The organism is Sphingomonas sp. GW821-FHT10F11, assembly GCF_058809095.1.
The window spans coordinates 1-57,671 of the sequence record NZ_JBXASH010000013.1 but is presented as its reverse complement, the minus strand read 5'-3'; the positions used below and the strand labels follow the sequence as shown (position 1 = coordinate 57,671).

The window sequence follows — 57,671 nt, the reverse complement described above, 5'->3', positions numbered from 1 at the left end:
GCTGGAAGGCGGTCGACAGGATCTGCCAGCTCCGCGTGCCGATCTCGCCGATCCCGGTCGCGATCTCGATATCGGCGGGGAAATGGCCCTCGGCGAGATAATTGATCTCGATCCGCGCGACGAGCCAGCGATGGCCCTTCCATCCGGCCAGCCCCATCGCCTGGTTGAACCGCACCCGCGCGCTCTCGAACAGCGCCGCCATCGCGACATTGTTGATATGCCCGAGCGGATCGAGGTCCTGGAATCGCGTCTGGATCCTCTCGCTGTGCGGATAGGCGGACAGGGTCAGCCGGGATGGATCGGGTCGGGGCATTGCTCCTTCTTCCTCCCCTCCCGCAAGCGGGAGGGGCTAGAAAATCACCGCGGCGCCATGCGGATCGCGCCGTCGAGGCGCACGTCCTCACCGTTGAAATAGCCGTTCTCGATCATCACCAGCGCAAGCTGCGCATATTCCGATGCGTTCCCGAGGCGCTTGGGGAAAGGCACCGACGCGGCCAGACTGTCCTTCACCTGCTGCGGGGCGCCCTGCAGCAGCGGGGTGTTGAAGATGCCCGGCAGGATCGTGTTGATCCGGATGCCTTCGCCCATCAGGTCGCGGGCGATCGGCAGGGTCATGCCGACCACGCCGCCCTTCGACGCCGAATAGGCTGCCTGGCCGATCTGGCCGTCCTCGGCCGCGACGCTGGCGGTCATGACGATCGTGCCGCGCTCGCCATCCTCGCCTGGATCGAGCGTCAGCATGCCGGCCGCGGATTTCGCCACGCAGCGGAAGGTGCCGACCAGATTGATCTGGATGAGCCAGTTGAACGCCTCGAGCGAGAAATGCTTGATGCTGCCGTCTTCCTTTGACCGGCTCGCCGTCTTCATCGCGTTGGCGGTGCCGGCGCAGCAGACGAGTATGCTTTCCTGCCCGTTCGCCGCGCGCGCCCTGGCAAAGCCGGCGTCTACGCTCTCGTCGGAGGTCACGTTCACTTCGCAGAACACACCGCCGATCTCGGTTGCGACCTTCTCGCCCTTCTCCGCCTGAAGATCGAAGATCGCGACCTTCACGCCTTTCGCCGCTAGCGCCCGCGCGGTCGCCTCGCCCAGGCCCGAGGAGCCGCCGGTAACGACGGCGGCAATGCTGGTGTCGAGTTTCATGCGTCTCTCCTCAAACCCGCTCGACGATCGTGACATTGGCGATGCCGCCACCCTCGCACATCGTCTGCAATCCGTAGCGAAGCTCGCGCGTGCGTAGCGCATGGACCAGGGTCGCCATCAGCTTGGTGCCCGAGGCCCCGAGCGGATGACCCAGCGCGATCGCGCCGCCATTGACGTTGAGCCGCGCAGGATCGCCGCCGACATGCCGCAGCCAGGCAAGCGGCACCGGCGCGAACGCCTCATTGACCTCGTACAGGTCGATATCCTCGATCTTCATGCCAGCGCGCTTCAGCGCCTTGTCGGTCGCGAACAGCGGCTCCTCGAGCATGATCACCGGGTCGCCCCCGGTGACGGTCAAATTGTGGATGCGCGCCAGCGGGGTCAGGCCGTGGTCCTTCAGCGCGCGTTCGCTGACCACCAGCACCGCGCTCGCCCCGTCGCATATCTGGCTGGCATTGGCGGCGGAAATCACCCCGCCTTCCTGCAACAGCTTGACCGAATGGATACCCTCGAAGGTTGCGTCGAAGCGGATGCCCTCGTCGACCAGATGGCAGGCCTCGCCCTCGGGCGTCGCGATCTCGAGCCCGACGATCTCGTCCTTGAAATCGCCCCGCCCGGTCGCGGCGGCAGCGCGGCGATGGCTCTCCAGCGCGTAGCGGTCGAGCTGGTCGCGATCGAAGCCATATTTGTCGGCGATCATTTGGGCGCCAAGAAACTGGCTGAACTGCACGCCGGGATAGCGTGCTTCCTGCCGCGGCGACTTGGATTTGCCGAGGCCCGCCTGCGCGAACAACATGCCGGTGGAGCCCATCGGCACGCGCGTCATGCTCTCGACGCCCGAGGCGATCACCACGTCCTGCGTGCCGGACATCACTGCCTGCGCCGCGAACTGGATCGCCTGTTGCGAGCTGCCGCATTGGCGGTCGATCGAGACGGCGGGCACGCTTTCGGGCAGCTTCGACGCCAGCACGGCGCCGCGTCCCACCTGGAAGCCCTGCTCGCCGCCCTGGCTGACACAGCCCATGATGACGTCTTCGATCGCGGTGGGGTCGATGCCCGACCGGTCGACGATCGCGTCGAGCACCGCGCCGCCCATATCCGCCGGATGCCACCCCGCGAGCCTGCCGCCGCGCTTGCCGCCGGCGGTGCGTACCGCCTCCACGATATAGGCCTCGGCCATGCTCCGCTCTCCATCAGGTTCGTATTTGCAACCCACTCTTGCCCAATCCCGGCGGGTCGGCAAGGTGAGTCGGCATACCCGATCGTCGAAACATGGGCCTACGCGATGAAAGTAGCGGAAGCCGTAGCGGCATGCTGGTCTGTACGCGGATTTCTGGAAAGGCCGTGCCGCGACCCTGAAGACGATCGTGACCAGGGCGTAGCGGGCGGCGACCGGGGCTATCTCCAGCGAGTCGCTCGCGGCGCTGGGGAGGAATGAAGGGCGATTGCACGCCGGGCCTTTCCTCAACCCAACTCTGCAATTGACGCCGCACTGCAGCATAGCCACCTGTGACCGATGCTAGACCCGACCGCGCCGGCGCTCCTCGTCCACCCCGCCACCCCGGCCCATCGCGTCGGTTTGACCCATCTCGCGCTCGCGGTCGGCGGGTTCGCGATCGGCACCACCGAATTCGCGACGATGAGCCTGGTCCCCGATTTCGCGCGCGACCTCCGGATCGACGCGCCGACCGCGGGCCATGTCATCAGCGCCTATGCGCTGGGCGTGGTGGTGGGCGCGCCGACCATCGCGGTGCTTGCCGCGCGCATGTCGCGGCGCACGCTGCTGATCCTGTTGATGGGCTTCTACGCGGTCGCCAATGTCCTGACCGCGCTCTCGCCCAGCTATGCCGTGATGATGGGCCTGCGCTTCCTCAGCGGCCTGCCGCACGGCGCCTATTTCGGCATCGCGACTCTGGTCGCCGCCTCGCTGGTCCCGCCGGGCAAGCGCACCCAGGCGGTGGCGCGCGTGCTGCTCGGGCTGACCGTGGCGACGATCGCCGGCGTGCCGCTGGCCAATTTCCTCGGCCAGACGATCGGCTGGCGCTGGAGCTTCGCCATTGTCGGGGCGCTCGCGCTGCTGACCGCGGCGCTTGTCGCGATCCATGCGCCGCGCGATCTGCCCGACCGGACACGAAGTCCACTCGCCGAACTGGATGCACTGAAGCGCGGGCAGGTGTGGCTGACGCTCGGCATCGGCGCGATCGGGTTCGGCGGGCTGTTTGCCGTCTATACCTATCTCGCTTCGACCCTGACGGAGGTCACCGGCGTGTCGCCGTTGATGGTCCCGGTCGCGCTGATGGTCTTCGGCGTCGGCATGACGGCGGGCAATCTTGTCATCCCGCGCTTCGCTGACCGGGCGCTGATGCCGACGGCGGCGGCACTGCTCGTCTGGAGCCTGGTGGCGCTGGCGCTCTATCCGATCGCCGCGCGGAATTTCTGGTCGATGCTGATCGACGTCTGCGCGATCGGCGTCGGGGGCGCGCTGGGCACGGTGCTGCAGACCCGGCTGATGGACGTGTCGGGCGATGCGCAGGCCCTGGCGGCGGCGTTGAACCACTCGGCGTTCAATGTGGCGAATGCGCTGGGGCCGTGGCTGGGCGGGCTGGCGATCGCAGCGGGGTTCGGCTGGACATCGACCGGCTGGGTCGGCTGCGGGCTCGCACTTGGCGGCCTGGCGATCCTGGCGGTGTCGGTGAGTCTGGAGCGCCGGACGTCTTAGCTCCTCCCCCGGGAACCGGGGGAGGGGGACCACCCGCTTCTTCAGCGGGTGGCGGAGAGGCGTGGAGCGCCGGGCAGAGGTCCCGCGGCTCCAAGCCCCTCCACCACTTCGTGGTCCCCTCCCCGTTCCGGGGAGGAATTAGATGACCGTCTCGGGTTTCCCCGCTTCAGCCCCTCAGGACCTCGCTGCTATCTTTGGTACCGCTCAGCCAGCCGCGGGCGAACGGCGGCCGCCGCCCGAATGGTTGCGGCCCTGGCCACCGCCGGGGCGACCGCCGCCACCGGGACGGCCCTGGCCGCCGGGGCGGCCACCGCTGTTCGGGCGACCTGCACCTGCGTTATAGGGGCGACCGCCCTCGGGACGAGCGCCCTGCGGACGGCCGGCACCTTCGGGGCGCCCGCCCTGCGGGCGAGCCTGGCCTTCGGTACGGGCGCCGGTCGGGCGCGCGGCATGGGTCGCACGCGGCGGCGCACGGTGGCGGCCCGAATCGTCGCGGCGACGATCGTCGTCGGAACCGGCGGGACGCGCCGCCTTGATCTTCGCCGCTTCTGCAGTGAAGCCCTCGGGCAGCGGCATCGGGGTCGCCTTGACTCGCGTCAGCTTCTCGATGTCGCGCAGATAGGACCGCTCGTCATCCGCCACGAAGCTGATCGCCACGCCCGACGCGCCGGCGCGCGCGGTGCGGCCGATGCGGTGGACATACTGCTCCGGCACGTTGGGCAGTTCGAAGTTGAACACATGGCTTACCCCCGACACGTCGATGCCGCGTGCGGCAATGTCGGTCGCGATCAGCACCTTGACCTTGCCGGCCTTGAACTCGCTCAGCGCCCGTTCCCGTTGGGGTTGGCTCTTGTTGCCATGGATCGCGTTGGCGGCGATGCCGGCATGGCCGAGCAGCTTCACGACTCGGTCGGCGCCGTGCTTGGTGCGGGTGAACACCAGGCAACGCTCGATCTCCGGGTTGCGGAGATGGATGGTGAGCAGCGCCTGCTTTTCCGACTGGTTGACCAGGGTGGCGTACTGATCGACGCGCTCGGCCGTGGTCGCGACGGGCGCGACCTTCACGGTCGCCGGATCGTTCAGGAACTGGTCGGCCAGCTCGCGGATGGCGTTGGGCATGGTCGCCGAGAAGAACAGGGTCTGGCGCTGACGCGGCACCATCTTCACGATCTTGCGGAGCGCGTGGATGAAGCCGAGGTCGAGCATCTGGTCGGCCTCGTCGAGGACGAGGATCTCCAGCGTCGCGAGGCTGACGAAACGCTGCTCGATCAGGTCGAGCAACCGGCCCGGGGTGGCGACGAGGATGTCGATGCCGCGCGCCATGTCCTGACGGTTCTTGTTGATGCTGGTGCCGCCGAACACAGTCGCGACCGACATCTTGGAGAACTTGCCATAGTCGCGCGCGCTGTCGGCGATCTGGCTGGCCAGCTCGCGGGTCGGCGCCAGGACGAGCATGCGGCAATGGGTCGGCAGCACGTTCTTGGGCGCGTTGACGAGGCGCTGGATGGAGGGAAGGACGAAAGCGGCGGTCTTGCCGGTGCCGGTCTGCGCGATGCCGAGAAGGTCGCGGCCGTCGAGCAGGGTCGGGATCGACTGCTTCTGGATCGGGGTGGGGGTGGTGTAGCCCTTGGCTTCGAGCGCGCGGACGAGCGGCTCAGCCAGGCCGAGATGTGCGAAAGACATGAGAATATAGTCCAATATTAGCCGGGCTCGCGAGTCCGGTGGACGCACGAGTGGCGGGGGAGAATGACACCCCGCGTGAAAAGGGAAGCCCGTTAAAAACGACCGAGGCGGAGCTTGGACCCTAAAGTCCGATCACGCTGCATGACGCCTCGATGGGCTGCATATGCATGCTGCGGTGCAAAAAGTCAATATCGGTGACGAAACGCTTGATCCGGATCAGGGATGAGTCAGGTGACGCGCTCATGGATCGCGCCTAAGCTGGCGCGGTGCAGATGGGGGATATTGCTCAGCCGACGGCGTTCGAGTTCGATATCGCGGCGATCAGGCGGATCGATGCGGTGCCGACGATCCTCGATGTCGTCTGCCGCACCACGGGCATGGGCTTCGCCGCGATCGCGCGCGTCACCGAGGAGCGCTGGATCGCCTGCAGCGTGCGCGACGACATCGCTTTCGGGCTTGCGCCGGGCGGCGAGCTGAAGGTCGAGACGACGATCTGCAACGAGATCCGCGAGAGCCGCGAGCCGGTGATCATCGATCACGTCGCCGAGCATCCCGATTTCTGCCATCACCACACGCCCGCCACCTATGGTTTTCAGAGCTATATCTCGATGCCGATCCTTCTGCCCGACGGGCGTTTCTTCGGCACGCTCTGCGCGATCGATCCGCGTCCGGCACAGGTGAACAATCCCGAGACGATCGGCATGTTCCGCATGTTCGCCGACATGATCGCCTTCCATCTCGACGCCCAGGCGCAGATCGAGCGGAGCGCGGCGACTCTGCTCGACGAGCGCAAGACGGCCGAGCTGCGCGAGCAGTTCATCGCGGTGCTCGGCCATGATCTGCGCAATCCGCTCGCCTCGATCGACGCGGGCACGCGGCTTCTCGCGCGCGATCCTACGCCTGAACGGGCAACCAAGGTGTTGGGGCTGATGCAGAGCAGCGTTGCACGCATGGCCGGACTGATCGACAATGTGCTCGATCTCGCGCGGGGGCGGCTCGGCGGCGGACTGACGCTCCAGCGGACGCCGGTCCAGCTCGAGCCGGTTCTGCGCCAGGTGATCGACGAGCTCAGCGCCAGCCATCCGACCCAGCAGGTCGAGGCGGTGATCGAACTCGATGCCGATGTGGATTGTGATCGCGGCAGGATCGCGCAGCTCCTGTCCAACCTGCTCGGCAACGCGATGACTCATGGTGCCGCGGATCAGCCGGTGCTGGTGCACGCGGCGACGCGCGCTGACGTGTTCGAACTGTCGGTAAGCAATGCCGGCGAGGAAATCCCGCCCGCGGCGATCGAGCGCCTGTTCCAGCCCTTCGCGCGCGGCGCGGTGCGGCCGGACCAGGCAGGGCTTGGCCTCGGCCTCTATATCGCCTCGGAAATCGCCAGGGCGCATGGCGGATCGCTCAGCGTCGTGTCGTCGCCGATGCAGACTCGCTTCACTTTCCTGATGCCGCTCGCCTGAATCCTTTCGAAATAAAGCTTCTCGGCCCGTACCCGACTATTGATGTGGTACGTTGATATGGGCCAGGGAGACTGCCCGTGTGCCATGTGTTGATCATCGAGGACGAAGCGCTGATCGCGCTCGATCTTCAGGAGATGCTCGAACTGGCAGGAGCGACGACTTTCTCCTTCGCCGAAACCGAGCGCGAAGCGGTCGACGCGGCGCGCGAGCACCGGCCCGACGTGATCATGTCCGACGTGATGCTGCGCGAGGGCACCGGGCCGCATGCGGTGGAGATGATTCAGGACGAGATGGGGCCGCTCCCGGTGATCTTCATCACTGCCACCCCCGAGGCTTGTGCGCGCTGCGATCCGCCGGCGATCATATTGGGCAAGCCGATGATCGACGCCAGGGTGCGCGAGGCCTTCCGAGCCGTGGCGCCCTGCTGAAGCGGGCGTAATCCGGTTTTAGAGACTCCGCCCGATCAGCTCCTTCATGATCTCGTTGGTCCCGCCATAGATCCGGCTCACCCGCGCCCCGCGCCAGGCCCGTGCGATCGGATATTCGTTCATGTACCCGGCACCGCCATGGAGCTGGAGGCATTTGTCCATCACCTCCCATTGCAGCTCGCTGTGCCACAGCTTGGCCGCGGCGCCTTCGGTCGGGGTCAGCTCGCCGGCGAGGTGCCGCTTGATCGCCCAGTCGAGGTGCGCCCAGCCGACCTGCAGCTTTGCCTTCAGATCGGCGAGCACGAAACGCGTGTTCTGGAAATCGAACACCACGCCGGCGAATGCCTTGCGCTCCTTGGTGAAGGCGACCGTCTCGTCGAACGCCTTTTGCGCCGAGGCTTGCACGCCGACCGCGATCGACAGCCGCTCCTGCGGCAACTGGCTCATCAGATAGATGAACCCCTTGCCTTCCTCGCCCAGGCAATTGGTCATCGGCACGCGCACGTCCTCGAAGAACAGCTCCGACGTGTCGGCGGCATCCTGGCCGATCTTGTCGAGGTTGCGCCCGCGCTTGAAGCCCTCCCGGTCGCTCTCGACCAGGATGATCGACATGCCCTTATATGCTGGCCTGGCATCGGGATCGGTCTTGGCGACGACCAGGATCAGGTCGGCATTCTGGCCGTTGGTGATATAGGTCTTGGACCCGTTGACGACATAATGATTGCCGTCCTTTTTCGCGGATGTCCGGACACCCTGCAGGTCGGATCCGGTGCCTGGCTCGGTCATCGCGATGGCGGTGATCGTCTCGCCCGAGACGAGACGCGGCAGCCACTGCTTCTTCTGCTCCTCGGAACCGTACTGGACGATATAGTCGCAGACGATATCGGACTGGAGCGCGAAGCCGAGCGGCGTGCCGGCGTACGACACTTCCTCGTCGATGATCGCGTTATAGCCGAAATCCAGGCCCAGCCCGCCATATTCCTCTGGTACCGTCGGGCACAGCATGCCGATCGCGCCAGCCTTGGTCCAGATCGACTTGTCGACGATGCCCGCCTCTTCCCATGCGGCGACATGGGGGACGGCTTCCTTCTGCAGGAAGCTGCGCACGCTCTGGCGGAAAGCCTCGTGATCCTCGGTATAGGCGAAGCGGCCCTGCACGGTGTCGAGGGACATTCAGTTCTCTCCTGCAACCTTTTGGAGGGTGTGCGGTTCGTTTACGCGAACGTCAAGCGCGCTGGCGCTCGACAGCCCGGGCGATCGGACTATGCTCGATGGAAACACAGGAGAGCGCATGAAACTGGCCAGCCTCAAGCATGGACGCGACGGCAAGCTTGTCGTCGTTTCGAACGATCTGGCCTGGTATGCCGATGCGGAGCATATCGCCCCCACGCTGCAGGCGGCACTTGATGATTGGGATCGGCTGCTGCCCGATCTCAGGAACCTCGCGACCGATCTCGAGCATGAGATGATCCCGATGCGCCGCTTCCACGAGCATGGCGCTGCGGCGCCGCTGCCGCGGGCGTATCAATGGGCGGACGGATCGGCCTATGTGAACCATGTCGCGCTGGTGCGGCAGGCGCGGGGTGCGGAACTGCCGGAAAGCTTCTGGCACGATCCGCTGATGTACCAGGGCGGCTCGGACGGTTTCTTGGGTCCGCGCGATCCGATCCCGCTGGCGGACGAAAGCTGGGGCTGCGACCTCGAGGCCGAGGTGGTGGTGGTGACGGGCGACGTGCCGCTTGGCGCCAGTCGCGAGCAAGCGCTGGATGCAGTTCGCCTGGTCGGCCTCACCAACGACGTGTCGCTGCGCAACCTGATCCCGGGCGAGCTGGCCAAGGGCTTCGGCTTCTTCCAGTCCAAACCGGCCAGCGCCTTCTCGCCCGTGTTCGTGACGCCGGATTCGCTTGGCGACTGGTGGAAGGACGGCAAGCTCCACCGCAGGCTGATGGTCGATCTCAACGGCAAGGCATTCGGCCGGGCCGAGGCGAGCGAGGACATGACCTTCGATTTCGGCATCCTGATCGCGCATGCCGCGAAGACTCGGGCGCTGGGGGCGGGGACGATCATCGGTTCAGGCACCGTCTCCAACCGCGACGCCGATGGCGGGCCGGGCAAGCCGGTCGCCGATGGCGGCGTGGGCTATAGCTGCCTCGCCGAGGTCCGCATGGTCGAGACGATCAAGGGCGGTGCTGCGGTGACGCCGTTCCTGAAAAAGGGCGACACGGTCCGCATCTGGGCCGAGGACGACAAGCGCCACCCGATCTTCGGCGTGATCGAGCAGACGGTGGAGTAAAATTCCTCTCCGGAATGGGGAGGATCAGTGGAAATCATGCGAGCGGATCGGGATCACCTCTTCCATCTCGCCTCCGAACAACGGCAATCTCGGCCGGTCGCGCGGATCGATCGTCCCGCCATGCGTCGCCCCGTCGCCGGGCATCGTCATGTTCGGCAGATCGAGATCGCCGATTCCGCGCAGCAAATGGGTATGATCGACGATCCGGTCGGCGACGACATGGATGACGCCGCTTTCGGATTGAACGCGGCCGACCACGCTGATCATCGACGCCGCCATCAGGATGCGCCGCTGCGCCTCGAACCGGTCCTTCCACAGGATCGCGTTGGCGATGCCGGTCTCGTCCTCCAGGGTCACGAACACCACGCCTTCGGCACTGCCCGGCCGCTGCCGCACCAGGATGATCCCCGCCACTTCGACCCGCGCGCCGTCCTTCATCATCTTGAGATCGCTGCACTTCCTGATGCGCATCCGGTCGAGTTCGCCGCGCAGGAAATGGAGCGGATGGTTGCGCAGCGTCAACTGGGTCGCGCGATAATCCTCCACCACCTCCCGGCCGGCGGTGAGCGGAGTCAGTGCGACGACTGGCTCGCGCGCTTCGGGGATGATGGTGCCCGCCCGCGTATCGGCGGCGGTCAGTAGCGGCAGCGGCACCTGCCCCAATCCCTTGATCGCCCAGAGCGCCTGGCGCCGGTTGAGGCCAAGGCATTGAAAGGCATCGGCCCGGGCCAGTTTTTCGAGCGCCGCCGGCTTCACCCGGGAACGGCGCCAGGCATCCTCGACCGAGGTGAAGGGGCCGGTCGCTCGGGCTTTCACGATCGCTCCGGCATCTTCCTCGCTCAGCCCCAGCACGATCCGCATGCCGAGCCTCAGGGGAAGCAGGTCCCGCCAATCCGCGTCGGTTCCCCAGAAACGGGAATCGCGGGGTCGGGCATTCGGCGCCCCCGGCACAACGACCGTGTCCCAGTCGCTCCGGTTGATGCACACCGGCAGCGCCTCGACCCCGTGCTCGCGCGCATCACGGATGATCTGCGCCGGCGCATAGAATCCCATTGGTTGTGCGTTGAGCAGGGCGGTGCAGAAGATCTCGGGATGATGGCACTTCATCCATGAGGAGGCATAGGCGATCTTGGCGAAGCTCGCGGCATGGCTCTCGGGAAAACCATAGCTGCCGAACCCTTCGATCTGCTTGACCAGCCGCTCGGCGAAATCGAGGGAGATGCCGTTCGCCAGCATGCCGCTGATCAGCGGCTCGCGGAACTTGCCGACACCGCCCGTCTGCTTGAACGTCGCCATCGCCCGGCGGAGCCGGTCCGCTTCGCTTGCGGAGAATCCGGCGCCCACCATCGCGACCTGCATCGCCTGTTCCTGGAACAATGGCACGCCCAACGTCTTTTCCAGCACCGCTTCCAGTGCCTTGCTCGGATATTCGATCGGCTCCTTCTGCTCGCGCCGCTTGAGATAGGGGTGCACCATGTCGCCCTGGATCGGCCCGGGGCGAACGATCGCGACCTGGATGGCGATGTCGTAGAAATTGACCGGCTTCATCCGCGGCAGCATCGACATCTGCGCCCGGCTCTCGATCTGGAACACGCCGAGCGTATCGGCCGTCTGGATCATGGCGAAGGTTTCGGGATCCTCACCCTGCATCAACGGACTGTCGAGCCGCAGGTCGATGGCCTTGTGCTCGCGCAGCAGGTCGAAGGTGCGGCGCATGCAGCCGAGCATGCCGAGGCCGAGGATATCGACCTTCATCAGGCCAAGCTCCTCGACGTCCAGCTTCTCCCACTCCACCACGCGGCGGTCGACCATCGCGGCGGGCTCGATCGGCAGCAATTCGTCGAGCCGGCCTTGAGCCAGCACGAAGCCACCGGGATGCTGCGACAGATGCCGGGGCGTGCCGATGAGCTGTTGCGCCAGGTCGAGCGTCAGCGCGAGCCGCTGCTCGGTGGGATCGAGGTTGAGCGCCTCGACATGCTCCGGGGGCAGGCCGTCGCTCGACCAGCCCCAGACCTGTCCCGAAAGCGCTGCGGTCATATCCTCGGACAGGCCAAGCGCCTTGCCCACCTCGCGCAGCGCGCCGCGCGTACGAAAGCGGCTGACCACCGCCGTCATTGCGGCATGATTCTCGCCATAGGTCTCATAGATCCACTGGATCACTTCCTCGCGCCGCTCATGCTCGAAATCGACGTCGATATCAGGCGGCTCGTGGCGCGAGGTCGAGATGAAGCGCTCGAACAACAGCTTGTGGTAAACCGGGTCGATCGAGGTGACCCCGAGCACGAAGCAGATCACCGAATTGGCGGCTGAACCACGGCCCTGGCACAATATTTCCTGGCTGCGCGCGAAGCGCACGATCGAGTTCACGGTCAGGAAATAGGGCGCGTATCCCATCTCCTCGACCAGCGCGAGTTCATGCTCCAGCAGTGTTGTATAGGCAGGTGGAATTGGCTCGGGTGCGAACCGCTCCGCCAGCGCGGTACGCGCCATCTTCGCCAGCGCGTCCTGCGGCGTCTTGCCGCTGATCACGACTTCGTCAGGATAGCGATACTGCTCCTTCAGCTCGCGCAGCGAGAAGGTGCAGCGCTCGACGATCGCCTCGGTAGCGGCGATCGCCTCCGGGTAGCGCTTGAACCGCCGTATCATCTCCGCCGGCGATTTGAGGTGCCGGTCGGCACTCCGCTCCCGTCGAAAACCGAGATCGTCGATCGTGCATTTGTTGCGGATCGCGGTGACGACGTCCTGCAGCATGCGCCGATCTGGCGTGTCGTAGAGTACATCCCCGGTGGCGAGCGGGGTCAGGCCGAAGGCCCGCGCCTTCTGGTCCAGCAGATGCAGCCGCATCGCATCGCCGGGGCGGCGGTGCTGAGTCAGGCAAAGGTGCCCGCGTTCGGTGAAGACATCCGCCATCCAGCGCAGCGCGAGATCGTCCTGTTCGTAGGTTTCGGTCATGCCGGGTATGAGCGCGCCGATCAGCCCCGTCGCATGCGCTGCCACATCTTCCCAATGAAGGAAGCACTGTCCCTTTTCGCCCTTTTGCGCATCGGCCCGTCCCTTGCCGAGCGTGAGCAGGCTGGTGAGGCGGCTCCAGGCCGCCCGGTCTTCTGGCCAGACGAGGGTCGAGGTGCCGTCGACCAGATCGAGCCGGCAGCCGGCGATCATCCGGATCGGAAAGCCTTGCGCCGTAATCTCCTCCGCGGCGACCAGCGCGCGCACTACCCCACCGACCGAGTTGCGATCGGTGATGCCCAGTGCCGGCATGCCGGACATTGCCGCGGCGGCGAACAATTGCTCGGGTGAGGAGGCACCGCGCAGGAAGCTGTAATGCGTCGTCACCTGCAGTTCGGACCAGGTCACCCGAATGCCCCGTGCATGAACCAGGTGAGGTCGCCCGTTTCGGCGCGCTCGCCGTCGCCGCGGCGGAATAGCCAGAAACGCTGGCCGGCCTCGTCCTCCACCCGGAAATAGTCGCGCACCGAATGCTGCTCGGTCGCGCGTTTCCACCATTCGCCGTGGACGCGCTCGGGCCCGTCGGCGCGCACCACGCGGTGAGTCGTGCCACGCCAGGTGAAGCGGCGTGGCGGCTGGTCGGGCAGCTCGGCGATGACATGGTCGAGCTGTTCGGGCCGACGCAGCATGCGCACCGGGCGCGGCCAGCGATGATGCCAGGGGTGGAGATCGGCGGTGCGATCGAGCTGGCGGACATCGCCCGGCTTGAGCGGCGGTGCGGCGCGTTCGGGCGGATCGAGCACCGGTGTGGGTGCGGCGGCGCGTTCGGGCACGTCGCTTTCCACCGGCCGCATGCGCCAGAGCCGCCCCGCGCCGATGCGGATGGCGAGCGTGTCGATCAGCGGCGCGATATCGGGTGCTGCGTCCTCGTCCAGCCGCTCGACCAGCGCCTGGGGCCCGAGTGGTTCGCTGCGCCTGACATGCAGCGTCAGCGCGTCGATCCCGAAGCCCGGATCGATCGTCTCGATCCGGCGCAGCAACAGGCGTTTCAGATGCGCCGGGTCGCGACTGGCGCGGGCGACGCCGATGCGGATCGCCTGGGGCCTGCCGTCGATGCGATCGGCGACCAGCTCAATCATCCGCGCCCCGCGCCCGGCCTTACCCAGCTTCGCGATCAGATCGGGGACGAGCCGGTCGAGCCAGTGCGCGATCGCCTCGCCGGTCAGGATCGGCTCGGCGAAACGTTGCACGGTCACGATATGCTCGAGCGGGACGACCGGATCGAGCGGTTCGCCGAGCCGGCCCGTCGCCTGATCGATCCGAGCGACCAGCCCGGCGCCGAAGCGCCGCGCGAGCGGGGCGCGGGGCATGGCCATGAGCTGCCCGATCGAGTCGACGCCGAGTCGCCTGAGCAGCTCGACCGCGGTCGGCTCGATGCGGAGCGCCGGCACCGGCAGCGGAGCGAGCGCATCGACATGCCCGGCCTTGGGGCAGATCAGGACCGGGTGGCGGCCGCCGGTGGCATAGCGTGCCAGCGCCCAGGCAGCGCCGACCGTATCGGCCACCGCGATCCGCGTGGTGAAGCCGAGCCGGGCCAGCAGTTTCAGGATGCGCCGTGCCATCGCTTCCTCGCCGCCGAACAGATGCGCGGTGCCGGTAATGTCGATGAACAGCCCGTCCGCCTCTCGCCCAGCCCCGGAGAGCGCGACGATCGGCGACCAGTGCAGCGCGGCGGTGATGGCGAGGCGGGTCAGCTCGGCGCGATCGCCTTCGGGGTCGGCAGGCCGGATATCGAGGTCCGGTACTTGCGCCCGTGCCTGAGTCACCGCCATGCCGGCCCGGATGCCGAGCAGATGCGCGGCATGGCTGGTCGCGGCGACGAGGATTTTGCTGCCCTCGCGGATGGAGGTGATGAGGGGGACTTCCAATTCCTCCCCGGAACGGGGAGGGGGACCGGCGCAGCTGGTGGAGGGGCTGGCTTGGCGAGACCGTGCCGCGCTCAGCGTCGGGTCGAATTGTCCCCCGGACAATTCTCGAACCTGCGGGGCAGGTTCGCCCCGACACTCCCCACCACCGCGCAAGCGCGGTCCCCCTCCCCGTTCCGGGGAGGAACCAGGTGACCCATCGTCTCCCCGCAGCCTTGGCAGCGTCGGCCCTTCCTCCCCCCGCGCCCAGCGCGCGCCGGGACGCCAGCCGCCGTCGCGCGGGGCTGTGCGGATATCGACGATCGGTTGTGCCGGCGTGCGCGCTTCAGGCGGCGCGGCGGCGCGTTCCGCCCGCCGCAGCCGGTCGATCGGCCAGTCGGGCAGGTAGAGCGAGGCGACCCGTTTCATCGCATGCCTCCATCGTCCATTTATGGGGTTCGCCGCCGCGCTGACGGACCAGTTCGATCCGCCAGCGCGGGCAACCGACGCCTTCGACCGGGAGCGGAGTCGAAGGCGCGGCGGCGATTCTCCAGCGCGTTACCGCGGCTGACGGCACGGCGAGCGGATTGCCGCCCTCGCGCGCATGACGTTTGAGCAGCAGCGCGATCGTCTTGCCGCCCTCCGCCGCGAGCTGCAGCCGGCGGGTATTGGCCATCGACGCGCTCTTCACCTCGCCGATCACCGCGCCCAGCCCGCGATGCCGCAGCCCTTCCTCCATTAGCGCGAGCAGCTCGGCATCGTCCGTTGCCTCGGCATAAAGAATCCGCTCGGGCGCGAGCCCCGCCTGGTAGAGCCCCGGCGCGAACAGATCCCGTCGCCGCACCACCCACAGCACCGGTCCCCAGGCGCGCGCGGCGATACCGGCCATGAACAGGGTCGCGGCGGCATCGTCGCCCATGCCTGGGCTCGCCGCGGCGATCTCATGCAGCGCGCCGAGCGTGAGGCCGCCCGTCGCCAGCCGCGAATCGATCGCACCGATGCCGAAGGGCAGCACCGGCCGCCGGCGCAGCCCATCCCCCTCGATCGCGCGAAGCGTTTCGCGTAAGGCGGAAAGGGCGACGGCAGACGACAAATACACGACTCGCTGAATGAGTATGTTCCTATTTTGTTCCGGTTGGCGCAACGAGTCAATCGGGGAGTCGAGCCTTCGCCCGGACGGCCGCCCCCACCGGCCCTCTTTCGCTTCCCCCATCGCCATGCAACACCGGGGCGATGTTCCATCGTGCCCTGCTGTTCGTGCTGCTCTGCCTGGCCGGTTCCGTCGCAACGGCGCAGGGTTCCATCCCGGTACAGCGTGTCGAGATCGTCAGGACTTATCCGCACGACCCCGCGATCTTCACCGAAGGCCTCTTCTATCGCGACGGCGCGCTCTACGAGAGTTCGGGACTGCGCGGCCGATCGTCGCTGCGCCGGGTCCGGATCGAGGATGGCCGGACGGAAATTCAGACATGGCTGCCTGGCGCGGTGTTCGGCGAGGGCATTGTCGACTGGGGCGACGAGATCATCGGCGTCACCTGGCGCAACGGCGCCGGATATCGCTGGGACGCGCGGACGCTCGGGCTGCGCTCCGGCTTCGACTATGATGGCGAGGGCTGGGGGCTGACCCATGACAGCGAGTCGCTGATCCTGAGCGACGGCTCCCCCCTATTGCGCTTCCTCGATCCGGCGACTTTCCAGGAACGGCGGCGGATTCGCGTCACCGCCGGCGGAAGGCCGGTCCCCCTGCTCAACGAACTCGAATGGGTCGACGGGGAAATCTACGCCAATGTCTGGAAGACCAATCGCATCGCGCGGATCGATCCGGCGACGGGCGACGTGAAGGCGTGGATCGACCTGGCCAATGTCGATCGGCTCGGCGGCGGGCAGGACAGCGAGGATGTGCTGAACGGCATTGCCTGGGACCCGGCCGGCAAGCGCCTGTTCGTTACCGGAAAACGCTGGTCGAAATTGTTCGAAATTCGCCTGTTGCCGCCGGATCAGGCGGTGCGGGTTGCGAAAACCCGATAGTGGTCGAGCGCGAGGCCCATGGCGGCGTCACGAACAGCAGTGCCGGCACCGGCGTCCGGGCCGCGGCATGCAGCGCGACCATCGACCCACAATCGCCCGCCCGGCCTGCATTTTTGCACGTGAAGCCTGAAGGGTGGGCATATGTGGCTTTTCCCGCGGGAAACGTCCGGTGGCAGAGTGGTCAGCCCGTCGTCACGATCGGTACGGCGGGCCCCTCGCCAAGCGCTTTGAAATTTTATAACAAGGCCCGAACGGCGACTCCGTGCGTTGGCCTCATGCAAACGCGCGAAACGCGCACTGATTGGAGAGAGCATGGCAAGCGACAGTCCGCGCGCCAATTTACAGCCATTGTCGCTCTATGTGCCGGAACCCAAGTTCCGCCCCGGCGATACGGTCGATTTCACTGAGGTTGCGATCCCCGCGGCCGGCGACGCCCGCAGGCCCGATACCGCCGACCGCGCCGAGACCTTCATCGATCTTGCCTATGAGCTGGTCCGCGTGCTCGACGACGAGGGCAATGCCGTCGGCCCGTGGAACCCGCGCCTGTCGCCCGATACGCTGCGCGCGATGCTCCGCTCGATGGTGCTGGTTCGCGCCTTCGACGAGCGCATGTTCCGCGCCCAGCGCCAGGGCAAGACCAGCTTCTACATGAAGTGCCTCGGCGAGGAGGCGGTCGCTGTCTCCGCCGCCTTCGCACTCGATTATGAGGACATGTGCTTCCCGTCCTACCGCCAGCAGGGCCTGCTCATCGCGCGCGGCTGGTCGATGGTCGACATGATGAACCAGATCTACTCGAACAAGGGCGATCGGCTTCAGGGCAAGCAGCTGCCGATCATGTATTCGGTCAAGGAAGCCGGCTTCTTCTCCATCTCCGGCAATCTCGCCACGCAATATCCCCAGGCCGTGGGGTGGGCGATGGCCTCGGCAGCGAAGGGCGACACGCGCATCGCCGCTACCTGGTGCGGCGAGGGCTCGACCGCCGAGGGTGATTTCCACTCCGCCTGCACCTTCGCCAGCGTCTACCGTGCGCCAGTGATCTTCAACGTCGTCAACAACCAATGGGCGATTTCGAGCTTCTCGGGCTTCGCCGGCGCTGAATCGACCACCTTCGCGGCGCGCGCGATCGGCTATGGCATTGCTGGTCTCAGGGTCGACGGTAACGACGCTCTCGCCGTCTATGCCGCGACCGCCTGGGCCGCCGAGCGGGCCCGGACCAACCAGGGCCCAACCCTGATCGAGCATTTCACCTACCGAGCCGAAGGCCATTCCACCTCGGATGATCCCGGCCAGTATCGCTCGGCCGGCGAGCCCACGGCCTGGCCGCTCGGCGATCCGATCAAGCGGCTGAAGGATCACCTGATCCATATCGGCGAATGGGACGAGGATCGCCACGCCGCGCAGGACCTTGCGCTCGCGGAAGAGGTGAAGCGCGCGCAGAAGGAAGCCGAACAGAACGGCATCCTCGGCCACGGCCTCCACCAGCCGCTGGACACGCTGTTCGACGGCGTGTTCGAGGAGATGCCCTGGCATCTGAGGGAACAACAGGCGCAGATGCTGGCGGAAGAAACCGCCTCGGGCCGGCCATGGGCACGCAAGTCATGAGCGACATCACCGATCCCGCCGACATCATCGCCCCTGAGGGTAACGAAGACGGCACCGCCCGCATGAACATGATCCAGGCGATCAACTCCGCCATGGACGTGATGATGGCCCGCGATCCCGACGTGATCGTGATGGGCGAGGATGTCGGCTATTTCGGTGGCGTGTTCCGTGCGACCGCCGGCCTCCAGGCGAAATACGGCAAACAGCGCGTGTTCGACACGCCGATCACGGAATGCGGCATCATCGGCGTCGCGGTCGGCATGGGTGCCTATGGCCTGCGCCCGGTGCCGGAGATCCAGTTCGCCGATTACATCTATCCCGCGCTCGACCAGCTCGTGTCGGAGGCGGCGCGGCTGCGTTACCGCTCGGCGGGCGAGTTCACCTCGCCGATCACGGTGCGCTCGCCGTTCGGCGGCGGCATCTTCGGCGGCCAGACGCACAGCCAGTCGCCCGAGGGCATCTTCACCCATGTCTCCGGCGTGAAGACGGTGATCCCGTCGACCCCGTACGACGCCAAGGGCCTGCTCATCGCGGCGATCGAGGACAATGATCCGACGATCTTCTTCGAACCCAAGCGCATCTATAACGGTCCGTTCGACGGCCATTGGGACAAGCCGACCAGGAACTGGTCGCAGCATCCCGCGGGCGAGGTTCCGACCGGCTATTACAAGATCGAGCTGGGCAAGGCGAAGATCGTGCGCGCCGGCGAGGCACTGACGATCCTGGCGTACGGCACCATGGTCCATGTCTGCCTTGCGGTGGTCGAAGAGGCCGGCGTCGATGCCGAGATCATCGATCTGCGCACCCTGGTGCCGCTCGATATCGAGGCGATCGAGACGTCGGTGAAGAAGACCGGGCGCTGCATGATCGTGCACGAGGCGACCCGCACCAGCGGCTTCGGCGCCGAGCTGTCGGCGCTCGTCCAGGAACGCTGCTTCTACCATCTCGAAGCGCCGATCGAGCGCGTGACCGGCTTCGACACCCCCTATCCGCACAGTCTGGAATGGGCCTATTTCCCGGGGCCAGTCCGCATCGGCGAAGCGCTGAAGAAAGTGATGAAGGACTGACATGGCACGTTTCACGTTCAAGCTTCCCGACATCGGGGAAGGCATCTCCGAAGCGGAGATCGTCGCGTGGCACGTGGCCGTGGGCGACCGCGTCGAGGAGGACCAGGGCCTCGCCGACATGATGACCGACAAGGCGACGGTGGAGATGGAATCCCCGGTCGCCGGCGTCGTGGTCGAGCTGGCCGGCGAGGTCGGCGACCAGGTGTCGATCGGCGCGGCTTTGGTGGTGATCGAGACCGATGCCGCCGAGGATGCGATCGAACCGTCGCCCGAGACGGTGGCCGATGTCGCCCCAGGCGATCTGCCTGAGGAAGAAACCAGGGCCGAGGAAGTCGAAGAGCAGATCGAAGCGGAAACGCCGGGTGCCGAGGCAATCGAATCCCCCCAGCCGTTCGTTTCGAGCGACGTCGAGAAACCCGCCCCGGCACCTGAGCCTGTCGTCGGATCCGCGCCGCAGGCGAGCGCTCATGTCCTCGCTTCCCCCGCCGTCCGCGCCCGTGCGGCCGACCTCGGCATCGACCTCGCCAGCGTAAAGTCGGAAGGCGACCGCATCCGCCACGCCGATCTTGACGCCTTCCTGCGCTACGGCTCGGGCCAGGGCTATCATGCCCCGCACGCCAGCCGCGCCCGCGCGGACGAGCCGATCAAGGTCATCGGCATGCGCCGCCGCATCGCCGAGAATATGGCCGCCTCGAAGCGCGCCATCCCGCACTTCACCTATGTCGACGAGATCGACGTCACCGCGCTCGAGGACATGCGCGCCGATCTCAACGCCAATCGCGGCGGCCGGCCCAAGCTGACCATGCTGCCGCTGATGATCGTCGCGATCTGCAAGTCGATCCCCGACTTCCCGATGATCAACGCGCGCTATGACGACGAGGCCGGCGTGGTGACGCGCCATGGCTCGATCCATCTCGGCATGGCGACTCAGACGCCCGCGGGCCTGATGGTCCCGGTGATCCGCGACGCGCAGGACCTCAATGTCTGGCAGCTCGCCAGCGAGATCGGTCGCCTCGCCGAGGCAGCCCGCACTGGCAAGGCGAAGAGCGAGGAGCTCAGCGGCTCCACTCTCACCATCACCTCGCTCGGCCCGCTCGGCGGCATCGCGACGACGCCGGTGATCAACCGGCCCGAAGTCGCGATCATCGGCCCGAACAAGATCGTCGAGCGCCCCGTGTTCCGCGGCGACGATATCGTCCGCGCCAAGCTGATGAACCTCTCGATCAGCTGCGATCACCGCGTCGTCGACGGGTGGGACGCGGCAAGCTATGTCCAGGCGCTCAAGAAATATCTCGAGACGCCCGTGCTGCTCTTCGCCGACTGACGATGTCGAACCGCCTCGTCCCTGGATCGATCGAGGCGCAGCAGCGCACGCTTGCGATGGGCGTGGTGCTGGCCTTGCCGGTTGCGATCGGACTGTGGTTCTTCATCGACCGCTCCATGCCGTCGGTCCCCGGCATGGCGACCCAGACGGCGCGCTTCTTCTTCGCGCTCCACTGTGTCGGCATCGCCACCCTGCTCGCCCTGCTGCCGGGCATCGAAGCGGTCGCGCACGAACGGCTGGTGACGCCCGCGATCGATCCGCTGGCCGGCGCTGAATCGCCGCGGATGCGGGTCAACCAGCGCTATGTCCAGAATACGATCGAGCAGCTCTGGCTGTTCGTGCCGGGGTTGCTGATGCTCGCCGTCCAGGCGCGCGACGGCGGCTCGATGCGCGCGGTGGTCGCCTGCACCATCGTCTGGGTGCTGGCACGCTGGGTGTTCTGGATCGGTTATCTGCTCGGGCCCCGCTTCCGCTCGGCCGGGCTGATCGGGATGGTGCAGAGCATGATGGTGCTGCTCTATTGCGTCGGCCGCTTCGGCTATCTCTGGCTCGGCTGGTGGGGCGCCATCGCGCTGATCGCGCCCTTCGCCCTGGCCGAATTCTACATTGTCGGCATGTTGCGCTGGGAAAGCTGGCGGGCGCAGGACGCGGCCTGACGCGCTCGACCACATTCTCGCGGTGACAGCATCGCGCCAGCCCTTATTGTAATAGCCCCGAAATTCTGGCGCCGCCCGGCGTCGATCGGAGCATGGCATGAATCTCGGCTTTATCGGCACGGGCGCGATCAGCGCGGCGATCATACGCGGCCTTGGCCCCTCCTTCGGCGAGGGCGCGACGATCCACCTCTCGCCCCGCAGCGCGGCGGTCGCGGCGGCGCTGGCGGCGGAATTCCCGCATGTGCACGTCGCCGCCTCCAACCAGGCGGTGCTCGATGCGAGCGACGTGGTGATGCTCGCGGTCCGGCCTCAGGTCGCGCGCGAGGTGATCCCACCACTGCGTTTCCGGTCCGACCATCATGTCATCAGCCTGATCGCCACCCTGTCGCTCGGAACCCTGGCCGACCTCGTCGCCCCCGCGCTGAGCATCGCGAAGGCCGTGCCGCTCCCCGCCGTCGCGCTGGGCCGCGGCGCGACCGCCATCTATCCGCCCGACCCGATCGCCGCTGACCTGTTCGACCGCACCGGCACGGCGATCCAGGTCGACGATCCTGCCAGCTTCGACGCGCTCAGCGCCGCCACCGCGACCATGGCGTCCTGGTTCGCCTTCGCCGAGTCGATCGCCGGGTGGCTCACCGACAATGGCATTCCGGCTGCCCAGAGTCGCCGCTATGTCGGGGCCATCTTCGACGGGCTGGCGGCGATGGCGGCCACGATGCCCGGGCAGGACTTTCCCGCGCTCGCTGCCGACCATGCCACCTTGGGCGGCCTCAACGAACAATTGCTCGACCATCTGACGCGGGAAGAGCTGTTCGTCGGGGTCCGGCAGGGGCTGGACGCGATTCTGGCGCGGATCGAGGGCCGCGCCGCACCGGCATCCTGACCCTCGTCGCGATCGCCATTCTTCGCATCTGCAACAGGATCGCCGCCCCATTCCGGGTAGGCCAAGGGTGCGTATCGACTTAAGCACCTCATTTCATGACATGATTTGTCATAAAAAGAACATCTGTTTATGGTTATAATTTGGTTGCATCAGCTAGCATATTCTCAAATAATAGAATTGCGATTCGGTTAGGATCGAAATCGGTCGAAAAGGTCAAATACCGGGCACGAAAGCCTTTCCGGACTGCTAGCTCGTGCCACCTGGGATCAGGTCGTGCAGGCTGTGTGAATCGATCTGAGCAAGTATCGTCAGTCTCGCTTTCTATGATTTTCACTTCCTGGAGGGTGGTATCATGGATTTTCGCAGTTCCACCGGTGCGTTGAAAATACGATATGTATCCGGTCTCAGGGTCTGGACCAGGCCGCGTGTGACGCTGCTTGATCCCAGTGACATCCCTCGCGAAGTCCAGGAAGAAATCGCGCGTCAACTGAAGGATCTGCCGGCTCGGTCATAGGCCGGTCTGCCGATGGCGCGTCTTCGTTGTTCGCGCATTGCTAGGGATCAGGACGTCATGGTTCGAGAAATTGCCGGGTTCACCCTCATCGCATTGCTCATGCTGTCGGCGCTGGCGGGCATGGTCCTGCTCGTGAAGAGCCGGCGAAAGCGACGGCCGCGCATGCCGCGGCTGAACATCCTCGATTGACCGTCAGCGGGCCGGCTTCCCGAGTTCGCCCGGTCCCTGGACCGACTTGTACGCTTTCGGGTCCCGTCAGTGCCGATGGCGTACGGTTCGCCGCGCAGCCGAGCAGCGTTCCCGTTCGTGAAAGGCTGCGCGCTGCAGCAGCAGGTCGAGATCCGCACGGCTGACGTCGAGCGTCTCGCCGAGATCGGCGAGTGCTAGGTCGATCGCCTCGGGATGGAAGCCCTGCGCACCCGGCGCCGTCGCCGTCCGGTGCGGATAGCTGTGGCCCGAGAAGCGGTGAAAGGACAGTCCGACCAGCACCAGCGCGACGCTGTTGGTCGCGACCGGCATCAGCGCGAACCAATAGCCCGATGCGGCAATCACCGGCCCGCCGATCACCGCTGTCAGTGCGACCGCGCCGCCCGGCGGATGCAGGCAGCGCAGCAGCGACATGGCAAGCGTCGCCCCGGCCACCGCAAGTCCGGCCGCGACGATCGACGGGGGCATGAGGTGCGCCAATGTCACCCCGACCAGCGCCGAGACCACATTGCCGCCGAACACCGCCCATGGCTGGGCGAGCGGGCTGGCCGGCACCGCGAACATCAGCACCGCCGAGGCGCCGACCGGCGCGAGCAGGAGGGGAAGCTCCGCCACGGTCAGGTGCAGGCCGGTGCAGATAAAGGCGGTCAGCGCGATGCCGATCAGCGCGCCGATACAGCCGACTACCCGATCCCGGAAACTCGCACCCGCCAGCAATGGATTGAAAAGACGCGGGAACCGCGGTGACAGCTTCATTGACACTCCGTCGGCATGGCCGGGTGCCGTGCCGTGCCCAACTGCCAGCCGGGCGCGCAAAGTTCAACGCAGCCGTATCTATGGCCGCCGCAACAACGATACCGTGCCGTGCCCGCCATCGGCGCACACGCTGACCACGGCCCAGGTGCCGCTCGGCTTGCCCCACAGCTCCTTCACCGCCTGGCTCAAATCGCGCGCGCCGGTCGCGGCGAAGGGATGGCCGATCGCCACCGATCCACCGTTGGGATTGACCCGGTCCCAGGGGAAGGGCCCGAACTCGAAGTCCACGCCGGCGCGGTCGCGCGTCCAGCCGGGCTTATCCAGCGCGGCGACATTGGCCAGCACCTGCGCCGAGAATGCCTCATGGATCTCCCACAAGGCGACATCCTCATAGCGTAGCCCATGTCGTGCCAGCAGCCGGGGGATGGCAAAGCTTGGCGCCATCAGCAGCCCGTCCTCGGCATGGTCGACCGCCGCGATCTCGTGATCGACCAGTTCGGCATAGGGGGTGCCCTCGGGCAGCCTTTTCACCCCCGCCTCGGTCGCGACCCAGCAGGCCGCCGCGCCATCGGTGATCGGCGAGCTGTTGCCCGCGGTCAGCGTGCCCTTGCCGCTGGTCTTGTCGAAGGCGGGCGCCAGGCTGGCGAGCTTCTCGGCCGAAGTATCGGCGCGGGGATTGGCGTCGTGTGCGATCTCGGGCAGCGGAATGACCAGGTCGTCGAAAAAGCCGTTCTCCCAGCCAGCGACGGCGCGCTGATGGCTCTTCAGCGACCAGTCGTCCTGCGCCTCGCGCGAAATCTCCCAGATCTTCGCCGTCTCTTCCATGTGATCGCCCATGGTCCGCCCGGTGATGCGATTGGCGAAGCCCTTGATCGGCAGCACAAGGTCGTTCGGCGTCAGCGCCTGCAACGCGGCGAGCGCTGCGGGTGGATCGGTACGGAACAGCTTCACGATCCGCTTCGACGCGTCGAGCTTCAGCCCGATCGGCGGATTGCTCATCACCTCCGATCCGCCGACCAAGGCAAGATCCTTGTCGCCGCCGAGCATGCCCGCCGCCGCGAAGGCCGCGACCATCGAGGTCGAGCAGGCAAGCACCGCGGAAAAGGACGGCACGGTCGGGTCGAGTCCCGCATCGAGCCAGATCTCGCGCCCGATATTGCTCCAGCCAAGACTCGGGATCACCGTGCCCCATAGGAACAGGTCGGGCCGCGCCTTGGCCGCCATCGCCTGGGCGACCGGCACCGCCATGGTGATCGCATCATGATCGGCAAGCGCCCCGCCGCCGCGCCCGAACGGGGTTCGAAGACCGGCCGCGATATAGATGGGCTGGGCGAAGCGCTGCATGTCCGGTCTCCTTCGTTTCGACGTCGATCTGGTCACGCGCAGCGCCTGCCGCAAGCACCGGCAGCCAAGAAGAAATATTCAACCGATTAGTTGACAGTTGGCGGCGAAGGATCAATATACAACCATATGGTTGAACGACTCGACATCACTTTCGCCGCGCTGGCCGATCCCACCCGCCGCGCCATGCTCGCCAGCCTTTCCGGCGGGGAGCGCAGCATTGGGGAACTGGCCGCACCGCACGCGATGAGCTTCGCCGGCGCCTCGAAACATGTCCAGGCACTGGAGCGGGCCGGGCTGGTCGAACGCCGCAAGGCCGGCCGGCAACAGCTTTGCCGCCTGAAGGCGGAGCCGTTGCGCGAGGCCCAGGCCTGGCTGCGGCAATGGGAGAAATTCTGGAACGAGCGGCTCGATATCCTCGATGAGTTGCTCAAGGCCGAAAAGGAGAGAGCGAAATGACCGCCCCCGTCATCCTCACCGTCACCCGCGATTTCGATGCAGCGCCGGAAGCCGTGTTCGACGCGTGGCTCGATCCCGAAAAAGCCGGGAAATTCCTGTTCAAGACGCCCGACGGCGACATGCGCACGGTCGAGATCGACGCCCGTGTCGGCGGTCGCGCGCTGATCGTCGAGCGCCGCGCCTCGGGGGATGCGCACCACCGCCTCGAATATCAGGTGATCGACCGCCCGCGCCGCCTCGTCTTCCTGTTCGCCGCCGATCCGGCCGAGGAGGGCGAATGGACCCGCGTGGCGATCGACATCGTCGCGAAGGGGCGGGGTGCGACCCTCACCCTCACCCACGAGATGGACCCCGAATGGGCCGCCTACAAAGACCAGACCCGCAAGGGCTGGACGATGATCCTCGACACGCTCGCTATCGTTCTGGAGAAATGACCATGCTCGCTATCGAAAAAACCGCCCCCGGCACCATCCGTCTCGAACGCGTGCTCGACGCGCCGATCGACACCGTCTGGCGCTATCTGGTCGATGCCGAACTGCGGTCGCAATGGTTCGCCGGCGGCACGCTCGAGCCGCATGTCGGCGGTTCGGTCGATCTCGTCTTCGATCACGACAATCTCTCGGCGGACGACGTGCCCTATCCCGAGAAATATCGCGAGCATCGCGGCGCGGTCTCCCATGAGAAGGTGACGGCGTTCGAAGCACCGCATCTTGTCGCCTGGAGCTGGGACGGCGGCAAGGAAGGCGAGGCCCGCTTCGAGCTGACAGCAATGGGCGACAGGACCCGGCTGGTGCTGACGCATAGCGGCATTTCGGGGCCCGCCGGCCTGACCGATTTCGGCGGCGGCTGGCATTCGCATCTCGCGGTGCTGGAGACGAAGCTGTCAGGCGGCACGGTGCGCGACTTCTGGGCGCTGCATGCGGAATCGGAACGGCTGGTCAAGGAGGCTTTGAGTCAGGACGCCTGAGCCAAGCGCCCTCTCCCCCTGGAAAGGGGAGAGGGCCAGAAGGCCTCAAACCACCTCGAACAACCCCGCCGCGCCCATGCCGCCGGCGGTGCACATCGACACCACCACATAGCGCGCACCCCGTTTCCGTCCTTCGATCAACGCATGCCCCACCAGCCGCGACCCGGTCATTCCGAACGGGTGCCCCACCGCGATCGCGCCGCCATTGACGTTGTACTTCTCCGGATCGATGCGGAGATGGTCGCGGCAATAGAGGCACTGGCTGGCGAACGCCTCGTTCAGCTCCCACAGCCCGATATCCGCCACCGACAGCCCCGCCCGAGCCAGCAGCTTCGGGATCGCGAAGACCGGCCCGATGCCCATCTCGTCCGGCCCGCACCCGGCCGCCTGGAAGCCGCGATAGATGCCGAGGATCTCCTTGCCCTCGGCCTCGGCGGTCGCCCGGTCCATCAGGATCTGCGCGGATGCGCCGTCCGACAACTGGCTCGCATTGCCCGCGGTAACGTTAGATCCCGGCCCGGTGAACTCCCCGCCCGGCCACACCGTCTTCAATCCGCGCAGTGCCTCGAGCGTCGTGCCGGCGCGGATGCCCTCGTCCTGTGATACGGTGACCGTCTCGGTCCCGGTGCGGTTGCCCTCCTTGTCGAACACCGCCTTCTCGACCGTGATCGGCGCGATCTCCTCGACGAACGCGCCCTTCTCCAGTCCCGCCGCCGCACGCTGCTGGCTCTGCGCGCCATACGCGTCCTGGGCCTCGCGGCTGATGCCATAGCGTTCGGCGACGATCTCGGCGGTCTCGATCATCGGGATGTACGCGGCCGGTTCCTGCGCGATCACCGATTTGTTGATGAAGCGCGGCGCGTCCTTGGTCACCGTCAGGCTGATCGATTCCATGCCCCCGGCCAGCGCCACATCCATCTCGTCGCACAGGATCGATCGCGCCGCGAGCGCCACCGCGGTCAGCCCAGATCCGCATTTCCGGTCGAGCGTGAACGCCGGCACGCTCTCGGGCAGATTGCCGGCGAAGATCGCCATCCGCCCCGCATTGCCGCCCTGGGTCCCCCATTGCCCGCCGACGCCCCAGAACACCTCGTCGATCCGCGCCGGATCTACCCCTGCGCGCTCCACCGCGGCGTTCATCACATGTCCTGCGAGCACCGGCGCCTCGGTGATGTTGAACGCGCCGCGATAGGCCTTGCCGATCGGGGTACGGGCTGTGGCGACGATGGCAGCTTCACGCATGGAGAGTCCTTTCGAGGATCGGGTATGGTGAGCGCTCTAGGCGCGACGGGGGGATTTGGGAAGGCCGTACGTCTGCACAATTTCTCCACAGGCGCCGGATGAGGAGTCGACGATGCGGGCCTAAACCGCACCCGTCACGCCGGACTTGGGCATGACATGGAGTAAGTCGTTGACCGCCAGACCCGCAGGATCACAATGAAACCCATGAGCCACCGCATCCTCGTCGTCGACGACGACCCCCATATCCGCGAGCTGCTGGCCTTCGCGCTGGCCAAGGCCGGCATGCGGCCGAGCGAGGCGGCTGACGGGCAGGAGGCGCTCGAAGCGATCGGCCGCGAGATGCCCGATCTGATGGTGCTCGACATCAACATGCCGCGCCTCAACGGCCTCGACCTGTGCCGGCGGCTGCGCGCCGCGGGCGGGGCAGGGGCGGGGCTGCCGATCCTGTTCCTCTCCTCGCGCGACGACGAGATCGACCGCATCGTCGGCATCGAGATCGGCGGCGACGATTATGTCGTGAAGCCCTTCTCCCCGCGCGAGGTGGTTGCCCGGGTCGGCGCGATCCTCAAGCGCGGCGTGCCGCCACCCGAGCCCGAAAATGTCGTCCGCAACCGCCTGACCCTCGACACCGACGGCTGGGAGGCACGCTGGGACGGCGCGCCGGTGCCGCTCACCGCCACCGAATTCCAGCTCCTGCTGCTGCTCGCCGCCAACCCGGCCAAGGTCTATACCCGTGACGCGATCATCGATCGGCTGCATGGCCCCGGCTTTGCCATCACCGACCGCACGATCGACAGCCATGTCCGCAATCTCCGCGCGAAATTCGAAGCCCTGTCGGTGGGGGCCGACCTGATCGAGACGCGTGCCGGCATCGGCTACCGGATCGGCGCCTGTAGTTGATCGGAACACTCAAGACTTTTGCGAAAGCGCATTGGCCCAAGCTCAGGCTGCGTTCGATCCTGCTCGGTACCCTGTTGTTCGTCGCCGCGCTGCCCGGCGTCGCGGCGCTGTTCCTGCGCGTCTATGAGAACACCATCGTCCAGCAGACCGAGGCGGAACTGATCTCGCAGAGCGTGGTGCTGGCGTCGGCGTATAAATCGGCGTGGCGGAACGGCGTGCCCGATACGTCGCGCCGTCTGCTCGCGCCCGAGATCCCGACGATCGACCTGCGCACCATGCCGGTCCTGCCGGCGCGCCCGGCCGAGACGCGGCGCGGCATGCCGGATCGCCACGCCGCGATGGTCGCCCGCATCCTGATGCCGATGGCGAGCGACGCCGCGGCGGTGACCCTGACCGCGACCCGCCTGCTCGACGCGAACGGCATCGTGGTGCTCGGCCGCGACGATGTGATGTTGAATTACGACAATCTTCCCGAGGTCCGCACCGCCCTCGCCGGCAGCCCGCGCACGGTATTGCGGGAACGCAGTCGTTACGAGGCGCGGAGCTGGCTCGCCGTGTTCAGCCGCGCCTATGCGATCCGCGTGCATCATGCCCGGCCGGTGATCGATCAGGGCCGGGTGATCGGCGTGGTGATGCTGTCGCGCACCCCGCGCGGTCTGTTCGTCGGCCTCTACCAGGATCGCGGCAAGATATTGCTCGGCATCGGCCTGATCTTCACGACCTTGCTGGTGCTGGTCGCCCTGCTCTCGCGCGGCATCGCCCGTCCGATCGACGCGCTGGCGCGGGCAAGCGAGGATGTCGCGCGGGGGCGGGTGGAGGTACCCGACACCCCCGTCACCGCCGCGGTCGAGATCGCCCAGCTCTACGACAATTTCCGTGCCATGGCCGATCGCATCGAGCGTCGCTCGCGCTACCTCAAGGATTTCGCGGCGGCGGTCAGCCACGAGTTCAAGACTCCACTTGCCGGCATCCGTGGCGCGCTGGAACTGCTCGACGAGCATGGCGCGGAGATGAGCGAGGAGGAACGCCGCCGCTTCATCGCCAATGCCACGGCCGATGCCGACCGGCTGTCCCGGCTGGTCCAGCGGCTGCTCGATCTCGCGCGTGCGGACATGGCGAGCATCGACGCCGGCGCCCGCGCCGATATCGTCGCGTCGGCCCGGCGCGTCGCTGACTCGTTCCGCTCGGATCGTTTCGCGGTGGATGTCGCAGGCGATCCGGAGACCGCGACCGCGCGCATCACTCCGGAGGTGGTCGAAACCCTGCTCGAAACCCTGGTCGAGAACAGCCGCCAGGCCGGTGCCGAGCGGGTCAGCATCCGTGTCGAACCGGCGGATGGCGACGTGATCCTGTGGGTCACCGATGACGGCCCCGGCATCGCGGTCGCCGATCTGGAGCGGATCTTCGAACCCTTCTTCACCGGCCGCCGAGAAGCGGGCGGGGCGGGGCTTGGCCTCGCCATCGCCCGGTCATTGCTGGCCGCGACGGGTGGCACGATCGTGGCGAAGGAAGTCCCGGCCGGCGCCTGCTTCCGGTTGCGGCTGCCGGTGGCGTGACCTCTTCTTCCCCTCTCCCAGCGGGAGGGGGGTGGCCTGCGCAGCAGGCCGGGGTGAGGGCGACTTGATCAAGTCGCTGATTGTCACCCTCACCCTCCCGCCGCTACGCGGCTCCTTCCCTCTCCCGCCGGGAGAGGGATTTAGGTAACGCTCGTCCCAGATGACCAACCCCCAACCCTATGACACCATCATCCTCGGCGCCGGCGCCGCCGGCCTGATGTGCGCGCTCACCGCCGGCCAGCGCGGCCGGCGTACGCTGCTGCTCGATCACGCCGACGAACCCGGCAAGAAGATCCTCATCTCCGGCGGCGGGCGGTGCAATTTCACCAACATCAACACCGCGCCCGACCGTTATCTCTCGGCCAACCCCCATTTCGCCAAGTCGGCGCTGGGCCGCTATTCGGCGCAGGATTTCATCGATCTGGTCGATCGCCACGGCATCAAATGGCACGAGAAAACCCTCGGCCAGCTCTTTTGCGACGGCTCGGCGAAGCAGGTCGTCGCGATGCTGCTCGACGAATGCGACGCCGGGAACGTCGCCATCGGCCTCGGCCAGCCGATCCGCGAGATCGATCATGCCGATGGCCAATACCGTGTCACCTATGGCGATCGAACCGCAATCGCACCCTCACTGGTCATCGCGACCGGCGGGCCCTCGATTCCGAAAATGGGCGCGACCGGTTTTGCCTATGATCTCGCCCGCAAATTCGGCCTGAAAGTGGTCGAACCCCGCCCGGCTCTGGTCCCCTTCACCCTGGGCGGCGAAGAAACCCTGTTCCGCTCGCTCTCCGGCGTCGCCGCCGAGGTCGTCGCTCGCTGCGGCAAGACGGCGTTCCGGGAAGCCGCACTGTTCACCCACAAGGGCCTGTCGGGTCCGGCGATCCTGCAGATCTCGTCTTATTGGCGCCACGGCGAGTCGATCGGGATCGATTTCCTGCCCGATCTCAAGCCAGGCTGGCTGGCCGAGGCAAAGCGCGCCAATCCGCGCACCGCTTTTCGCAAGCTGCTCGCGACCCACCTGCCGTCGCGCCTCGCCGAAACCCTCGCCGACCGCCTCGGGCTGGAAGGCGAGCTTGGCGCCCAGACCGACAAGCGCCTCGAAGAGGCCGCCCGCCGCCTCGCCGACTGGCGCTTCACCCCCAACGGCACCGAAGGCCTCGCCAAGGCGGAAGTAGTGGCCGGCGGCATCGCCACCGACGGTCTGTCCTCGCAGACGATGGAGGCCCGGAAAGTGCCCGGCCTCTATGCGATCGGCGAGGCGGTCGACGTCACCGGCTGGCTTGGCGGCTATAATTTCCAATGGGCCTGGGCCAGCGGCTGGGCCGCGGGACAGGTGGTGTAAGCATGCCGCGGAGAGCGAGCGCCGCTGCCATCGTGGATTTATCGGCGGGAGAGTGACAGATGCCTGGGACATTGTTCGCATCGAGGACATTCGCCATGGGCGCAGTGGAGGTGCCCTGTCACTTCTTCAAGCCCGAGCCCTACGGACAAACTTTCCGATGCGATTTCCAGATCGATTTTCCGTCACGTGTGAGACGGTTTTACGCCTGCGGTGTCGATGAAGTGCAGGCGCTTCATCTCGCGATGCAAACCGCTCATGTCGATCTTCTCTCTTCGGCCGAATATCAGCACGGCGGATTGCGTTGGCTGGGTATGCGGGATCTCGATCTCCCGCTTCCCGGCAATGTGACGCCTGACGACTTCTCATAAGGCGGCATCATGAGCGCGATTCAATCGATCGCTTGAATAGGGTAAAATAACCGGCGCCTTTTGTGGCACGATCCGGTCGGCCGTCGGATCGCCCCGGGGGGTGTGCCAAAACTCTCCAACACCAGCGGCCGGGAATGCGCGGTTTCCCCTCGCGATTTTCCAACAGAGCGGCTGCAAACGCCGCCGACTTTTGTCACACTCTCCAACAGGCCGTCGGCGCGGGCATTCCGTTCAGCGCGAGCGCATGACGCGTCGAAAATAAATCACGCCGCCAGCTGCCACCGGCTCCGCCCGGCGCGCTTCGCTGCGTACAGCGCCTCGTCAGCCCGGCATACCAGCTCGCGTAGCGAGACGTCGCTCTCCTCGCTGCACGACACGCCGACGCTCGCCCCGATATGCGCAAAGGCCCCGTCCACCTCGTACACGGTGCCGAGCTGCTTCACGATCCGCGCCGCCGTCTTCTCGGCCAATGCGCGGTCGGCATGGTGCATGATGATGCCGAACTCGTCGCCGCCGACCCGGGCGACGAAATCGCCCTCGCGAATCTGCAGCGGCAGCCGCCGGCCGACTTCGGCCAGCACCATGTCGCCCGCCTTGTGGCCCAGCCGGTCGTTGATATGCTTGAAATGGTCGAGATCGATCAGCAACAGGCTCGCCTTGTGCCTCAGCGGGCCGGATAGCGCCTCCTCGAAACCGCGCCGGTTGTACAGGCCGGTCAGATGATCGGTGACCACCTGCCGCTGCAGCCTGGCATTGACCTCCTGCAGCGCCTGCCGCGCCTCCATCCGTTCGGTCAGATCGACCACCTCGGAAATGAAGCGGATCGGCGTGCCGTCCTCCTCGCGCACCACCGTCGCGGTGAGCAGCACATGGACGACGCCGCCATCCTTGTGGAGGTACCGCTTCTCCATCTGATAGCTGTCGCGCTCGCCCCGCATCACTTCCTCGAAGAGATGCAGATCGGCGCGGATGTCGTGCGGATGGGTGAAGTCGGCAAAATGCATGCCCGCCACCTCGCCCGGCGCATAGCCGAGCAGCGCCGCGAACGGCGCATTCACTTCCTCGCAAATACCCGTCACGGCGACGATGGCCTTGCCCGTTGCCGCCGCATGGAATGCCGCCGTGAACATCTGCCGGCTGGTCCGGAGCTCCCGCTCCAGGGCGTCGGCACCCCCATCAATCATCATGCCCGATCCTGCAGCCTGGCCGCGAAACCTGTTCGCGTTGCGCAGGACGATAGGGCGCCGGGGTTAACGAGTGATTTGCCGTCTCATTTCTGACAGGCGACGATCGCGGCTACCACGGACAGTGTCTCTTCAGGGTCGCGGACCCGCACGGTGTCCAGCCCCAGCTCCTTGGCGGGGTAGTCGTTGCCGCCCGGGAAGATCGCATCGCCGATGAACAGCATCGCCTCCAGCGCGATGCCGCTCGCATCGCGCAGTTTCTTCAGGCCGTACGCCTTGTCTACGCCCTCGCGGGTGATGTCGATCGAGGTCGCGCCGCCCATGTTGATCGACAGGCCGGGCAGGCGCTTGCGCAGATCGGCCTGGATCACCTTGCGCTTGGCGAAATCGGGGTCCCAATGTTCCTTGGCGTCGAGCGGGGCCTGCTGGCCAAGTGCCGAAAAGGTGATCTGGCTGCCACGATCCTCGATCCGATCGCCCCAGGTCTGTTCGGGCACGAAGCCGGTCGCCTTCAACGAAGCGTCGAACGCCGCGAAGATCGCCTGTTTCTGCGCGTCGTCGAACAGCTCCGCATATACCGCGCTCCACGTCCCGTCGAAGCGGTAGAGCTTGGTGCCCGTTGTGGGCATCAGCCATAGCCGGGTCAGGTCGGCGCGGGCGGGCAGGCGGCTTGCGACTTGCTTCTCGAACTGCGGCCAGTCCCCGCCCGAGATGACCGCGACATGCGCCACGCCGAGCAGGTCGGCCAGCGCCTCGCCCATCGGCGCCTGCAGCGGCTGCTTGCTCTCGGCGAGCGTGCCGTCGAGGTCGAACGCAACCAGCTGCTTCATGCCATGCTCCTTGGGATCGGGTTCTGCCGCAGTGCGGCGAGACTGGGTGCAAGCGCCTCATCCCGCCGGAAGTTCCGCCATGATTCCACGCCTCTATGGAACCGTTATGGAATCGCATCGTTCGTGCCCAATAACAGGGGGCATCATGTCAGCGCGGAATATCTTCACCTGGTCGGGTCGTACGCAAACCGGGCTCGGCCTGTTCGCGGCGTCGCTGATCTATCTCGTCGTCGCCGCGCCCAATGCGGTCGCGATCGCCTTTGCGGTCGGTGCGGGCGCGTGCCTTGCGTTGACCGGCATCACCGGCGCGCGCTTCTGGCTTACCATCCTCACCCTGCTGATGCTTGGGGTCTCCGGCGCAGGCCTGTTCGCCGCCCTGGTCATCAACAGCTATGTGCTGCTGCCTGTTGCGCTCGCCCAGGTCGTGGCGGTCTCGCTGATCGAGGGCCGGCCCGAGAGCGATTGGGTCGCCGACTCGACCGCCCGGCCCAGGCTGCTGGCGGCGTGGAACCGGCAGCGCATCTGACCGATTTTCGCCATGGGCGTGCTTTAACCCGGATTATCTGCTAGGGCCCCGCTTTGCGCGCTTCGTCGCGGCCCCCATATCCGGAATATCATGCCCTTCTCATCTCTGCCCACGCTTCTCGCCGAAGCGCTCTCCGCCCGTGGTTACGCCGCGCCCACTCCCGTCCAGGCGGCGGTGATCGAACCCCAGGCCGAGGGCCGCGACATGATCGTCTCGGCGCAGACCGGCTCGGGCAAGACGGTCGCCTTCGGCCTTGCCATCGCCCCTCAGCTTCTCGGCGAGGACGGCACCTTGCCGCCGGCCCGCGCCCCGCTCGCCCTCGCCATCGCCCCGACCCGCGAACTCGCGCTGCAGGTCAGCCGCGAGCTCGCCTGGCTCTATGAAAAGGCCGGCGCGAGAATCGCCACCTGTGTCGGCGGCATGGACGCGTCGAGCGAACGCCGTGCCCTGTCGCGCGGCGCCCATATCGTCGTCGGCACGCCCGGGCGTCTGCGCGACCATATCGAACGCGGCGCGCTCGATCTCGGATCGCTCAAGGCCGTCATCCTCGACGAAGCCGACGAGATGCTCGACATGGGTTTCCGCGAGGATCTCGAACAGATCCTCGACGCGACTCCCGATCAGCGCCGCACCTTGCTCTTCTCGGCGACCATGCCGAAACCGATCGTCGCGCTCGCCAAGCGCTACCAGCGCGACGCGCTGCGCATCTCCACGGTTGGCGAAGATCGCGGGCATGGCGACATCAGCTACCAGGCGGTCACCGTCGCCCCGGCCGATATCGAAAATGCCGTGGTCAATCTGCTCCGCCTGCACGAAGCCGAATCGGCGATGCTGTTCTGCGCGACGCGCGACAATGTCCGCCATCTCCATGCCAGCCTGGTCGAGCGCGGTTTCGCCGCCGTCGCCTTGTCGGGCGAGCATAGCCAGAACGAGCGCAACGCCGCGATGCAGGCGCTCCGCGATCAGCGCGCCCGCGTCTGCGTCGCGACCGACGTCGCCGCGCGCGGCATCGATCTGCCGACGCTCAGCCTGGTCATCCATGTCGAGCTGCCGCGCGATGCCGAGACGCTTCAGCACCGCTCGGGCCGCACCGGCCGCGCGGGCAAGAAGGGCACGGCTGTCCTGATCGTTCCCTTCCAGCGCAAGCGCCGCGTCGAGATGATGCTGCGCGGCGCGCGCATAGCGGTGGAATGGGTCAATGCCCCCACCGCCGACGATATCCGCAAGGCCGATCGTACCCGCCTGATGGAAATGCTGCTCGAGACGATCGAGGTCGATGACGACGACCGCGCGCTCGCCGCGACGCTGATGGAGCAGAAGTCGCCCGAGGATATCGCCGCGGCGCTGGTGAAGACCTATCGTGCGCGCCTGCCCGCCCCGGAAGAGATGCTGACCCAGGGCGCTGCCCAGCCCGCCGGCAAGGAGCATCACCGCGAGGGCTTTGACGATATCGTCTGGTTCCGCATGGATATCGGCCGCCGTCAGAATGCCGATCCGCGCTGGATCCTGCCGCTGATCTGCCGTCGCGGGCACATCACCAAGAACGAGGTCGGCGCGATCCGCATCGGCCCGAACGAGACCGCCTTCCAGATTCCGCGTGCCATCGCCGGCAAGTTCATGGCCTCGGTCAAGCGCACGGTCGGTGAGGAGGCCGAGGGCGGCGTCCAGTTCGAAGTGCTCGAAGGCGGCCCGCAACAGGCGGCGCGAGAGCCGCGCCGTCACAACGGCCCGGCCCCCGTGCGTCACCAGCCCCGCCCGACGCTCCGCAAGCGGCCGCGGGTCTAAGCGCCCCTTTTCCGTCATGCCGGGACAAGCCCGGCATGACGTGGGACAGGAACTTTGCTGTTCCAGTCGGGCCGGAATCCCTCTAGTGCCCGCGCCCATGAGCAAATCAGCCACCGACGTGATGCAGGACATCGTCTTTTCCGCCGTCATCGATTCGATCGGTGCGCTGAAGGCCGCGTCGAAGGGCGTGCCCAACACGCTGCTGCGTGATCTGAATTCGGTGCATGCGAACACCACGCTCGCCGATCTGCCGCCCGAACTCCAGGCGGCGATCGCGACCAACGTGCGCGCCGCGTTCACTCGGCTGCTCAAGGAAGGCTATAATGTCGCGCCGGCCGGCTCGGCCGCGCCGCGTACGCCGCCGCCGTCGCGTCCGGTGTCGCGCGACGCCCAGCGCCATCGCCGCCCCAACGCGCCGCCGCCCAAGCCCGGCGGCAACGACCCGACCAAGCCCCGCGGCCCAAGGCCGAACCGCCCGCCCAAGCCACGTAGCTGAAGCTAGTCCCTCCCCCGCGAAGCGGGGGAGGAACGGAGAAGACCGCCAATGTCAGTAGAAAGGACTAGGCCGGGAAGATCACCCCCCGGCCTAACCCGCTGCCAGCAGATGTGAGCCCACAGGCAGGAGAGACCTTATATTGGGCCTCCCCGGCCCTTTTTCAAATCTCGTATTTTTCCGTATCGCTGTGCCGATCGGCCCCCGCGCCATGCCGGCATTGCGGAGGACGGGGTTCGACCTTAGGGCACGCGGCATGACCGCACCGAAACCCAAAGACTGGATCATGGCGATCGCCCCCTATGTGCCGGGGCGCTCCACCACCGATGCCGGCGCGCCGATCGCCAAGCTGTCGTCGAACGAGAACCCGCTCGGCACCAGCGAGCAGGCCCGCGCTGCCTTCCTGGCGCATGTCGGCGATCTCTACCGCTATCCCGATGCCAGCGCGGCCGAGCTGCGTGAGGCGATCGCCGCCTATCACGATCTCGATCCCGCCCGGATCATCTACGGCACCGGCTCGGACGAGGTGCTCCACCTCGCGGCGGGTGCTTATGCCGGCCCGGGCGATGAGGTGATCTTCGTCCATTATGGTTTCGCGGTGTACGAGATCGCGACGCGCCGCGTCGGCGCGACGCCGGTGGTCGCGCCCGACAAGGACTATGCGACCGATGTCGACGCGATCCTCGCCTGCGTCACCGATCGCACCCGCATCGTCTTCATCGCCAACCCCAACAACCCGACCGGCACCTATGCCCCGCGCGGCGAGATATTGCGTCTCCATGCCAATCTGCCGTCGGATGTGATGCTGGTGATCGACCAGGCCTATTCCGAATATCTGACTGCGGAAGAGGATGACGGGGGCCTCGATCTCGCGCGCCACGCGCCGAACGTGATCGTCACGCGCACCTTCTCCAAGATCCACGGCCTCGCTGCCGAACGGATCGGCTGGGGCTATGGCTCGGTCGAGGCAGTCGCCGCGATGCACCGCATCCGCGCGCCCTTCTGCATCACCACCGCGGGTCAGAAGGCGGCGATCGCCGCGCTCGGCGCGACCGATTTCGTCGAGCACAGCCGCAGCCACAATATCGAATGGCGTGCCTGGCTGGCGGGCGAGATCGCCAAGCTCGGCAATGCGGGCTTGCGCGTCGTGCCGAGCCACGCGAACTTCCTGCTCGTCCTGTTCGAAGGCAGGCTGACCGCCGAGATCGCATACCGCCAGTTGATGGAGCGCGGCATCATCGTCCGCTGGCTGCCGGGGCAGGGGCTGGCCCAGGGCCTGCGCATGACCATCGGCACCGAGGCCGAGACCCGCGCCCTCGCCGACGCGCTGCGCGAGATCGTCGCCGAACAGGACTGACTGTCCGGCCGTCGCCGCCGTGTAGCACCATTTCGGTGCGTATCTTGCGGACGGCCGGAAAGCTGATACCATCGTCGGACAGCCTCGGGATCACGAGGCAAGCGGGAGAGGCCCACGTTGTCACGAGGGCCAGTGATTGCGCTTTGTCGGTCGGTTTCTCCTGTTCGCCTCCATCGCCCTGCTGCCGCTCGCAGCAGAGGCCGCGGCGCCACCTCGGACGACCGCAGCTGAAACGGCACCGATCGAAATCCGCGTCGTCATCGTCACCGCCTTCGAGATTGGCGAGGACACCGGCGACAAGGCCGGCGAATATCAGGCCTGGGCGGCTGTCATGCCGCAAATCCTGCCCTTTCCGGCGGGCTTCCGGCATCTGCGCTACGATCCCGCGGGCAAGGTGCTGCTGCTCTCCACCGGCATCGGCACCAACCGTGCCGCCGCCTCGACCATGGCGCTCGGTCTCGATCCGCGTTTCGATCTGAGCCACGCCTATTGGCTGGTCGCGGCGATCGCCGGGGCCAACCCGAATACGACATCGGTTGGGTCGGCCGCCTGGATCGGCGACGTGGTCGATACCGATTACGGTTATGCGGTGGATCCGCGGGAGGCGCCGCCGGGCTGGCCGACGGGCATGTTTGCGCGGGACAGCAAGGCGCCCTATCAGGGGCTGCGCGGCGACACGCGCTACAATCTGTTCCCGCTCAACAAGGGCCTGCGCGACTGGGCTTTCGCGAAGACCAGGCATGTCGCGATTCCCGACACGCCCGCGCTGAAGGCGATCCGGGCCGGCTATGCCGGCTTTCCCGCGGCGCAGCGGCCGCCCTCCGTGATCATCGGAGACGAGGCGAGCGGCCAGACCTTCTGGCACGGCGCGTTGCTCAACACCCATGTCGAAAAATGGGTGGCATATTGGACCGGCCGGAACGGCAGTTTCGTCGTCACCGCGATGGAGGATACCGGGGTCGCCGGTGCGCTGGCGATGCTCGGCCGCACGGGACATGCCGATCCGGACCGGCTGCTCGTGCTGCGTACCGCCAGCAACTATTCGGTGCCGCCGGCCGGCACGGGTGCCGCCGAGAGCCTGATCGCGGAAGCCGGGGGGCTTTCCGCGCTCCAGCCGTCGCTCGACGCCGCCTTTCTCATCGGTTCGCCGGTGGTGGCGGCGCTGAGCGGCGGCTGGGCAACCACGCGCGACACGATTCCGGAGCGATCACAGGGGGAGAGCGCGATGACCTCTCCATAGGCGCCGGCTCGGCCGATCGATTCGCGGGTGACGGGCAACAGCACGCACCCGCCGCAAAATCAGAAAAAGGGGAAAACATCATGCGTCATCTTCTTCACGCGTCCGTGTGCGCGATCGCCATCTGCGCATCGGGCGGGGCCTGGGCCCAGGAAACCACCTCGTCGATCCGCGGCATCGTTACCTCAGGCGATGCGCCGGTTTCCGGTGCCGAGATCACCGTCACCCATGTGCCGTCGGGCACGACATCGACCACGACCACCGGCGCCGACGGCAGCTTCAGCGCCTCTGGCCTGCGCGTCGGCGGGCCCTTCATGGTGAAGGTCGTGGCGAACGGCTATGTCGACACTACCGTCACCGACATCGATTTGACCGCGGGCCAGGCGTTCCGCGTGCCGATCGCGCTGGAGGCTTCGGGCAACGACATCGTCGTGACGGCATCGCAGAGCGGCGCGGTCGATCTCTCTTCCGGCCCCGGCACGGCGCTGGGCCGGCGCGATATCGAAGGCGTCGCCTCGGTCACCCGCGACATCCGCGATATCGTGCGGCGCGATCCCTTCGCGACGATCGATCCGGCGCAGAGCCGCGGCGTGATGATCGCCGGCCAGAATGCCCGCCTCAACAAATTCTCGGTCGATGGCCTGCGCTTCTCCGACACGTTCGGCCTGAACGTCGGCGGCCTGCCGACCGCGCGCGGCCCGGTGCCGCTCGACGCGATCGAACAGCTCTCGGTCAAGATCGCGCCGTTCGACATCAGCGAAGGCGATTTCCAGGGCGGCGCGATCAACCTGGTGCTGCGCTCGGGCACCAACAAGATCACCGGCTCGGCCTTCTACACCTATAGCAGCGACGGTCTGACCGGGCGGAGGACACGCCCCGGCATCGCCAACACCACCGGCATCGTGAAGCTGGATTTCGAGAGCAAGAATTACGGTGCCTTCCTGTCGGGGCCGATCATCAAGGACAAGCTATTCCTGGCCCTGTCCTACGAGCATCTGGAGGAAGGCACGCCGATCAACATCGGCACGGCCGGCTTCCCCAACGTCGTACCCAACCTGACCGACGCACAGATCGCCAACATCACCTCGATCGCCAATTCGGTCTACAGCTACGATACGCTGGGCGTGCAATCCTCGACGCTGGAAACCGACGAGAAATACACCGCCAAGCTCGATTGGAACATCACCGACGGCCAGCGTTTCTCGTTCACCTATATCCATGACGACAGCAACAACAGCTCGGTCGCGGGCTTCTCCTCGACCGCGACCGGGTCGCCCTCGCTCGCGCTCGGCTCGAACAACTACAGGCGTCCGGAAAAGGTCTCCTCCTATGTCGGCCAGCTCAATTCCGACTGGGCCGACAATTTCCATACCGAGCTTCGCGGCAATTTCCGCAAATATGATCTGACGCCGGTGCCGTTCGGGGACTTCCCGTTCAGCCAGATGCAGGTCTGCCTCGATCCGACCGCCGGTTTGCAGCAGAACGGCCTCACCAATGCGAGCGCGATCGCCTGCTCGACCGGCGCGGCCGCCGGTCCGGCCGCGGCAAGGCTCTATTTCGGCCCGGATCGCTTCCGTCACTTCAACTATGTCCGCACCCAGCAATATGGCGGCGACCTTGCCGCGCGGTGGGAGCTGGGGGCGGTCTCGATGAAGCTGACCGCGGCCTATGAGCATTACGACGTGGCCAACGCCTTCACGTCCGATGCCTATGGCACCTATTATTTCGATTCGGTCGCCGATTTCCAGAACAGGAACGCCGGCACGCTCACGCTCGCCGGATCGACCACGGGCAACATCAACGACGTGCTCGCCAGCTTCAAATATGATCAGTTCACCTTCGGCCTTCAGGGCAGCTGGGATCCGACCCCGACCCTCAGCGTGACGGCGGGCACGCGCGTCGATCTGTACGGCATGACCAGCCGGCCGCCGGCGAACCAGTATTTCTTCCAGCGCTACGGTTTCGCCAACACCGCGGTGATCGAGGGCAAGATCATTCCCCAGCCGCGTCTCGGGGTGACCTGGAGCCCGAGCGAGCGGTTGCGCTTCCGCGGCGGATTCGGCCTGTTCGCGGGCGGATCGCCGGATGTGTTCCTGGGCAACAGCTTCTCGGTCGCGGGCGTCTATCAGAACTCGATCACCATCAATCGCAACGCGGACGGCACCTGCACGCTGCCGACCGTGGCGATCTGCAACGCGGCGCTGACCGGGGTGACCGGCACCAGCGTCAGCCCACTGGTGACCGATTATCTGCGCACCAATGTCGGCTCGATCTCGGTCGCCAACGTCAATGCGATGGATCCGAAGTACGAGATGGAATCGACCTGGAAAGCCTCGCTCTCGGCCGACTACAAGATCGATCTCGGCTTCTTCGGCTCGGGCTGGAATCTGGGCGGCGATTTCTACTACGGCTTCGTCAACAACGCGCCGATCTATTATGATCTGCGGCTCATCGCCAATGGCACGCTGCCCGATGGCCGGCCGCGCTACGCGGCACGGCCGCTGACGCCGAGCAACTCCAACTCCGATCTGCTCCTCACCAACACCCAGCAGGGCCATTCGCTCGTCGCGGTCGCGCGCTTCGACAAGGGCTGGGACTGGGGCCTGAACATCGGCGGCAGCTACACCTTCCAGGACGTCACCGATGTCAGTTCGATGAACGGCACCACCGGCTCGGGCACTTACGGCCAGAACGCGGCGGTCGATCCCAACAAGGCGGCGTACGGCACGTCGATCTACCAGATCCGCAACAGCTGGAAATTGAGTATCGATTACGATCATGCCTTTTTCGGCGATAACAAGACGCGGATCAGCCTGTTCGGCGAGCTGCGCTCGGGCATTCCGTACAGCATCACGATGAACGATCCGACGCTGATCGCCGGGCATTCGAGCGTGTTCGGCACGGTGGGCAGCGCCAATCGCTACCTGCTCTATGTGCCGCTCGCATCGGCCGATCCGCTGATCGCGAACGCCAACACGGGTGCCAGCGACGCGGACAAGGCAACGCTGGCGTCGCTGAACGCGTTCATCAGCGCCAACGGCCTGGACAAATATCGCGGCAAGATCCTGCCCAAGAATACCCAGACGGCACCGAGCTGGTTCAAGGTCGATCTGCACGTCGATCAGGAAATCCCGCTACCGCTCGGGGCGAAGTTCAAGCTCTTCGCCGATATGGAGAATGTGCTGAACTTCATCGACAAGGATTGGGGCTCGCTTCGTCAGGTCGCCTTCCCGTATATGGCGCCGGTGGTGAACGTTGCCTGCGTCGCGAGCGGCTCCAACCCTTGCGCCCAATATCGCTATTCGAGCTTCTCGAACCCGGCGGTGGACAACCAGTCGCGCTACTCGCTCTGGGGCCTGCGTGTCGGCGCCAAGGTGGAGTTCTGATCGCCTGACCAATGGGCCGCGGCGTTTTCGCCGCGGCCTTCTTTCTATCCGCAGGAGTTCGAAGCACGTGGCATCCCTGTCTCGCCTGGTTCTGTTTCTCGTCCTTGCCTGCTCGCCGGCGCTGCCGGCGGCGGCGCAGAAGCTCGACGATCGCCCGCGCACCGCGGTGATGACGGCTTTTCCGCCCGAATGGTCGGCGCTGGTCGGCGCGGTCAGCGATCCGGTCGAGCACCATGTCAACGGCCTGACGATCCTCACCGGCACGATGGAGGCCAAACCCGTCCTGCTGATCCAGAGCGGGGTCAGCATGGTCAACGCGGCCATGAACACCCAGCTGATGCTCGATCGTTTCGCGGTGAAGCGGATCGTCTTTTCCGGCATTGCGGGCGGGGTCGATCCAGGGCTCGATATCGGCGACGTGGTCGTGCCGGAACGCTGGAACCAGTATATGGAGGTGTCGTTCGCCCGCGAGACGCCGACCGGCTGGGTGCCGCCCGAACGGCCGGACGCGACCGCCTTGCCCAATTACGGCATGATGTTCCCGCGCGACATCCGCGTCGGCAGCGCGGCCGAGCCGGTCGCCCGCCGCCGCTGGTTCGCCGCCGATCCCGGGCTGGTGGCGCTCGCCCGGCAGGTAGCGGGCAAGACGACGCTCGCCCGCTGTCTGCCGACGGCCGGCACGGCCGCCGCACCCTGCCTCGACAAGGCACCGAAGATCGTCGTGGGGGGTGGTGGAATCAGCGGCCCGGCCTTCGCCGACAATGCGAAATATCGGCAATATCTCTTCACGACCTTCCAGGCCTCGGTCCTCGATATGGAAAGCGCGGCGGTGGGGCAGGTGGCCTTCGCCAATTCGGTGCCGTTCGTCGTCTTTCGCAGCCTGTCGGATCTGGCCGGCGGCGATACCGGCCACAATCAGATGGTGACGTTCATGGCGCTCGCGTCGAGCAATTCGGCGACGGCGGTACGGGCGTTCGTGGCGGCGCTGCCCGACTGAGCGCGCTTCGCCGAGGCGCTTCGGCGTCCTATGGGATGCTGCATGGACGAGATTGCAGGCCATCGCGGCAAAAACATTCCGATCGAGGCGCTGGCGTTCGACGTGTTTGGCACGGTGGTCGACTGGCGCACGAGCATCGCGCGCGAGGCGGCATGCTTCTTCGCCGATCTCGGCCGCCCCGATATCGATCCCGCTGGGTTCGCCGATCGATGGCGCGGGCTCTACCAGCCGGCGATGGAGGAATGCCGCACCGGCAGACGTCCCTTCGTGCGGCTGGACGTGCTCAACCGCGAGACGCTCGACACCTTGCTCGACCGTCATGGCGTGACCGGCGTGGACGAGCAACGGCTCGAGCATTTCGCGCATGCATGGCGCCGTCTCGATCCCTGGCCCGACGCGGTCGAGGGGCTGACCCGATTGAAGGCGCGCTATCCGATCGTCACCCTGTCCAACGGCAATATCGCGCTGATGCTGGAAATGGCCCGGCGCGGCGGCCTGCCCTGGGATGCGATCCTCGGCGCGGAAGTGACCGGCGCCTACAAGCCGGACCCACGCGCTTATCTCGGCACCGCCGAAACACTCGGTATCGACCCCGCGAACCTCTGCCTCGTCGCCGCACACCATAGCGATCTCGCCGCCGCCCGCGCCTGCGGCCTTGCCGCCGCTTATGTCGATCGCCCGCTCGAATATGGCGGCCGGCCCGCCCCCGACCGGCATTTCCGGCAGGAATGGGACTATCTCGCCGACAGCATCACGGATCTCGCCACCCGGCTCGGGTGTTGATGTACTGGACTTGTTCGCGCTGACGTGATTCTGAGTTCGCTGTCACAAAAGTGACACGTGGAGCCACATCAGATCGACCAGGTCGCCGCCCTTCCCTATCGTATCGCCGCCGATGGCAGTGCCGAGGTGATGCTGATCACCTCGCGCGATTCGGGTCGCTGGGTGATTCCCAAAGGCAATCCGATCAAGGGATTGGCCCCGCATGAAGCCGCGGCCGAGGAAGCGTTCGAAGAGGCGGGGGTGCGCGGCATCGCCTGCCCATCGCCGATCGGCAGCTTCTCCTACACCAAGCGCCGCCGCGCCGGGCGCAACCGCGATCTGGTGGTGACGGTGTTCCCCATCGCCTTTGTCGAACAGGTCGTGGAATGGCCCGAACGGCATCAGCGCGACACGCGCTGGTTCGATCTGCCTCGGGCTGCCGCGTCGGTCGATGAACCCGGGCTGAAAAGCCTCATTGCCGCTTTCCGAGCACCGGTGATTCCGGCTAGTCTGGCGCAGCGCGTCCTTCCCGCGTTCCGGACCCAGGCTAGAAAGAGGATACCCATGGTCGCTTGGTTCCAGGCGCTGATGCCCAAACAGGGCCGATTCTTCGACCAGTTCGAGGCGCATGCCGAGACGCTCGTCGCCGGTGCCGACGCACTAGCCCGCCTGCTGCACAATCAGGGCCCGATCGCCGAGAATATCGCCGCGATCGTCGATCATGAGCATGCCGCCGACGACATCACCCGCGAGGTGCTGCAGGATGTCCGGCGTGTGTTCGTGACGCCGTTCGATCGCAGCGCGATCACCAGCCTGATCGGCGTGATGGACGATGCGATCGACCAGATGAACGGCACCGCCAAGTCGATCGAGCTGTACGAGGTCACCAGTTTCGAGCCGCAGATGCGTGACATGGCCGGCATCGTGGTCGAGGCGGCGCGCATCACGGCGGAGGCGATCCCGCTGCTCCGCTCGCTCGGATCGAATTCCGGCCGCCTGCACGATCTGACCGCGCGGCTGATCAAGATCGAGGGCGATGCCGACGACATCCATGATGCAGGCCTAAAGGCCCTGTTCAAGGCCCACGGGCCCAACGCACCGATGGACTTCATCGTCGGGCGCGAGATCTACAGCCATCTGGAAAAGATCGTCGACCGGTTCGAGGATGTCGCGAACGAGATCCAGGGTCTCGTGATCGATCACGCCTGAGCCGCTGGTGACGCTTTCCCTCCCCCTGCTGATCGGCCTGATCGGCGTCGCCCTGCTGTTCGATTTCCTGAACGGCCTGCACGACGCCGCCAATTCGATCGCCACCGTCGTGTCGACCCGCGTGCTGAAACCGCATCACGCGGTGCTCTGGGCCGCCTTTTTCAACTTCATCGCCTTTGCCGTGTTCGGCCAGCATGTCGCGCAGACCGTCGGCACCGGCATCATCTCGACCCAGATCGTCGATCCGCAGGTGATCTTCGCCGCGCTGATCGGCGCGATCGTGTGGAACGTGATCACCTGGATGCTCGGCATCCCCTCGAGCAGCAGCCACGCGCTGATCGGCGGCCTGCTCGGCGCCGGCATCGCCAAGGCAGGGTTGAGCGTGGTGGTATGGGCCGGCGTGCTCAAGACGGTGGTCGGCATCTTCGCCTCGCCCGCGGTCGGCCTCGGGCTCGCGCTGGTGCTGGTACTGCTCGTCGCCTGGACCAGCCTGAAGCTCACGCCGATGGGCGTCGACAAGCGCTTCCGCAAATTGCAGCTCCTCTCGGCGGCGGCCTATTCGCTCGGCCATGGCGGCAATGATGCGCAGAAGACGATGGGCATCATCACCGTCCTGCTTTTCTCCCAGGGCATCTACCACGGCGACTTCCATGTGCCCTTCTGGGTGGTGCTCGCCTGCCAGGCGGCGATGGCGTTCGGCACGATGTCGGGCGGGTGGAAGATCGTCCACACCATGGGCTCTAAGATCACCCGCCTCACCCCGGCCCAGGGCTTCTGCGCTGAAACCGGCGGCGCGATCACCCTGTTCATGGCCACTTTCGGCGGCGTGCCCGTATCCTCGACCCACACCATCACCGGCGCGATCGTCGGGGTGGGCGCCGCGCGCCGCTTCTCGGCGGTGCGCTGGAACGTCGCCAGCAACATCGTCATCGCCTGGTTCGTGACGCTCCCCGCGGCCGCTTTGGTCGCCGCGCTGACCTGGTGGATTACGGGGCTGTTCCTCTAGGGGCGCCATGGCCTGTGGCGGTGCCGCCACATGGTCCGGTCAATTTTTTTCCCAGAAACACAAGATCATTTGACTTCGCCATTTCTGAAAGATACCGGACGGTCGGTTTTAACGGCCATCGGCTTTCGTGATGATCCCACCCTCGGCCTATGAACGGCGCAAGGAACCTGAAAAGGTCCGACTCGCCCTTACCTTGGCAGCAGCGCATCTGATTGCGGAACGGGGCCTGTCCCGCCTGACGGTCGATGCCGTCGCCAAAGCTGCCGGGGTCACCAAGGGCGGGCTGTTCCACCATTTCCCGTCCAAGCAGGACCTTGTCCTTGGCGTGCTCGGCGCGATGATCGACTTCGCCGACGAGACCCTGGAAGCCATGATGGCGACCGATCCGGAACCGCATGGACGCTTCACCCGCGCCTATCTCAACTGCCTGTTCGCCGACCATAAGCTGGGCGGGCATACATCGTCCCGGACCTTGTGCCTGGCGATGCTCGCCGATCCCGATCTGCAGGACGGCTGGGGGAAATGGGTCGAGGGCCGGATCGCGCTCCATGCCGCGACCGACGACAACCCGGCCTGCGCGCTGGTCCGCCTCGCCGCCGACGGCGCCTGGCTGAACTCGCTGCAAAACCCGACCGATCCGCCGCCAGTATCGGCTGAAGTATTCGAGATGCTGATGCGCCTCACCTACCCCGACCGCTGATCGCACCCCAACCCGCCTCCCTTTACCGGCCGCTCAACCCCGGAGTTTTTCCGTGACCAACACCATTCTCCGCCGCATCGCTTACGGCCCGTTTCTCCTCGCGCTCGCCTCGTGCGGCGGAGGCAACTCGCAACCAGGCGCTGGGGGAGGGATGGGGGCGGGGCCGCCTCCGCTGGTCGTCGCGATGACCATTCGTCCGCAGGAAGTGCCCAATATCGTCGAGCTGCCCGGACGGATCGAGGCGGTGCGCACCGCCGAGGTGCGTGCGCGCGCCGACGGCATCATCGAACGGCGCCTCTATCAGGAAGGCACCGATGTCACCGCCGGTCAGCCGCTGTTCCGCATCGACCCGCGCGATCTCGCGCAACAGGTCGAGCAGTCCCGTGCCGCGCTCGCGCGCTCGGAGGCCGCGCGCACCAATGCGGCATCGGTGGTCCGCCGCTACGCGCCGCTGGTCAGCGAACGCGCCGTCAGCGCGCAGGAATATGATCAGGCCCAAGCCACCCTGCGGCAGGAAACCGCCAATGTCGCCGATGCCCGCGCGGCACTGGCGCGCGCTCGGCTCCAGCTCGGCTACACCATCGTCCGCGCCCCGATCGCCGGCCGTGTCGGCCGCGCGCAGGTGACCGAAGGTGCGCTGGTCAGCGCAAGCCAGGCCACCCTGCTCGCCACGATCGAGCAGCCCTCGCCGATCTACGCCGTCTTCACTCAGTCCAGTGCGGAGATCCTCGATCTGCGCCAGGCCGGCGGCGTCACCAAACCGCTGTCGCAGGTCGAGGTCCGCCTGATTCTCGCCAATGGCCGCGACTATGGCCCGGTCGGCCGCCTCGATTTCGCCGACCAGGTGGTCGATCCGCAGACCGGCAGCCAGGTGCTGCGCGCGATCTTCCCGAATGGCGAGCGGCTGTTGCTGCCCGGCCAGTTCATCCGCGGCCGCATCGCGATGGGCACCAGCCCCAACGGCATCCTCGTGCCCGCGAGCGCGGTCCAGATCGGCGAACGCAATGCCAGCGTCTCGGTGGTTGGCAAGGACGGCTCGGTCGCCGCGCGCGCCGTTCAGCTCGGCGGTCAGGCAGGGCCCAATTGGGTGATCAAATCGGGGCTCAAGGCCGGCGAGCGCGTCATCACCGATGGCTGGCAGAAGGTGCAGCCGGGGCAGAAGGTGCAGGTCCAGGGCGATCCCGCACCCGCCGCAACTGGTCAACAGCAGAAGCGAGGGAACTGATCGTCATGGACAGCTTTTTCGTCCATCGCCCGGTCTTTGCCTGGGTCATCGCTGCGTTCATCGCGCTGTTCGGCTCCCTGGCGCTCCTCAACCTGCCGATCGAGCAATATCCCTCGGTCGCGCCGCCCTCGCTGACGCTCAGCTATACCTATAACGGTGCCGACGCCGACACGATGGACAAGAATGTCACGGCCGTGATCGAGCGCGAGCTCAATTCGGTCGAGAGATATCTCTACATGTCGTCGACCAGCCGTGCGAACGGCACCGGTGAGATCATCCTCACCTTCCAGTCGGGCACCAATCTCGACGTCGCCCGCACCCAGGTGCAGGATCGGCTGAATCGCGCCGAGCCGCGCCTGCCCGAGGACGTGCGCCGTCTCGGCATCCAGATCACCGATAATTCGGCCGGCTTCCTTGAAGTCATCGGCATCCAGTCCAGGACCGGCAAGACCTCCGGCCTCGAGCTGGGCGACTTCGCCTCAACCAAGATCCTGAACGAGCTGCGCCGCGTCCCGGGCGTCGGCAATGCCCAGCTCTTTTCGTCCGAAAAGGCGATGCGCATCTGGCTCGATCCGGAAAAGCTCGCCGGCTTCAACCTGTCGCCCTCCGACGCATTGGGCGCGGTGCAGGAGCAGAACAGCCAGACCGCGGGCGGCGGCATCGGCGATCAGCCGCTCGGGCCGGGCGCGCAGTTCAACGCCAAGATCATCACGCAGAACCGCTTCCAGACGCCCGAGCAGTTCCGCAACATCATCATCCGCGCCAATCCCGACGGGTCGACCGTCCGGCTCGGCGATGTGGCGCGGGTCGAGATCGGTGCGGACAATTACCAGTTCAAATCGACCGTCAACGGCAAGGAAGTCGCCGGTATCGCGGTGCAGCTGGCGACCGGCGCGAACGCGCTCGCCACGCGCGATGCGGTGTCCGCGCGCATGGCCGAGCTCGAGCGCAACTTCCCGGCCGATATCAAATGGTCGATCTCCTACGACACCACCCCGTTCATCTCGAGCTCGATCGAGAATGTGATCCGCACCCTGGTCGAGGCCATGCTGCTGGTCTTCCTCGTCATGTTCGTCTTCCTGCAGAGCTGGCGCGCGACCGTCATCCCGGCGATCGTCGTGCCGATCGCGCTGGCCGGCGGCTGTCTCGGGCTCTGGGCGTTCGGCTTCTCGATCAACACCCTGTCGCTGTTCGCCATGGTCGTGGCGATCGGCATCCTGGTCGACGACGCGATCGTCGTGGTCGAGAATGTCGAGCGCATCATGGCCGAGGAGGGTCTGTCGCCCCCGCGCGCCACGATCAAGGCGATGGGGCAGATCCGCGGCGCGATCATCGGCATCACGCTCGTGCTGATCGCCGTGTTCATTCCGATGGCGTTCTTCCCCGGCTCGACCGGCGGCATCTATCGCCAGTTCTCCGTCACGCTCGCCGTCTCGATCTTCTTCTCGGCGGTGCTGGCGCTCACCCTCACGCCCGCGCTCTGCGCGACCCTGCTCAAGCCGCACAAGCACGCCCCGGGCGAAGAACGCGTGCCGGCGGCGGGCTGGCGCGGCTATCCGCAGCGCTTCTTCAACTGGTTCAACGATCGTTTCGGCCGCGCGACCGACTCATATGTCGGTGGCGTCGGCAAGATGCTGTCGCGGCCGGTGCGCTGGCTCGCGGTATTCGCGGCGATCTTCGCCGTGACGCTGCTGTTGTTCGGGCGCTTGCCGGGCGGCTTTCTGCCCGATGAGGACCAGGGCTATTTCCTCGTCAATTACGATGCGCCGGTCGGCGCCACGGCTGAGCGCACCACCGCCGCGGTCAAGGCGACCGAGGCCTATCTCTTCAAACAGCCGCAGGTCGACCAGACATTCTCGGTCATCGGCTTCAACTTCTTCGGTCAGGGCCAGTCGGCAGCACTCTCCTTCGTCAGCCTCAAACCCTATGAGGATCGGAAAGGTGCGGCGAATTCGGTCGAGTCGGTGATCGGCGGCACCTTCGGCGGGACGGCGGGCATCCCCGGCGCGACGATCTTCGCGCTCAACCCGCCGGCGATCCAGGCGCTGGGCAATGCGACCGGCTTCACGATGAAGATCGAGGACCGGGTCGGCGACGATCCGGCGGGGCTGCAGGCGGCGATGGGCGCCATCCTCGCCGAGGCGGCGAAGAACCCGAAGCTCGCCGGCGTCCGGCCGGAAGGGCAGGCGCCCTCGCCGCAGCTCTATGTCGATATCGACCGGGTCCAGGCACGCGCGCTCGGCCTGAGCATCGCCGACGTCAATGCGACGCTCGCGATCAGCTTCGGCTCGGCCTATGCCAACGACTTCTCGAACCAGGGCACCGTCCAGCGCGTCTATCTCCAGTCCGATGCGCCCAGCCGGATGAGCGCGGAGGATGTGCTCGCGCTCCGGGTGCGCAATCAGGCCGGAACCATGGTGCCCTTCTCGGCCTTCACCAAGGTTTCCTGGACGGCGGGCGCCACCCAGCTCCAGCGCTATAACGGCTATACGTCGGCCACCGTCTCGGGCCAGGCCGCACCGGGCCAGAGCTCGGGCGCGGCGCTGGTCGAGATGGAGCGCATCGCCCAGCGCGTGCTGAAGCCCGGCTTCGCCTATGAATGGACCGGCACCGCGTTCGAGGAGAAACAGGCCGGCGGCCAGATCGGCATGCTGCTCGGCCTGTCGCTGGTCGTCATCTTCCTGCTGCTCGCGGCGCTCTACAACAGCTGGGCGATCCCGCTGTCGGTGTTGCTGGTGGTGCCGTTCGGCGTGCTCGGCGCGGTGGTTTTCACCTTGCTGCGCGGGCTGTCGGCTGACGTCTATTTCAATATCGGCCTGATCACGATCATTGGCCTGGCGGCGAAAAACGCCATCCTGGTCGTCGAGTTCGCGATCGATGACGAGGTCGGCGACCGCGGCCCGCTCGAGGCGACGCTCGAGGCTGTGCGCCAACGCCTGCGGCCGATCCTGATGACCAGCCTCGCCTTCATCCTCGGCATGGTGCCGCTGGTCATCGCGGCCGGGGCAGGGGCCGCCAGCCGGCATGCGGTCGGCACCGGCGTGATGGGCGGGATGATCACCGCCACCGCGTTCGGCATCTTCTTCACCCCGGTCTTTTATTATGCCGCGCGCAAATGGCTGTCGCACAAGCGCAAGCCGATCGACGATGACGCGTCCGATGCCGCGCCCGATCACGGAGCACCCGCTCATGCGTAAGTTTGTCGCTCTGGCCGGCGCCGCCGCGCTCGCGTCCTGCAACTTCGCGCCGGCCTATCGCCAGCCGGTCGCGCCGATCTCGGCGACCTTCCCGCAAGGCGACGGTCAGAGTGGGGGCCAGCCCGGCGCGCGGGCCGCGGCCGATATCGGCTGGCGCGACTATTTCGGCGACCCCCGCCTCCAGGCGCTGATCGCCGCCGCGCTCGCCAATAATCGCGATCTGGCGCAGTCGGTCGCCCGCGTCGCCCAGGCCCGCGCGCAATATCGCATCCAGGATGCGGAGCGCCTGCCGCAGGTCGATCTGCAGGCCGGTGCCTCGCGCAGCCGCACGCCGCTCAGCTCGCTGGCCATTCCCAGCAGCGGTACGGGCGGCGGGACCGGTTCCTTCACCGTCAACCAGTTCACCCTCGGCGCGTCGGTCTCGAGCTTCGAGCTCGATTTCTGGGGACGAGTGCGCAACCTGTCCGAGGCGCAGCGCCGCGAATATCTCGCCACCGTCGAGGCGGAGCGCGCCTTCCGCCTCTCGCTGATCGGCCAGGTCGCCGCGACCTATCTGCAAATCCGCGCGGGCGAGGAACAGATCGCGCTGGCCGAACGCTCGGTCACCGGCCGCCGCGAGGGGCTGGTCATCGCACGGAAGCGGATGGACGCCGGCGTCACCTCGACGGTCGATTACGATCAGGCTGCGTTGCTTGTCACCCAGGCCGAAACCGAGCTCGCGGATCTGCGCCGCACCACGCAGCAATCGGAAAACCTGCTGACCGTGCTGGTCGGCGGACCGATCGTCGATCCGCTGCCGGCCGCCCGTCCGCTGTCGGATCCCGGTCAATATGCCAATCTCGAACCCGGCCTGCCCTCGGCGCTGCTCGAGAATCGCCCCGACATCCAACAGGCCGAACAACGCCTGCGCGCCGCCAATGCGAATATCGGCGCGGCCCGCGCGGCGTTCCTGCCGCAGATCTCGCTCACCGGTCTGCTCGGCTTCATCTCGCCCCAGCTCGGCAGCCTGATCTCCGGCGATTCCTTCCAATATCAGACGGCGGCGAACGCGACCCTGCCGATCCTCACCTGGGGCAAGACGTCAGCCGGCGTCGCGCTCAGCAAGGCTCAGGCCGACGAACTCGTCGCCGCCTATCAGCGCGCGGCCCAGGGCGCCTTCAGGGAAGTCGCCGACGCGCTGGTGGCGCGCCGTCAATATGCCGAGCAGATCGAGGCGCAGGTCCGCACCGTCGACGCCCAGCGCCGCCTCGCCCGCGTCGCGCGGCTGCGCTACGACAATGGCCTGTCGATCTATCTCGAAGTGCTCGACGCCGAACGCAATCTCTTCTCGGCGGAACAGCAATTGCTCGCCCTGCGCAGCGCCCAATTGCAGAGCGAGGTGTCGCTCTATGTCGCGCTCGGCGGCGGCCTCAAGGAAAGGGCCGGGTCGGGCTGAAGCAGCGCCTGCGCGGAGTTTTCTTTGCGCGACGGGCCGATCCGGATAGCGTCGTGCCTCTCGCCACGGCCTGGATCGGGGGACGCGCGCTGCCGAGCTATCATATCGACCTTGCGGACACGCGCTATCGCTTCGCCGATCTGCGGCAGCTGCTCGCTGCCGCCAGTCCGTTGCGCTCGGGCGACGTCCTTGCCGGCCTGGCCGCCGAGAGCGCGGAGCAGCGCATCGCGGCGCGCTATGTCCTGGCGGACCTGCCCCTTGCGGCCTTTCTCGACGAAGCGATCGTCCCGTACGAGGCGGACGAGATCACCCGTCTGATCCTCGATACGCATGACAAGGCGGCCTTCGCCTCCATCGCGCATCTTACCCTGGGCGCCTTTCGCGAATGGCTGTTGTCGAACGACACGGACGGCGCGGCCATCGCCACCGCTTCATCCGGCATCACGCCGGAAATGGCCGCCGCCGTCTCGAAGCTGATGCGCAACCAGGATCTGATCGCCGTCGCGCGGAAAATTCGCATCATCACCCGCTTCCGCAACACGCTCGGTCTGCCCGGTCGCCTGTCGGTCCGGCTCCAGCCCAACAGCCCGACCGACGACCCGACCGGCATCGCCGCCTCGATCCTCGACGGGCTGCTGATGGGCGCGGGCGATGCGGTGATCGGCATCAACCCCGCCACCGACAATGTCGAGACCACCGCGACCCTGCTTCACCTGCTCGACGAGATCCGCCAGGCCTGGGCCATCCCGACTCAATCCTGCGTGCTCGCGCATGTCACCACCACGCTCGATCTGGTCCGCCGCGGCGCGCCCGTGGACCTCTGCTTCCAGTCGATCGCCGGCACGCAAGCCGCCAATCGCGGCTTCGGCATTGATCTCGCCCTGCTGGCCGAGGCCCAGCAAGCGACCCTGTCGCTCGGCCGCGGCACGATCGGCCACGACGTGATGTATTTCGAGACCGGCCAGGGCTCCTGCCTGTCCGCCAACGCGCATCACGGCGTCGACCAGCAGACGCTCGAGGCACGCGCCTATGCCGTCGCCCGCGCCTTCCGGCCGCTGCTGGTCAATTCGGTGGTGGGCTTTATCGGCCCCGAATATCTCTATGACGGCAAGCAGATCGCCCGCGCCGCGCTCGAGGATCATTTCTGCGGCAAGCTGCTCGGCCTGCCGATGGGCATGGACATCTGCTACACCAACCATGCCGAGGCGGACGGCGACGATATGGATGTGATCCTGACCCTGCTCGGCGTCGCGGGTGTCAATTTCATCATGGGCGTGCCGGGCGCCGACGATGTGATGCTCAACTATTAGTCCACCAGTTTCCACGATGCGCTGTATCTGCGCGAGGTGCTCGGCCTGCGCCCCGCGCCGGAATTCGAGGCATGGCTGGCCGGCATCGGCCTGCTTTCGCCGGAGGGCCGTATCCTCGACGTCGCCCCGCACGCGCTTGCCGCCGATCGCATCCCTGCATTGAGAGGTCTGCTTGGCTGACCCTCCAGTCTCCGTGCTCGCCGGGCGGCTCCGCGCCCTGACCCAGGCCCGCGTCGCGCTCGGCCGCGCCGGTCAGGCACTCCCGACCCGCGCGCTGCTCGATTTCCAGCTCGACCATGCCCGGGCGCGCGACGCGGTCCACGCCGCATTGTCGGCGGAGGGCTTTGCCGACGCGATCGGCCGCCCGGTGATCGAGGTGCGCAGTCGCGCGAAGGATCGCGCCGACTATCTCGGCCGCCCCGATCTCGGCCGCCAGCTCGATCCCGACGATGTGGCGAAGCTTGCCCATGGTGGCGAAACCCTGGCGATCGTCGTGGCGGATGGGCTGTCCGCCACCGCCGTCCACAACCATGCCGCCTCGATGGTGCTGGCGCTGGCCGACCGCCTGCCCGGCTGGTCGATCGCGCCGGTGATACTGGCCCGCCAGGCGCGCGTCGCGCTCGGCGATGCGATCGGCGAAGCGCTGGGCGTCGATCTCCTGGTAATCCTGATCGGCGAACGCCCTGGCCTGACCGCGCCGGACAGCCTCGGGGCGTACATCACCTGGCAGCCGCGACAGGGCAGGCGGGACAGCGAACGCAATTGCGTCTCCAATATCCGCCCGCCGCATGGCCTCTCCTACGGCGCGGCGGCCGATACGATCGTACGGCTGCTGCGGGGCGCGCGGGAGCAGGGGAGGACCGGGGTGGCGCTGAAGGATGGCGCGGAGCGGCTCGGACCACCGTCCGTCCGACTCTAGCCGGCGCCCAATTCCCCCGATACGCTCGCCCATCAACCGACACGGAGCCACCATGTTACAGACGACACGGCGCGAACTGCTCACCGGCGCGGGCGCGCTCGGCCTGACGGCGGCACTTCCTGCCTGGGCGACTGCCGCCGCCGACCCGGCCGACGCGAAAGCGCAGGCGCTGCTCGCGGCCCTGGCCGAGGATCTTCTCGCCGACTCCCCCGAATATGCCCTGTCGCTCGGCATCGACCGGGGCGATCGCGCCGCGCTGCACGGCCGCTTCATGGATCGCAGCATCGCCGGCGATCGGGCTCGCGCGGCCCGCTGCACCGTCCGGCTCGGCCAGATGCGCAAGCTCGATCGCGCCGGCCTGTCGCCGTCGACCGCGCTCGACCTCGACACCGCCGAGGCCGCCTATGCCCTGGCCGAGGAGGGCTGGCGCACCATGCCGGTCGGCGCGAACGCGGTGCTCGATGCCAATGTCAGCTATCGCAGCTCGCCCTATATCGTCACTCAACTCGGCGCCGCCTATTCTGACCTGCCCGATCTGCTCGAGAACAAGCATGATGTCGCGGGTGCTACGGATGCCGACGCCTATCTGTCGCGGCTGGAAAGCTACGCCGCCGCGCTCGACGGCGAAACCGGCCGCATGCATGCCGATGCCGGCAAGGGCGCAATCCCGCCGGTGCTCGTGATCGACATCACTGCCGGCCAGTTGAAGGGCATCCGAGGCACGCCCGTCGCCGACTGGGCGATCGTCAAAAGCTTCGGCGAGAAATGCGCGAAGGCCGGCCTACCCGCATCCTATGCCGAGCGCGCCGCGAAACTCTGCACCGACCAGGTCTCGCCGGCGCTCGACCGCCAGATCGCCGCCTTCGCCGCACTTCGTCCGAAGGCAAGCGAGATCCCCGGCGTGTGGCAGCGCCCGCACGGGGACGATTATTATGGCTGGCTGGTCAAGGCCGGCACCACCACCAACGCCACGCCGGACGAGATCCACGCGCTCGGCCTCGCCCAGAACAAGGCGATCAATGCGGAGATCGACACGCTCCTCAAGGGGCAGGGCCTGACCCAGGGCAGCGTCGGCGACCGGCTGACCGCGCTCGGCAAAAGGCCCGACCTCGTCTTCAGCAACGACGATGCCGGGCGCGAAAAGCTGCTCGCCTATCTCAACGGCCGGATCGCCGATGTCCGCACGCGCCTGCCGCGCGCCTTCGGCAATCTGGTGAAGGGCAATCTCATCATCAAACGCGTGCCGCCCGCGATCCAGGACGGCGCGCCCAACGGCTATGCCGGGCCGGGCTCGATGGATGGCTCGCAGCCGGGCATCTATTACATCAATCTCAAATCGACCGAGACCTGGCCGCGCTATTCGCTGCCCACGCTCTGCTATCATGAGGGCATTCCCGGCCATGTCTGGCAGGGCGAGTACAGCTACCGCCTGCCGCTGATCCGCTCGCTGCTTGCCTTCAATGCCTATTCGGAAGGCTGGGCGCTCTATGCGGAACAGCTTGCGGCCGAACTCGGCGCCTATGACGAGGATCCGCTCGGCCGCATCGGCTATCTCCAGTCGATGAACTTCCGCGCCTGCCGGCTGGTGGTCGACACCGGCATCCATGCGAAACGCTGGACCTTCGACCAGGCGCTTGCCTGGTTCCAGCAGGCGACCGGCATGCCGCTCGGCCAGCTCACCGCCGAGTTGCAACGTTATTGCGCAATGCCCGGCCAGGCCTGCGGCTACAAGATGGGCCATAACGAGATCAATCGCCTGCGCGACAAGGCAAAGGCCGCGCTCGGCCCGCGCTACGATCTCAAGGCCTATGACGATGTCGTGGTGGAGACGGGCAACGTGCCGCTGACGCTGCTCGAGCGGGTGGTCGACGGCTATATCGCCAGGGCCAAGGGGTAGGGGGAGCGCCTCTTCGAGTCGAACAGGCCCGACTCACCCGAATCGTCGTGACAGTGCCGTTGAGTGTCAAAGCCTTTGATCGAGGGGCGGCCTCCATCCGGGTCACTGGCCCTTGTTTTTGGCGGCCCGAGCCGAGAATCGCCGTAAAAACAGGGGAATCCGAAGCGAGGCAGCGGTCGAACACGCAGGGACGGCGCCCCGGGCGCGGACAGACGCTGCCGGATGACGGATAAAAGTCACTTCAATGCATTTTGTGCTTGCGCGGTCGAAAACTCGCCCATATAGAGCCCCCTCACCGCAGCGGTGGCCGACACGGTCGCTTCTGAGGTCACCATAAACCAGGCGCTGAACCGCCCCAGTAAAAAGGGGTGGGATTTGGCGTCGGGTTTGTGTGCTCTTTGACATTGTTGGTATAGATGAAGGGACAT

General features: G+C 66.6%; 48 protein-coding genes and 1 pseudogene (1 of these 49 running past the window's edge). 35 read left to right on the top strand and 14 right to left on the bottom strand.

The annotated features are described in order from the left end of the window. The 3 genes in view from AC1RT8_RS23725 to AC1RT8_RS23715 are tightly spaced (at most 44 nt apart) and all read right to left on the bottom strand, a layout consistent with a single transcriptional unit that may run on beyond the window. Positions 1-313: the 5' portion of an acyl-CoA thioesterase gene (locus AC1RT8_RS23725; protein ID WP_493078921.1), read on the bottom strand. Its footprint begins 137 nt before the window's first position; the window shows 313 of its 450 coding nt (coding positions 1-313); the start codon lies at positions 311-313; its stop codon lies off the left edge, out of view. Positions 314-357: 44 nt separating this feature from the next. Next, positions 358-1,140: an SDR family NAD(P)-dependent oxidoreductase gene (locus AC1RT8_RS23720; protein ID WP_493078920.1), complete on the bottom strand. Its 783-nt coding sequence runs from the start codon at positions 1,138-1,140 to the stop codon at positions 358-360. A 10-nt stretch (positions 1,141-1,150) separates the two neighbouring features. After that, on the bottom strand, positions 1,151-2,320 hold the full coding sequence (locus AC1RT8_RS23715) for an acetyl-CoA C-acetyltransferase (protein ID WP_493078918.1): 1,170 nt from the start codon (positions 2,318-2,320) through the stop codon (positions 1,151-1,153). A 336-nt stretch (positions 2,321-2,656) separates the two neighbouring features. Here AC1RT8_RS23715 and AC1RT8_RS23710 point away from each other — a divergent pair, with 336 nt between their 5' ends. Further along, a complete protein-coding gene (locus AC1RT8_RS23710; protein ID WP_493078917.1) occupies positions 2,657-3,859 on the top strand; it encodes an MFS transporter in 1,203 nt (400 codons plus the stop codon). Positions 3,860-4,063: 204 nt separating this feature from the next. On the opposite strand, the gene AC1RT8_RS23705 is transcribed toward AC1RT8_RS23710, so the two are convergent. Further along, entirely contained in the window at positions 4,064-5,542 is a 1,479-nt protein-coding gene (locus tag AC1RT8_RS23705) for a DEAD/DEAH box helicase (protein WP_493078916.1), read from the bottom strand. A 272-nt stretch (positions 5,543-5,814) separates the two neighbouring features. Between AC1RT8_RS23705 and AC1RT8_RS23700 the strand changes: the two genes are divergently transcribed. Further along, positions 5,815-7,002, top strand: a complete 1,188-nt coding sequence (locus tag AC1RT8_RS23700) for a GAF domain-containing sensor histidine kinase (RefSeq protein WP_493078915.1) — start codon at positions 5,815-5,817, stop codon at positions 7,000-7,002. A gap of 77 nt (positions 7,003-7,079) precedes the next feature. After that, positions 7,080-7,430 carry a response regulator gene (locus AC1RT8_RS23695; protein WP_493078914.1) on the top strand — a complete coding sequence of 117 codons (351 nt, stop codon included), beginning with the start codon at positions 7,080-7,082 and terminating at the stop codon, positions 7,428-7,430. An 18-nt stretch (positions 7,431-7,448) separates the two neighbouring features. On the opposite strand, the gene AC1RT8_RS23690 is transcribed toward AC1RT8_RS23695, so the two are convergent. After that, positions 7,449-8,603 carry an acyl-CoA dehydrogenase family protein gene (locus AC1RT8_RS23690; protein ID WP_493078912.1) on the bottom strand — a complete coding sequence of 385 codons (1,155 nt, stop codon included), beginning with the start codon at positions 8,601-8,603 and terminating at the stop codon, positions 7,449-7,451. Positions 8,604-8,721: 118 nt separating this feature from the next. On the opposite strand from AC1RT8_RS23690, the gene AC1RT8_RS23685 reads away from it, so the two are divergent. Next, complete coding sequence (locus AC1RT8_RS23685) at positions 8,722-9,723, top strand: fumarylacetoacetate hydrolase family protein (protein ID WP_493078910.1); 1,002 nt, start codon at positions 8,722-8,724, stop codon at positions 9,721-9,723. A gap of 24 nt (positions 9,724-9,747) precedes the next feature. Here the strand turns inward: AC1RT8_RS23685 and AC1RT8_RS23680 are convergent, their stop codons facing one another. The 3 genes from AC1RT8_RS23680 to AC1RT8_RS23670 all read right to left on the bottom strand — a co-directional run bounded on the left by AC1RT8_RS23680 (position 9,748) and on the right by AC1RT8_RS23670 (position 15,675). Then, a complete protein-coding gene (locus AC1RT8_RS23680; protein ID WP_493078909.1) occupies positions 9,748-13,080 on the bottom strand; it encodes an error-prone DNA polymerase in 3,333 nt (1,110 codons plus the stop codon). Further along, positions 13,077-14,600 (bottom strand): DUF6504 family protein, encoded by a 1,524-nt coding sequence (locus AC1RT8_RS23675; protein ID WP_493078907.1) that lies wholly within the window; start codon positions 14,598-14,600, stop codon positions 13,077-13,079. The genes AC1RT8_RS23680 and AC1RT8_RS23675 overlap by 4 nt, the downstream gene beginning before the upstream one ends. Before the next feature lie 322 nt (positions 14,601-14,922). Further along, entirely contained in the window at positions 14,923-15,675 is a 753-nt protein-coding gene (locus AC1RT8_RS23670) for an ImuA family protein (RefSeq protein WP_493078905.1), read from the bottom strand. A 134-nt stretch (positions 15,676-15,809) separates the two neighbouring features. On the opposite strand from AC1RT8_RS23670, the gene AC1RT8_RS23665 reads away from it, so the two are divergent. The 7 genes from AC1RT8_RS23665 to AC1RT8_RS23635 all read left to right on the top strand — a co-directional run bounded on the left by AC1RT8_RS23665 (position 15,810) and on the right by AC1RT8_RS23635 (position 22,839). Next, on the top strand, positions 15,810-16,604 hold the full coding sequence (locus AC1RT8_RS23665; RefSeq protein WP_493078903.1) for a glutaminyl-peptide cyclotransferase: 795 nt from the start codon (positions 15,810-15,812) through the stop codon (positions 16,602-16,604). 312 nt (positions 16,605-16,916) lie between these two features. Next, complete coding sequence (locus tag AC1RT8_RS23660) at positions 16,917-18,206, top strand: 3-methyl-2-oxobutanoate dehydrogenase (2-methylpropanoyl-transferring) subunit alpha (protein ID WP_493078901.1); 1,290 nt, start codon at positions 16,917-16,919, stop codon at positions 18,204-18,206. Between the two features lie 62 nt (positions 18,207-18,268). Further along, the gene (locus tag AC1RT8_RS23655) at positions 18,269-19,273 is read left to right on the top strand and encodes an alpha-ketoacid dehydrogenase subunit beta (protein ID WP_493078957.1); all 1,005 of its coding nucleotides are present in this window, start codon (positions 18,269-18,271) and stop codon (positions 19,271-19,273) included. Between the two features lies 1 nt (position 19,274). Beyond that, a complete protein-coding gene (locus AC1RT8_RS23650; protein ID WP_493078899.1) occupies positions 19,275-20,597 on the top strand; it encodes a dihydrolipoamide acetyltransferase family protein in 1,323 nt (440 codons plus the stop codon). Between the two features lie 2 nt (positions 20,598-20,599). Then, the gene (locus AC1RT8_RS23645; RefSeq protein ID WP_493078897.1) at positions 20,600-21,253 is read left to right on the top strand and encodes an MAPEG family protein; all 654 of its coding nucleotides are present in this window, start codon (positions 20,600-20,602) and stop codon (positions 21,251-21,253) included. Between the two features lie 97 nt (positions 21,254-21,350). Beyond that, positions 21,351-22,136, top strand: a complete 786-nt coding sequence (locus AC1RT8_RS23640; protein WP_493078896.1) for a pyrroline-5-carboxylate reductase — start codon at positions 21,351-21,353, stop codon at positions 22,134-22,136. A 571-nt stretch (positions 22,137-22,707) separates the two neighbouring features. Further along, positions 22,708-22,839 carry a hypothetical protein gene (locus AC1RT8_RS23635; RefSeq protein WP_493078895.1) on the top strand — a complete coding sequence of 44 codons (132 nt, stop codon included), beginning with the start codon at positions 22,708-22,710 and terminating at the stop codon, positions 22,837-22,839. Between the two features lie 66 nt (positions 22,840-22,905). Here AC1RT8_RS23635 and AC1RT8_RS23630 read toward each other — a convergent pair whose 3' ends face one another. Next, positions 22,906-23,613 carry an HPP family protein gene (locus tag AC1RT8_RS23630; protein WP_493078893.1) on the bottom strand — a complete coding sequence of 236 codons (708 nt, stop codon included), beginning with the start codon at positions 23,611-23,613 and terminating at the stop codon, positions 22,906-22,908. Positions 23,614-23,691: 78 nt separating this feature from the next. Continuing rightward, positions 23,692-24,957 carry a thiolase family protein gene (locus AC1RT8_RS23625; protein ID WP_493078891.1) on the bottom strand — a complete coding sequence of 422 codons (1,266 nt, stop codon included), beginning with the start codon at positions 24,955-24,957 and terminating at the stop codon, positions 23,692-23,694. A 126-nt stretch (positions 24,958-25,083) separates the two neighbouring features. Between AC1RT8_RS23625 and AC1RT8_RS23620 the strand changes: the two genes are divergently transcribed. From AC1RT8_RS23620 to AC1RT8_RS23610, 3 genes are read left to right on the top strand one after another with little or no spacing between them, the layout of a single operon-like run. Continuing rightward, the gene (locus AC1RT8_RS23620; RefSeq protein WP_493078889.1) at positions 25,084-25,413 is read left to right on the top strand and encodes an ArsR/SmtB family transcription factor; all 330 of its coding nucleotides are present in this window, start codon (positions 25,084-25,086) and stop codon (positions 25,411-25,413) included. Continuing rightward, positions 25,410-25,847, top strand: coding sequence for an SRPBCC family protein (locus AC1RT8_RS23615; RefSeq protein ID WP_493078888.1), 438 nt, complete (start codon positions 25,410-25,412; stop codon positions 25,845-25,847). The genes AC1RT8_RS23620 and AC1RT8_RS23615 overlap by 4 nt, the downstream gene beginning before the upstream one ends. A 2-nt stretch (positions 25,848-25,849) precedes the next feature. Beyond that, a complete protein-coding gene (locus AC1RT8_RS23610) occupies positions 25,850-26,380 on the top strand; it encodes an SRPBCC family protein (RefSeq protein WP_493078886.1) in 531 nt (176 codons plus the stop codon). A gap of 45 nt (positions 26,381-26,425) precedes the next feature. Here AC1RT8_RS23610 and AC1RT8_RS23605 read toward each other — a convergent pair whose 3' ends face one another. Next, positions 26,426-27,622: an acetyl-CoA C-acyltransferase gene (locus tag AC1RT8_RS23605; protein WP_493078884.1), complete on the bottom strand. Its 1,197-nt coding sequence runs from the start codon at positions 27,620-27,622 to the stop codon at positions 26,426-26,428. A 204-nt stretch (positions 27,623-27,826) separates the two neighbouring features. Between AC1RT8_RS23605 and AC1RT8_RS23600 the strand changes: the two genes are divergently transcribed. The 4 genes from AC1RT8_RS23600 to AC1RT8_RS23585 all read left to right on the top strand — a co-directional run bounded on the left by AC1RT8_RS23600 (position 27,827) and on the right by AC1RT8_RS23585 (position 31,788). After that, the gene (locus AC1RT8_RS23600) at positions 27,827-28,522 is read left to right on the top strand and encodes a response regulator (RefSeq protein ID WP_493078882.1); all 696 of its coding nucleotides are present in this window, start codon (positions 27,827-27,829) and stop codon (positions 28,520-28,522) included. After that, the gene (locus AC1RT8_RS23595) at positions 28,519-30,078 is read left to right on the top strand and encodes an ATP-binding protein (protein ID WP_493078880.1); all 1,560 of its coding nucleotides are present in this window, start codon (positions 28,519-28,521) and stop codon (positions 30,076-30,078) included. Before AC1RT8_RS23600 ends, AC1RT8_RS23595 begins: the two co-directional genes overlap by 4 nt. A 160-nt stretch (positions 30,079-30,238) precedes the next feature. Beyond that, complete coding sequence (locus AC1RT8_RS23590) at positions 30,239-31,420, top strand: BaiN/RdsA family NAD(P)/FAD-dependent oxidoreductase (protein ID WP_493078878.1); 1,182 nt, start codon at positions 30,239-30,241, stop codon at positions 31,418-31,420. A 59-nt stretch (positions 31,421-31,479) separates the two neighbouring features. After that, positions 31,480-31,788, top strand: a complete 309-nt coding sequence (locus tag AC1RT8_RS23585) for a DUF6968 family protein (RefSeq protein WP_493078877.1) — start codon at positions 31,480-31,482, stop codon at positions 31,786-31,788. Positions 31,789-32,051: 263 nt separating this feature from the next. Here AC1RT8_RS23585 and AC1RT8_RS23580 read toward each other — a convergent pair whose 3' ends face one another. Both AC1RT8_RS23580 and AC1RT8_RS23575 read right to left on the bottom strand, forming a co-directional pair. After that, entirely contained in the window at positions 32,052-32,975 is a 924-nt protein-coding gene (locus AC1RT8_RS23580; protein ID WP_493078875.1) for a GGDEF domain-containing protein, read from the bottom strand. An 83-nt stretch (positions 32,976-33,058) separates the two neighbouring features. Continuing rightward, positions 33,059-33,802, bottom strand: coding sequence for an HAD-IIB family hydrolase (locus AC1RT8_RS23575; protein WP_493078874.1), 744 nt, complete (start codon positions 33,800-33,802; stop codon positions 33,059-33,061). A gap of 145 nt (positions 33,803-33,947) precedes the next feature. Here AC1RT8_RS23575 and AC1RT8_RS23570 point away from each other — a divergent pair, with 145 nt between their 5' ends. From AC1RT8_RS23570 to AC1RT8_RS23490, 17 genes and pseudogenes are all read left to right on the top strand, one after another. Next, the gene (locus tag AC1RT8_RS23570; protein WP_493078873.1) at positions 33,948-34,328 is read left to right on the top strand and encodes a hypothetical protein; all 381 of its coding nucleotides are present in this window, start codon (positions 33,948-33,950) and stop codon (positions 34,326-34,328) included. Positions 34,329-34,418: 90 nt separating this feature from the next. Further along, positions 34,419-36,113, top strand: a complete 1,695-nt coding sequence (locus tag AC1RT8_RS23565; RefSeq protein WP_493078872.1) for a DEAD/DEAH box helicase — start codon at positions 34,419-34,421, stop codon at positions 36,111-36,113. A gap of 97 nt (positions 36,114-36,210) precedes the next feature. Beyond that, a complete protein-coding gene (locus AC1RT8_RS23560) occupies positions 36,211-36,609 on the top strand; it encodes a hypothetical protein (protein ID WP_493078870.1) in 399 nt (132 codons plus the stop codon). 253 nt (positions 36,610-36,862) lie between these two features. Further along, a complete protein-coding gene (hisC, locus tag AC1RT8_RS23555; RefSeq protein WP_493078868.1) occupies positions 36,863-37,963 on the top strand; it encodes a histidinol-phosphate transaminase in 1,101 nt (366 codons plus the stop codon). A 136-nt stretch (positions 37,964-38,099) separates the two neighbouring features. Further along, positions 38,100-39,203 carry a purine nucleoside permease gene (locus AC1RT8_RS23550; protein WP_493078866.1) on the top strand — a complete coding sequence of 368 codons (1,104 nt, stop codon included), beginning with the start codon at positions 38,100-38,102 and terminating at the stop codon, positions 39,201-39,203. 80 nt (positions 39,204-39,283) lie between these two features. Further along, on the top strand, positions 39,284-42,586 hold the full coding sequence (locus AC1RT8_RS23545) for a TonB-dependent receptor (RefSeq protein ID WP_493078864.1): 3,303 nt from the start codon (positions 39,284-39,286) through the stop codon (positions 42,584-42,586). A 67-nt stretch (positions 42,587-42,653) separates the two neighbouring features. Next, positions 42,654-43,583, top strand: a complete 930-nt coding sequence (locus AC1RT8_RS23540; protein WP_493078862.1) for a 5'-methylthioadenosine/S-adenosylhomocysteine nucleosidase — start codon at positions 42,654-42,656, stop codon at positions 43,581-43,583. A gap of 42 nt (positions 43,584-43,625) precedes the next feature. Next, positions 43,626-44,366: a haloacid dehalogenase type II gene (locus tag AC1RT8_RS23535; protein ID WP_493078860.1), complete on the top strand. Its 741-nt coding sequence runs from the start codon at positions 43,626-43,628 to the stop codon at positions 44,364-44,366. A 72-nt stretch (positions 44,367-44,438) separates the two neighbouring features. Continuing rightward, on the top strand, positions 44,439-45,554 hold the full coding sequence (locus tag AC1RT8_RS23530; RefSeq protein ID WP_493078955.1) for a DUF47 family protein: 1,116 nt from the start codon (positions 44,439-44,441) through the stop codon (positions 45,552-45,554). A gap of 4 nt (positions 45,555-45,558) precedes the next feature. Further along, a complete protein-coding gene (locus AC1RT8_RS23525) occupies positions 45,559-46,560 on the top strand; it encodes an inorganic phosphate transporter (protein WP_493078953.1) in 1,002 nt (333 codons plus the stop codon). Positions 46,561-46,690: 130 nt separating this feature from the next. Next, on the top strand, positions 46,691-47,260 hold the full coding sequence (locus AC1RT8_RS23520; protein WP_493078951.1) for a TetR/AcrR family transcriptional regulator: 570 nt from the start codon (positions 46,691-46,693) through the stop codon (positions 47,258-47,260). Positions 47,261-47,312: 52 nt separating this feature from the next. Beyond that, positions 47,313-48,485 carry an efflux RND transporter periplasmic adaptor subunit gene (locus AC1RT8_RS23515; protein WP_493078859.1) on the top strand — a complete coding sequence of 391 codons (1,173 nt, stop codon included), beginning with the start codon at positions 47,313-47,315 and terminating at the stop codon, positions 48,483-48,485. 5 nt (positions 48,486-48,490) lie between these two features. After that, a complete protein-coding gene (locus tag AC1RT8_RS23510; RefSeq protein ID WP_493078857.1) occupies positions 48,491-51,682 on the top strand; it encodes a multidrug efflux RND transporter permease subunit in 3,192 nt (1,063 codons plus the stop codon). Then, positions 51,675-53,117, top strand: a complete 1,443-nt coding sequence (locus AC1RT8_RS23505) for an efflux transporter outer membrane subunit (protein WP_493078855.1) — start codon at positions 51,675-51,677, stop codon at positions 53,115-53,117. Before AC1RT8_RS23510 ends, AC1RT8_RS23505 begins: the two co-directional genes overlap by 8 nt. Positions 53,118-53,170: 53 nt before the next feature. Beyond that, positions 53,171-54,607 (top strand): annotated as a pseudogene (locus AC1RT8_RS23500) (ethanolamine ammonia-lyase subunit EutB). Beyond that, entirely contained in the window at positions 54,600-55,346 is a 747-nt protein-coding gene (gene eutC / locus AC1RT8_RS23495) for an ethanolamine ammonia-lyase subunit EutC (protein ID WP_493078853.1), read from the top strand. The pseudogene AC1RT8_RS23500 and the gene eutC overlap by 8 nt, the downstream one beginning before the upstream one ends. 52 nt (positions 55,347-55,398) lie before the next feature. Further along, positions 55,399-57,243, top strand: a complete 1,845-nt coding sequence (locus tag AC1RT8_RS23490) for a DUF885 domain-containing protein (protein ID WP_493078852.1) — start codon at positions 55,399-55,401, stop codon at positions 57,241-57,243. A gap of 236 nt (positions 57,244-57,479) precedes the next feature. Here the strand turns inward: AC1RT8_RS23490 and AC1RT8_RS23485 are convergent. Further along, on the bottom strand, positions 57,480-57,671 hold a 192-nt coding region (locus AC1RT8_RS23485), incomplete at its 5' end, for a hypothetical protein (RefSeq protein ID WP_493078850.1).

Bases quoted from the DNA above. Each gene is read 5' to 3' on its own strand.
- AC1RT8_RS23510 (WP_493078857.1), top strand. From the start codon at position 48,491: ATGGACAGCTTTTTCGTCCATCGCCCGGTCTTTGCCTGGGTCATCGCT.
- AC1RT8_RS23715 (WP_493078918.1), bottom strand. From the start codon at position 2,320: ATGGCCGAGGCCTATATCGTGGAGGCGGTACGCACCGCCGGCGGCAAG.
- AC1RT8_RS23710 (WP_493078917.1), top strand. From the start codon at position 2,657: ATGCTAGACCCGACCGCGCCGGCGCTCCTCGTCCACCCCGCCACCCCG.
- AC1RT8_RS23575 (WP_493078874.1), bottom strand. From the start codon at position 33,802: ATGAAGCAGCTGGTTGCGTTCGACCTCGACGGCACGCTCGCCGAGAGC.
- AC1RT8_RS23545 (WP_493078864.1), top strand. From the start codon at position 39,284: ATGCGTCATCTTCTTCACGCGTCCGTGTGCGCGATCGCCATCTGCGCA.
- AC1RT8_RS23505 (WP_493078855.1), top strand. From the start codon at position 51,675: ATGCGTAAGTTTGTCGCTCTGGCCGGCGCCGCCGCGCTCGCGTCCTGC.
- AC1RT8_RS23700 (WP_493078915.1), top strand. From the start codon at position 5,815: ATGGGGGATATTGCTCAGCCGACGGCGTTCGAGTTCGATATCGCGGCG.
- AC1RT8_RS23650 (WP_493078899.1), top strand. From the start codon at position 19,275: ATGGCACGTTTCACGTTCAAGCTTCCCGACATCGGGGAAGGCATCTCC.
- AC1RT8_RS23685 (WP_493078910.1), top strand. From the start codon at position 8,722: ATGAAACTGGCCAGCCTCAAGCATGGACGCGACGGCAAGCTTGTCGTC.
- AC1RT8_RS23570 (WP_493078873.1), top strand. From the start codon at position 33,948: ATGTCAGCGCGGAATATCTTCACCTGGTCGGGTCGTACGCAAACCGGG.
- AC1RT8_RS23705 (WP_493078916.1), bottom strand. From the start codon at position 5,542: ATGTCTTTCGCACATCTCGGCCTGGCTGAGCCGCTCGTCCGCGCGCTC.
- AC1RT8_RS23535 (WP_493078860.1), top strand. From the start codon at position 43,626: ATGGACGAGATTGCAGGCCATCGCGGCAAAAACATTCCGATCGAGGCG.
- AC1RT8_RS23640 (WP_493078896.1), top strand. From the start codon at position 21,351: ATGAATCTCGGCTTTATCGGCACGGGCGCGATCAGCGCGGCGATCATA.
- AC1RT8_RS23620 (WP_493078889.1), top strand. From the start codon at position 25,084: ATGGTTGAACGACTCGACATCACTTTCGCCGCGCTGGCCGATCCCACC.
- hisC (WP_493078868.1), top strand. From the start codon at position 36,863: ATGACCGCACCGAAACCCAAAGACTGGATCATGGCGATCGCCCCCTAT.
- AC1RT8_RS23630 (WP_493078893.1), bottom strand. From the start codon at position 23,613: ATGAAGCTGTCACCGCGGTTCCCGCGTCTTTTCAATCCATTGCTGGCG.
- AC1RT8_RS23600 (WP_493078882.1), top strand. From the start codon at position 27,827: ATGAGCCACCGCATCCTCGTCGTCGACGACGACCCCCATATCCGCGAG.
- AC1RT8_RS23690 (WP_493078912.1), bottom strand. From the start codon at position 8,603: ATGTCCCTCGACACCGTGCAGGGCCGCTTCGCCTATACCGAGGATCAC.
- AC1RT8_RS23490 (WP_493078852.1), top strand. From the start codon at position 55,399: ATGTTACAGACGACACGGCGCGAACTGCTCACCGGCGCGGGCGCGCTC.
- AC1RT8_RS23720 (WP_493078920.1), bottom strand. From the start codon at position 1,140: ATGAAACTCGACACCAGCATTGCCGCCGTCGTTACCGGCGGCTCCTCG.
- AC1RT8_RS23615 (WP_493078888.1), top strand. From the start codon at position 25,410: ATGACCGCCCCCGTCATCCTCACCGTCACCCGCGATTTCGATGCAGCG.
- AC1RT8_RS23665 (WP_493078903.1), top strand. From the start codon at position 15,810: ATGTTCCATCGTGCCCTGCTGTTCGTGCTGCTCTGCCTGGCCGGTTCC.
- AC1RT8_RS23580 (WP_493078875.1), bottom strand. From the start codon at position 32,975: ATGATGATTGATGGGGGTGCCGACGCCCTGGAGCGGGAGCTCCGGACC.
- AC1RT8_RS23635 (WP_493078895.1), top strand. From the start codon at position 22,708: ATGGTTCGAGAAATTGCCGGGTTCACCCTCATCGCATTGCTCATGCTG.
- AC1RT8_RS23655 (WP_493078957.1), top strand. From the start codon at position 18,269: ATGAACATGATCCAGGCGATCAACTCCGCCATGGACGTGATGATGGCC.
- AC1RT8_RS23590 (WP_493078878.1), top strand. From the start codon at position 30,239: ATGACCAACCCCCAACCCTATGACACCATCATCCTCGGCGCCGGCGCC.
- AC1RT8_RS23560 (WP_493078870.1), top strand. From the start codon at position 36,211: ATGAGCAAATCAGCCACCGACGTGATGCAGGACATCGTCTTTTCCGCC.
- AC1RT8_RS23610 (WP_493078886.1), top strand. From the start codon at position 25,850: ATGCTCGCTATCGAAAAAACCGCCCCCGGCACCATCCGTCTCGAACGC.
- AC1RT8_RS23625 (WP_493078891.1), bottom strand. From the start codon at position 24,957: ATGCAGCGCTTCGCCCAGCCCATCTATATCGCGGCCGGTCTTCGAACC.
- AC1RT8_RS23520 (WP_493078951.1), top strand. From the start codon at position 46,691: ATGATCCCACCCTCGGCCTATGAACGGCGCAAGGAACCTGAAAAGGTC.
- AC1RT8_RS23605 (WP_493078884.1), bottom strand. From the start codon at position 27,622: ATGCGTGAAGCTGCCATCGTCGCCACAGCCCGTACCCCGATCGGCAAG.
- AC1RT8_RS23585 (WP_493078877.1), top strand. From the start codon at position 31,480: ATGCCTGGGACATTGTTCGCATCGAGGACATTCGCCATGGGCGCAGTG.
- AC1RT8_RS23565 (WP_493078872.1), top strand. From the start codon at position 34,419: ATGCCCTTCTCATCTCTGCCCACGCTTCTCGCCGAAGCGCTCTCCGCC.
- AC1RT8_RS23660 (WP_493078901.1), top strand. From the start codon at position 16,917: ATGGCAAGCGACAGTCCGCGCGCCAATTTACAGCCATTGTCGCTCTAT.
- AC1RT8_RS23645 (WP_493078897.1), top strand. From the start codon at position 20,600: ATGTCGAACCGCCTCGTCCCTGGATCGATCGAGGCGCAGCAGCGCACG.